The organism is Mycobacterium sp. NGS11, assembly GCF_059813315.1.
This window is the reverse complement of sequence record NZ_JCALEJ010000002.1, coordinates 57672-115342: the sequence shown is the minus strand read 5'-3', so window position 1 is coordinate 115342 and position 57671 is coordinate 57672. Positions and strand designations below refer to the sequence as shown.

The 57671-nt window shown below is 67.3% G+C and carries 42 protein-coding genes and 4 pseudogenes (2 of these 46 cut by a window edge); 16 read left to right on the top strand and 30 right to left on the bottom strand.

Going from position 1 to position 57671, the window contains the following annotated elements:
* Positions 1-138, bottom strand: the 5' end (the start) of a protein-coding gene (locus tag AC5Y4T_RS03365; RefSeq protein ID WP_499915521.1) for a decaprenyl diphosphate synthase. Its footprint begins 780 nt before the window's first position; only the first 138 of its 918 coding nucleotides appear in the window; it begins with the start codon at positions 136-138; the stop codon falls past the left edge of the window.
* Positions 131-928, bottom strand: a complete 798-nt coding sequence (gene recO / locus AC5Y4T_RS03360; protein ID WP_499915520.1) for a DNA repair protein RecO — start codon at positions 926-928, stop codon at positions 131-133. The genes AC5Y4T_RS03365 and recO overlap by 8 nt, the downstream gene beginning before the upstream one ends.
* A gap of 61 nt (positions 929-989) precedes the next feature.
* Here recO and AC5Y4T_RS03355 point away from each other — a divergent pair, with 61 nt between their 5' ends.
* The gene (locus tag AC5Y4T_RS03355; protein WP_499915518.1) at positions 990-2480 is read left to right on the top strand and encodes an amidase; all 1491 of its coding nucleotides are present in this window, start codon (positions 990-992) and stop codon (positions 2478-2480) included.
* 68 nt (positions 2481-2548) lie between these two features.
* Positions 2549-2695, top strand: a complete 147-nt coding sequence (locus tag AC5Y4T_RS03350; protein ID WP_499916795.1) for a hypothetical protein — start codon at positions 2549-2551, stop codon at positions 2693-2695.
* Here AC5Y4T_RS03350 and era read toward each other — a convergent pair.
* From era to hrcA, 10 genes and pseudogenes are all read right to left on the bottom strand, one after another.
* Positions 2692-3591, bottom strand: coding sequence for a GTPase Era (gene era / locus AC5Y4T_RS03345; RefSeq protein WP_499915516.1), 900 nt, complete (start codon positions 3589-3591; stop codon positions 2692-2694). The genes AC5Y4T_RS03350 and era overlap by 4 nt on opposite strands.
* Positions 3584-4894 (bottom strand): hemolysin family protein, encoded by a 1311-nt coding sequence (locus AC5Y4T_RS03340; RefSeq protein WP_499915514.1) that lies wholly within the window; start codon positions 4892-4894, stop codon positions 3584-3586. Before AC5Y4T_RS03340 ends, era begins: the two co-directional genes overlap by 8 nt.
* A gap of 87 nt (positions 4895-4981) precedes the next feature.
* Positions 4982-6277 carry a hypothetical protein gene (locus AC5Y4T_RS03335; protein WP_499915513.1) on the bottom strand — a complete coding sequence of 432 codons (1296 nt, stop codon included), beginning with the start codon at positions 6275-6277 and terminating at the stop codon, positions 4982-4984.
* On the bottom strand, positions 6274-6807 hold the full coding sequence (gene ybeY / locus AC5Y4T_RS03330) for an rRNA maturation RNase YbeY (RefSeq protein WP_499915511.1): 534 nt from the start codon (positions 6805-6807) through the stop codon (positions 6274-6276). The genes AC5Y4T_RS03335 and ybeY overlap by 4 nt, the downstream gene beginning before the upstream one ends.
* Positions 6808-6827: 20 nt before the next feature.
* Positions 6828-7166: pseudogene (locus tag AC5Y4T_RS03325) on the bottom strand (PhoH family protein); the annotation flags it as partial.
* Between the two features lie 261 nt (positions 7167-7427).
* Positions 7428-7976: pseudogene (locus tag AC5Y4T_RS03320) on the bottom strand (LAGLIDADG family homing endonuclease); the annotation flags it as partial.
* A gap of 261 nt (positions 7977-8237) precedes the next feature.
* A pseudogene (locus AC5Y4T_RS03315) lies at positions 8238-8957 on the bottom strand (PhoH family protein); the annotation flags it as partial.
* 55 nt (positions 8958-9012) lie between these two features.
* Positions 9013-9861: a 16S rRNA (uracil(1498)-N(3))-methyltransferase gene (locus tag AC5Y4T_RS03310; RefSeq protein ID WP_499915509.1), complete on the bottom strand. Its 849-nt coding sequence runs from the start codon at positions 9859-9861 to the stop codon at positions 9013-9015.
* 21 nt (positions 9862-9882) lie between these two features.
* Entirely contained in the window at positions 9883-11028 is a 1146-nt protein-coding gene (gene dnaJ, locus AC5Y4T_RS03305; RefSeq protein ID WP_499915507.1) for a molecular chaperone DnaJ, read from the bottom strand.
* Positions 11029-11085: 57 nt separating this feature from the next.
* A complete protein-coding gene (hrcA, locus tag AC5Y4T_RS03300) occupies positions 11086-12117 on the bottom strand; it encodes a heat-inducible transcriptional repressor HrcA (protein WP_499915505.1) in 1032 nt (343 codons plus the stop codon).
* A 207-nt stretch (positions 12118-12324) separates the two neighbouring features.
* Between hrcA and AC5Y4T_RS03295 the strand changes: the two genes are divergently transcribed.
* From AC5Y4T_RS03295 to AC5Y4T_RS03285, 3 genes are all read left to right on the top strand, one after another.
* Positions 12325-12639, top strand: coding sequence for a type II toxin-antitoxin system VapB family antitoxin (locus AC5Y4T_RS03295; RefSeq protein ID WP_499915503.1), 315 nt, complete (start codon positions 12325-12327; stop codon positions 12637-12639).
* Between the two features lie 78 nt (positions 12640-12717).
* Positions 12718-13314 (top strand): carboxymuconolactone decarboxylase family protein, encoded by a 597-nt coding sequence (locus AC5Y4T_RS03290; protein WP_499915501.1) that lies wholly within the window; start codon positions 12718-12720, stop codon positions 13312-13314.
* Positions 13311-14207: a sigma-70 family RNA polymerase sigma factor gene (locus AC5Y4T_RS03285; RefSeq protein ID WP_499915499.1), complete on the top strand. Its 897-nt coding sequence runs from the start codon at positions 13311-13313 to the stop codon at positions 14205-14207. The genes AC5Y4T_RS03290 and AC5Y4T_RS03285 overlap by 4 nt, the downstream gene beginning before the upstream one ends.
* Here AC5Y4T_RS03285 and AC5Y4T_RS03280 read toward each other — a convergent pair.
* The 9 genes from AC5Y4T_RS03280 to AC5Y4T_RS03240 all read right to left on the bottom strand — a co-directional run bounded on the left by AC5Y4T_RS03280 (position 14201) and on the right by AC5Y4T_RS03240 (position 36723).
* On the bottom strand, positions 14201-14719 hold the full coding sequence (locus tag AC5Y4T_RS03280; protein WP_499915497.1) for an MTB12 family secreted protein: 519 nt from the start codon (positions 14717-14719) through the stop codon (positions 14201-14203). The two genes, AC5Y4T_RS03285 and AC5Y4T_RS03280, sit on opposite strands and share 7 nt — an antisense overlap.
* A 304-nt stretch (positions 14720-15023) precedes the next feature.
* The gene (locus AC5Y4T_RS03275) at positions 15024-15548 is read right to left on the bottom strand and encodes an MTB12 family secreted protein (protein WP_499915495.1); all 525 of its coding nucleotides are present in this window, start codon (positions 15546-15548) and stop codon (positions 15024-15026) included.
* A 221-nt stretch (positions 15549-15769) separates the two neighbouring features.
* Positions 15770-17056: an NADPH-dependent L-lysine N(6)-monooxygenase MbtG gene (gene mbtG, locus AC5Y4T_RS03270; protein WP_499915493.1), complete on the bottom strand. Its 1287-nt coding sequence runs from the start codon at positions 17054-17056 to the stop codon at positions 15770-15772.
* Complete coding sequence (locus tag AC5Y4T_RS03265) at positions 17053-21492, bottom strand: amino acid adenylation domain-containing protein (protein WP_499915491.1); 4440 nt, start codon at positions 21490-21492, stop codon at positions 17053-17055. The genes mbtG and AC5Y4T_RS03265 overlap by 4 nt, the downstream gene beginning before the upstream one ends.
* Positions 21489-28070, bottom strand: coding sequence for an amino acid adenylation domain-containing protein (locus AC5Y4T_RS03260; protein WP_499915490.1), 6582 nt, complete (start codon positions 28068-28070; stop codon positions 21489-21491). The genes AC5Y4T_RS03265 and AC5Y4T_RS03260 overlap by 4 nt, the downstream gene beginning before the upstream one ends.
* A 1-nt stretch (position 28071) precedes the next feature.
* On the bottom strand, positions 28072-31119 hold the full coding sequence (mbtD, locus tag AC5Y4T_RS03255) for a mycobactin polyketide synthase MbtD (protein ID WP_499915488.1): 3048 nt from the start codon (positions 31117-31119) through the stop codon (positions 28072-28074).
* Complete coding sequence (locus AC5Y4T_RS03250) at positions 31119-32459, bottom strand: beta-ketoacyl [acyl carrier protein] synthase domain-containing protein (RefSeq protein WP_499915487.1); 1341 nt, start codon at positions 32457-32459, stop codon at positions 31119-31121. Before AC5Y4T_RS03250 ends, mbtD begins: the two co-directional genes overlap by 1 nt.
* Positions 32456-33217: a thioesterase II family protein gene (locus AC5Y4T_RS03245; RefSeq protein WP_499915485.1), complete on the bottom strand. Its 762-nt coding sequence runs from the start codon at positions 33215-33217 to the stop codon at positions 32456-32458. Before AC5Y4T_RS03245 ends, AC5Y4T_RS03250 begins: the two co-directional genes overlap by 4 nt.
* Positions 33214-36723, bottom strand: coding sequence for a non-ribosomal peptide synthetase (locus AC5Y4T_RS03240; RefSeq protein WP_499950419.1), 3510 nt, complete (start codon positions 36721-36723; stop codon positions 33214-33216). The genes AC5Y4T_RS03245 and AC5Y4T_RS03240 overlap by 4 nt, the downstream gene beginning before the upstream one ends.
* A 107-nt stretch (positions 36724-36830) precedes the next feature.
* Here AC5Y4T_RS03240 and AC5Y4T_RS03235 point away from each other — a divergent pair, with 107 nt between their 5' ends.
* Complete coding sequence (locus AC5Y4T_RS03235) at positions 36831-38495, top strand: (2,3-dihydroxybenzoyl)adenylate synthase (protein ID WP_499952060.1); 1665 nt, start codon at positions 36831-36833, stop codon at positions 38493-38495.
* A gap of 24 nt (positions 38496-38519) precedes the next feature.
* Here the strand turns inward: AC5Y4T_RS03235 and AC5Y4T_RS03230 are convergent, their stop codons facing one another.
* From AC5Y4T_RS03230 to AC5Y4T_RS03210, 5 genes are all read right to left on the bottom strand, one after another.
* Positions 38520-39581, bottom strand: a complete 1062-nt coding sequence (locus tag AC5Y4T_RS03230) for a 3-deoxy-7-phosphoheptulonate synthase (protein WP_499952058.1) — start codon at positions 39579-39581, stop codon at positions 38520-38522.
* 268 nt (positions 39582-39849) lie between these two features.
* Positions 39850-40482 carry a TetR/AcrR family transcriptional regulator gene (locus AC5Y4T_RS03225; protein ID WP_499915478.1) on the bottom strand — a complete coding sequence of 211 codons (633 nt, stop codon included), beginning with the start codon at positions 40480-40482 and terminating at the stop codon, positions 39850-39852.
* A 96-nt stretch (positions 40483-40578) separates the two neighbouring features.
* Positions 40579-41325: a maleylpyruvate isomerase family mycothiol-dependent enzyme gene (locus tag AC5Y4T_RS03220; RefSeq protein WP_499952055.1), complete on the bottom strand. Its 747-nt coding sequence runs from the start codon at positions 41323-41325 to the stop codon at positions 40579-40581.
* Positions 41326-41433: 108 nt separating this feature from the next.
* Positions 41434-41610, bottom strand: a complete 177-nt coding sequence (locus tag AC5Y4T_RS03215) for a malic enzyme-like NAD(P)-binding protein (RefSeq protein ID WP_499916695.1) — start codon at positions 41608-41610, stop codon at positions 41434-41436.
* Between the two features lie 135 nt (positions 41611-41745).
* On the bottom strand, positions 41746-42807 hold the full coding sequence (locus AC5Y4T_RS03210) for a type III polyketide synthase (RefSeq protein ID WP_499916693.1): 1062 nt from the start codon (positions 42805-42807) through the stop codon (positions 41746-41748).
* Positions 42808-43270: 463 nt separating this feature from the next.
* On the opposite strand from AC5Y4T_RS03210, the gene AC5Y4T_RS03205 reads away from it, so the two are divergent.
* The 6 genes from AC5Y4T_RS03205 to AC5Y4T_RS03180 all read left to right on the top strand — a co-directional run bounded on the left by AC5Y4T_RS03205 (position 43271) and on the right by AC5Y4T_RS03180 (position 49243).
* Entirely contained in the window at positions 43271-43837 is a 567-nt protein-coding gene (locus tag AC5Y4T_RS03205) for a dihydrofolate reductase family protein (RefSeq protein ID WP_499915474.1), read from the top strand.
* A 167-nt stretch (positions 43838-44004) separates the two neighbouring features.
* Positions 44005-45009 carry an alpha/beta hydrolase gene (locus AC5Y4T_RS03200; RefSeq protein WP_499915472.1) on the top strand — a complete coding sequence of 335 codons (1005 nt, stop codon included), beginning with the start codon at positions 44005-44007 and terminating at the stop codon, positions 45007-45009.
* A gap of 2 nt (positions 45010-45011) precedes the next feature.
* Positions 45012-45869 carry an SDR family NAD(P)-dependent oxidoreductase gene (locus AC5Y4T_RS03195; protein WP_499915470.1) on the top strand — a complete coding sequence of 286 codons (858 nt, stop codon included), beginning with the start codon at positions 45012-45014 and terminating at the stop codon, positions 45867-45869.
* A 25-nt stretch (positions 45870-45894) separates the two neighbouring features.
* A complete protein-coding gene (locus AC5Y4T_RS03190; RefSeq protein ID WP_499915468.1) occupies positions 45895-46815 on the top strand; it encodes a ferritin-like domain-containing protein in 921 nt (306 codons plus the stop codon).
* Entirely contained in the window at positions 46812-48314 is a 1503-nt protein-coding gene (locus AC5Y4T_RS03185) for a flavin-containing monooxygenase (RefSeq protein WP_499915466.1), read from the top strand. The genes AC5Y4T_RS03190 and AC5Y4T_RS03185 overlap by 4 nt, the downstream gene beginning before the upstream one ends.
* A gap of 14 nt (positions 48315-48328) precedes the next feature.
* Positions 48329-49243, top strand: a complete 915-nt coding sequence (locus tag AC5Y4T_RS03180; RefSeq protein WP_499915465.1) for a MerR family transcriptional regulator — start codon at positions 48329-48331, stop codon at positions 49241-49243.
* 21 nt (positions 49244-49264) lie between these two features.
* Here the strand turns inward: AC5Y4T_RS03180 and AC5Y4T_RS03175 are convergent, their stop codons facing one another.
* Complete coding sequence (locus AC5Y4T_RS03175; protein ID WP_499915464.1) at positions 49265-50623, bottom strand: salicylate synthase; 1359 nt, start codon at positions 50621-50623, stop codon at positions 49265-49267.
* A 475-nt stretch (positions 50624-51098) separates the two neighbouring features.
* Here AC5Y4T_RS03175 and AC5Y4T_RS03170 point away from each other — a divergent pair.
* Positions 51099-52341: pseudogene (locus AC5Y4T_RS03170) on the top strand (sodium-dependent bicarbonate transport family permease).
* A gap of 17 nt (positions 52342-52358) precedes the next feature.
* Here the strand turns inward: AC5Y4T_RS03170 and hemW are convergent.
* Entirely contained in the window at positions 52359-53531 is a 1173-nt protein-coding gene (gene hemW / locus AC5Y4T_RS03165) for a radical SAM family heme chaperone HemW (RefSeq protein ID WP_499915462.1), read from the bottom strand.
* Positions 53532-53751: 220 nt separating this feature from the next.
* Between hemW and AC5Y4T_RS03160 the strand changes: the two genes are divergently transcribed.
* The 3 genes from AC5Y4T_RS03160 to AC5Y4T_RS03150 all read left to right on the top strand — a co-directional run bounded on the left by AC5Y4T_RS03160 (position 53752) and on the right by AC5Y4T_RS03150 (position 56338).
* Positions 53752-53817 (top strand): Ms4527A family Cys-rich leader peptide, encoded by a 66-nt coding sequence (locus AC5Y4T_RS03160; RefSeq protein ID WP_353852123.1) that lies wholly within the window; start codon positions 53752-53754, stop codon positions 53815-53817.
* 113 nt (positions 53818-53930) lie between these two features.
* Positions 53931-55598, top strand: coding sequence for a nitrite/sulfite reductase (locus AC5Y4T_RS03155; RefSeq protein ID WP_499915461.1), 1668 nt, complete (start codon positions 53931-53933; stop codon positions 55596-55598).
* Positions 55595-56338 carry a phosphoadenylyl-sulfate reductase gene (locus AC5Y4T_RS03150; protein WP_499915460.1) on the top strand — a complete coding sequence of 248 codons (744 nt, stop codon included), beginning with the start codon at positions 55595-55597 and terminating at the stop codon, positions 56336-56338. Before AC5Y4T_RS03155 ends, AC5Y4T_RS03150 begins: the two co-directional genes overlap by 4 nt.
* A 30-nt stretch (positions 56339-56368) precedes the next feature.
* On the opposite strand, the gene AC5Y4T_RS03145 is transcribed toward AC5Y4T_RS03150, so the two are convergent.
* Together AC5Y4T_RS03145 and cysW are read right to left on the bottom strand one after the other, a co-directional pair.
* Positions 56369-57463: a sulfate/molybdate ABC transporter ATP-binding protein gene (locus tag AC5Y4T_RS03145; protein WP_499915458.1), complete on the bottom strand. Its 1095-nt coding sequence runs from the start codon at positions 57461-57463 to the stop codon at positions 56369-56371.
* A gap of 8 nt (positions 57464-57471) precedes the next feature.
* Positions 57472-57671, bottom strand: the 3' portion of a protein-coding gene (cysW, locus tag AC5Y4T_RS03140) for a sulfate ABC transporter permease subunit CysW (RefSeq protein ID WP_499915456.1). It continues 619 nt past the right edge of the window; only the last 200 of its 819 coding nucleotides appear in the window; its start codon lies off the right edge, out of view; it ends in the stop codon at positions 57472-57474.

Here is a 57671-nt window from a genome sequence, read left to right as displayed (position 1 = left end):
CGGAAAGACGACCGGCCAGGTCGACTTGTCGGGAAACACCGGATAGTCGTCCGGAGCGGGGGGCAGCTGCGGGAAATCGGCTGACGCCGTGGCGGACTCGGACTTTCGACCCGAGCCGCCGGCCCAGAGTTTAGCCACAGTCCATATCCTGCCCGATCAGCGCCGCGCGCTGGTCGGCGATGGTGCGATCGACGTGATACGTCCGTTCCACGAGCGGCAGCGTCTTGAGCTGGCGCTCCAAATGCCACTGCAGGTGCGCGGCCACCAGGCCGCTGACGTAGTTGCGGTGCGATTGCGGCGTTTTTTCGGCGAAGTCCCAATCGCCGTCGTGGAGCGCGGACATCAGGTCCAGCACCCCCGGGGGCGGCGTCGTCGAACCGGCCGGGCGGCAGTGCGTGCAGACGCTACCGCCGGCGCCGACGTGAAATGCCCGGTGTGGGCCGGGCGTGGCGCACCGGGCGCACTCGCCCAGCGCCGGTGCCCATCCGGCGATGCCCATCGCGCGCAACAGGTAGGCGTCCAGAAGGAGGCCCCTGGACCGGCGGCCGTCGGCCACCGCCCGCAACGCGCTCACCGTGAGCCCGTGCAGGGCCGGGGCGGGCGCCCGCTCCTCGCCGGCGAGGCGCTCGGCGGTTTCCAGCATGGCGCAGCCACAGGTGTAACGGCCGTAGTCGTTGACGATGTCGGTGGCGAACGCGTCGATGGAGACGACCTGGGTGACGATGTCGAGGTTGCGGCCGGGATGTAGTTGCACGTCGATGTGCGCGAACGGCTCCAGCCGGGCACCGAATTTGCTGCGGGTGCGGCGCACGCCCTTGGCGACCGCGCGGACCAGTCCATGATCACGAGTAAGCAAGGTGACGATCCGGTCGGCTTCGCCGAGCTTGTGCTGGCGCAACACAACAGCTCGGTCTCGGTATAGCCGCATCACAATAGTTTTGCACCCCGCCGCGACATTACGGGTATCCGCGCCGTTAGTCTCGTACCCCGTGATCGGCGCTTCGGGGTTGGGTTCCGGGTCCATTTCCGGATCGGGCCACCGGCGCCTGCCCACACTCACTGACCTGCTCTATCAGCTGGCCAGCCGCTCGGTGACATCCACCACCCTGGTGGGTCGCTCCCTGCACGCCATTCACGCCAGCCAGCCCACACTGAACGCCTTCCGGGTGGTGCTCACCGAGTCGGCGCTGGCCGACGCCGCGGAAGCCGACCGGCGGCGCGCGGCCGGGGACACCGCCCCCCTCCTGGGGATCCCGATCGCCGTGAAAGACGACGTCGACGTTGCCGGGGTGCCCACCGCCTTCGGGACCGAGGGGTCGGTCCCGAAGGCCACGCACGACGCCGAGGTGGTGCGCCGTCTCAAAGCGGCCGGTGCCGTCATCGTCGGCAAGACCAACACCTGCGAGCTCGGCCAATGGCCGTTCACCAGCGGGCCCGGCTTCGGGCATACCCGCAACCCGTGGTCGCGCCGGCACACCCCCGGCGGATCGTCGGGCGGCAGTGCCGCGGCGGTGGCGGCGGGCCTGGTCACCGCCGCGATCGGCTCCGACGGCGCCGGCAGCATCCGCATCCCGGCGGCGTGGACGCATCTGGTGGGCATCAAGCCGCAGCGTGGACGCATCTCGACCTGGCCGTTGCCGGAGGCGTTCAACGGCATCACGGTCAACGGCGTGCTGGCCAGGACCGTGGCCGATGCGGCGTTGGTGCTCGACGCCGCGTCCGGCAACGTCAACGGCGACCGGCACAAGCCGCCGCGGATTACCGCGTCCGACTACGTGGGCAAAGCGCCCGGCCCGCTGAACATCGCGCTGTCCACCCGCTTCCCGTTCACCGGCTTCCGGCCGAAGCTGCACCCGGAGATCCTGGCCGCGACACGAGTCGTCGGCAAGCAACTCGAACTGCTCGGCCATACCGTGGTGTCCGGCAACCCGGACTACGGCGTGCGGCTGTCCTGGGACTTTCTCGCCCGGTCCACCTCGGGCTTGCGGGACTGGGAGGAGCGGCTGGGCGACGGTGTCGTGCTGGATCCCCGCACTCTGTCCAATCTGCGCTTGGGCGCCGTACTGGGACAGGCGATCTTGCGCAGTGCGCGCCGCCACGAAGTGGAAGACCAGCGGCGGGTGGGTTCGATCTTCGACATCGTCGACGTCGTGTTGGCGCCGACCACCGCCCAACCGCCGCCACTGGCGCGCGCCTTCGACCGGCTGAGCGGCTTCGGCACCGACCGCGCCATGATCGCGGCGTGCCCGCTGACGTTCCCGTGGAACGTCCTGGGCTGGCCGTCGATCAACGTTCCGGCCGGCTTCACCTCCGACGGCTTGCCGATCGGTGTGCAGCTGATGGGTCCGGCGAACAGCGAGGGCATGCTGATTTCGCTGGCCGCCGAGCTGGAAGCCGTCTGCGGATGGGTTAGCCAACAGCCGCAGTCGTGGTGGGACCAGACCACAGACGCTCCCGGCGCCTCCGCAACCAACGGCTGACGTGCCAGGGCGCGTTTTCGCAGGTGTCGCCGCGAATTAGCCGCCGCCAGCGGGGGTATCCGTTGGCGATGGACCAGTCGACCGCTCCCCTGCTCGATGCGCTGGCCGATTGTCGGGCCAAGAATCGCTACGGGTTTACACCGCCGGGTCACCGCGACATGAGCGTGCGCACCGACACTCACATGGTCCACGCGCTGGTCGGATGTGAACCCTAAAACCCAAGTCGGCCAAGCTGTTTGGGGTCGCTCTGCCAATTCTTGGCGACCTTGACCCGCAGGTCGAGGTAAACCTTGGTACCCAGCAGCTTCTCGATCTGGGCGCGCGCGGCGGTCCCGACCTCGCGCAGCCGGGCGCCACCCTTGCCGATGACGATCCCCTTCTGGCTGTCGCGTTCGACGTAGAGCAGGGCGTGGACGTCGATCAGGTCGTCACGGTCCGCCCGCGGATTGACCTCGTCGATGACCACCGCCAACGAGTGCGGCAGCTCGTCACGAACGCCTTCGAGCGCGGCCTCGCGAATGAGCTCGGCCATCAGGACTTCTTCGGGTTCGTCGGTCAGCTCACCGTCGGGGTAGTACGCCGGCCCGGGCGGCAAAGCGGCGGCCAGCACGTCGATCAAGATGTCGACCTGCGCCCCGGTCAGCGCCGACACCGGGACAATCTCGGCGGAGTCACCGACCAACTCGCTGACCGCCACCAGCTGCGCGGCTACCCGGTCTCTGGGCGTCTTGTCGATCTTGGTGACGATCGCGACCAGAGTCGTCCTCGGCGCGGTCGAACGGATCTGTTCGACGATCCAACGGTCCCCCGGACCGATCGCTTCGTCGGCCGGAATGCACAGCCCGATCACGTCGACTTCGGAATAGGTGTCGCGCACAAGGTCGTTCAACCGCTGGCCCAGCAGCGTGCGCGGGCGGTGCAGGCCCGGCGTGTCGACCAGGATGATCTGAAAGTCGTCTCGATGCACGATGCCGCGGATGGTGTGCCGGGTGGTCTGTGGCCGCATCGAGGTGATCGCGACCTTGCTCCCGACGAGCGCGTTCGTCAGCGTCGATTTCCCGGTGTTGGGGCGGCCCACCAAACATACGAAGCCGGAACGGAATTCAGTCATGCTGCCCGGGTTCCTCGCCATTGGATGAATCGCCTGGGTCGACCGGGCTGAGCAGCACGGTGCTGATCCGCACCCGCCCGCGGTGATCGGCGCCGCCTTCGGCCCGTAGCCGCAGGCCGTGCGAAACGACCTCGGCGCCCGGCAGCGGTACCCGGCCCAATTCCAGTGCGAGCAAGCCGCCCACGGTGTCGACGTCGAGATCGTCGTCGAACTCCACGTCATACAGCTCGCCCAGGTCTTCGATCGGCAACCGCGCTGAAACCCGGAAGCGCTTGTCGCCCAGGTCTTCGACCGGCGCCGTCTCCGCCTCGTCGTACTCGTCGGCGATCTCACCGACGATTTCCTCCAGCACGTCCTCGATACTGACCAGGCCGGCGATCGCGCCGTACTCGTCGACGAGAAGAGCCATGTGGTTGCGGTCGCGCTGCATTTCGCGCAGCAGCGAGTCCAGAGGTTTGGAGTCCGGCACGAAGACCGCCGGACGCATCACCTTCGACACCGGCGGGGTCCGGCCGCCGTCGCCAGACAGAACCGTCTGCTGGACAAGGTCTTTCAAATACACGACGCCAACGATGTCATCGACGTTCTCGCCGATCACCGGGATGCGGGAATGGCCGCTGCGCACCGCCAAGTTGATGGCCTGGCTGGCGAACTTGTCGCTTTCGATCCAGATCATCTCGGTGCGCGGCACCATCACCTCGCGGGCCGGGGTGTCACCGAGTTCGAAGACCGACTGGATCATCCTGCGCTCTTCGGCCGCGACCACGCCCCGCTGCTGGGCCAGATCGACGACTTCGCGCAGTTCGATCTCCGAGGCGAACGGCCCGTTCCGCAGGCCGCGGCCCGGAGTCACCGCGTTACCCAGCACCACCAGCAACCGGCTGATCGGCATCAGCAGCCACGAGATCGCTTGCAGCGGAAGCACTGTCGTCAGCGCGATGGAGTAGGCGTTCTGCCGGCCGAGGGTGCGTGGCCCCACCCCCATGACGACGAAGCTGGTCACCACCATGATGGCGGCCGCGCCGAACAATCCCCACTTCAGCCCGAAGTTGTCGTAGAGAAACACCACCAGCAGTACGGTCGCCGTGATCTCGCAGGCGATCCGCAGCAGCACCACCAGGTTGATGTAGCGCGGCCGTTCCGACATCACCTTGGACAACGCCACCGCGCCGGGCCGCTCGTCGCGCACCAACTCCTGAACCCGGGCCAGCGACACCGTGCTGATGGCCGCGTCGATCGCCGCGAATAGCCCGCCCAGGGCGATCAGTGCGACTGCACCGAGCAGCTCAGACCAGCCCGTCAATTGTTGACATACCTCGACTTGGTCACTGACTCCCCTGTGGCTTTGACCCGCGGCATGGCGGTTTGCCGGTGCCCAGACCGGCGCGCGCTAGGTGTCAGCCTTTTGCTCCTCAGCCTTCTGCTCCTCAGCTCTTTGCTCCTCGCTGCGATTCCGGCGGTTGAGCAGCCAGGCGATCAGGCCCACCACTACCGCAAACCCGCCGAAGCGCAGCGGCAGGGTCCACCCGGATTGGTGGGGCAGGCCGGGCTCCTGGTGGTGGACGGCCAGCAACACCAAGAAGCTGCCGTCGTCGGTCGGCCCGACGCCCGGGGTCGGCTGGGTCTTGATCACCCTGATCTGGGCGGGGGCGCTGCTGGAGTTGTCGATTTGCCCCCAGGCCAGCGTGGAGTCGTCGAGCAGGAAGGTGTCCTGGCCGCCCGCGGGCTGGCCGCCGTCGTGACCCACCACCGCCACGTGGCCCACTTCGACGATCTCGCCCTTGGCGGGAACGGACACCGTGACGTTCTCGTAGAGCTTCGGCGGCGCCGGCTTGCGGTCCGGTGCCGTCGCGCCGTTGGGTTCGTTCGGCGGTATCGAACCCCCGCCGTAGAAGCTGCCCGCCGCGACGTAGCTGTCGCTGACCGCGGTGAACGGGACGACGCCGACGGTGCTGGCGTCGAGCACCATGCGCGCTCCGCGCGGCAAATACGCCTCCTGGTAGGCGCCGTTGTAGAAGTAGCGGAACGTAACCGGCTGACTGAGCGGGTTGTAGATCGTCGGACGGCGGTAGGCGTCGTCGTAGTCGAGATAGTCCCAGTGGCGCGGCCGGATGAACTTCTGATCGTCAACCTTGAGGATGTCGACGTTGTCCCGGTGCGACGTCACGACGTTCTGCACCTGCTGGTTGAAATCAGCCGGGGTGGGCGGCTTCGGCGGGTTGGCGGGGTCGACTCGCGTCGGCGGTGCGGCCTTGGCCGCCGCGATCGCCAGCGACGGCGCATCCAGCCCCCGTGGGGGCGCCACCACCGGGGCATTGCGTGGTGCGTCCGGGCCAGGCGGATTGATCTCCACCACCGGGACGGGGTTCTGACCGGAATTCGGCGGCGGGAGTACCAGCGGGCCCTCCACCGGCGACGGGAGGGGGGGCGGCTCGTAAACCGGAACGGGGACGTGCGGAACCGGTGAGGGCGCGTTGCTCGGGGGCCCTTGCACGCCGTGACGGTCCTCGTTGCACACGTTCGCCGTGTGGTAGGCGTTCACGTAGAACATGCAGTGCTCGCAGGCAACGGGGTTCGATCCCGCACCCGCGCACGGGGCCGCCCGCGCCTCGGTGTCGGTGGTGACCCACACCGGCAACGGTGCGAACGCGATGGCGGCTGCCGCTAGAATCTTGAGTGACCTCAATTGTCGAAATACCTTGATTCGTCGAGCAATTGGCGGTCCCGCTCCTGTTGGCGGTCCTGATGGTAGGCCTCGACCTGATCGGCGACCCATTCTTCGAGCAGCCGGTCCTGCAAGGCGAACATCTCTTTCTCCTCGTCCGGCTCGGCATGGTCGTAGCCGATCAGATGAAGCACGCCGTGGATGGCCAGCAGCGCCAGCTCGTGCCCCAGACTGTGGCCCGCCGAGGCGGCCTGACCGGCCGCGAATTCCGGGCACAGCACGATGTCGCCCAGCATCGAGGGACCCGGCTCGGGGGCGTCCGGTCGCCCACCGGGCTCGAGCTCGTCCATCGGGAAGCTCATCACGTCGGTCGGGCCGGGCAGGTCCATCCAGCGCATGTGCAGGTCGGCCATTGCTGCGGTGTCCAGCAGCACCATCGACAGCTCGGCAGCCGGGTTGACGTCCATCTTGGCGATGACGAACCGCGCGACGCTGATCAGTTCGGCCTCAGAGACGTCGATACCCGATTCGTTGGATACCTCAATGCTCATAGAACCCACTCACCGCACCATCATCGACGACCACGCGAGCCCGCCGCCCGCCGCGACGCCCGGTTCATCGTCAGGCCGGGCTCTTCAAACTTCGCATAGGCGTCGACGATCTCGGAGACCAGGCGGTGGCGGACCACATCCACACTGGTCAGCTCCGCGACATGGATGTCATCCACGCTGTCCAGGATTTCCATCGCCGAGCGCAGGCCCGACTTGGCGCCGCCCGGAAGGTCGACCTGCGTGATGTCACCGGTGACAACGATCTTCGAGCCGAAGCCGAGTCGGGTGAGGAACATCTTCATCTGCTCGGCGGTGGTGTTCTGCGCCTCGTCGAGCACGATGAACGCGGAGTTCAAGGTGTTATGCGTCAGCAAGAAATCTTCGGTGACATACAGCGAATCTGCGGCTGCGACCTGGATGCACACTGCCTCCTCGGTGCCCGCCGGTTCGATCCGATCGACGAAACGTATGGGCCGACCGCCACCGGTCAGGTCATATTTCGCGGCCTTACGGGCCAGCCGGAATGGCATAAGCCCGTCCGGAAGCCGGAGGTCCAGGATGTATGCGTCCGAGCGGTGATGCACCTGCCTACCTCGAGCAAGTCCGGACTTTCGCCCGTCGGCACGTCTGGTGCGCCAGTAAACGACCCCGCCGAGTGACTGAATCAGGAACACCACATCATCGCGGAGCCGAGCCGACACCGTGGTGAATTGGACCCGGCATGTTCGTCCCTGCTGGGTGACCGGGCCTCCATCCGAGTCAAGGAGCCCTTGCAACAAAGCCAGCCGCACATCGGGCGAGTTGATGAGGTAATCCCGAGGAATAAATTTCGTGGAGGACCGCTTACCGGCTAGACCCAGCTGGCGAAGAGCGCTGGTAACTGGGTTCTCTCGGCCGGCAATTTCGTGACGACACCGGTTCAGGATGTAATCCACAGCCGACTTGCGTCGTACTTCGATGCCGGGAATCAGACGTTCGAGGGATTCGGCAAGTTCGGGGTCCGTCGTCGCGAACGAGGGCGTCGTTGCGCACGTGAGGCACCCGTCACCTAGCAGCAGACCCAGAGCATACGGATCGAGGGGCACGGGTCGGGTTTCGAAATTCGCCGGCGAACTCAACAGCGGCAACTCGTAGCGGTGATAGTGAGCGGCACGAAGGTTGCCGATCATCTCCTTCGTTTGGAGCACACGGGCAGGCCTGTTACGCCGCCTGTCTGATCGTGTGTAGACCGACCAAAGATGATCACCGGATGCGAGCGTCGAGGAACCATCTTGCGTTGAAACCCGATAGATTTCCTTGAAGCCCTGCGGATAAACACCCAAAACCTCCGTGGGTCGGCCATCAGAACCGATCACGAAATCCCCTACCCGCAGTTGACCGATCGGTTGAAAACCGTTCGGAGTCAACACTTTGGTGAACACCGGTTGAGCTCGCCCGCGCATGTACGCCAGCGGCGCCACCTCGATGACTCCGGCCGACATCAGCTTGGGGATCAGTTCGGGGTCCATCATGTCGTACAGGGCGTCATACAACGGCCGCAGATACGGATCGATCTTCTCGCTGAGCGTGCCGGGCAGAAAGCCAAGGCGCTCACCGGCTTCCACGGCGGGGCGGGTCAAGATGATGCGGCTGACCTGTTTGGTCTGCAGGGCGTTGACCGCCTTGGCCATTGCCAGATACGTCTTGCCGGTGCCGGCCGGGCCGACCCCGAAGACGATGGTGTTGGCGTCGATGGCGTCGACGTAGCGCTTCTGGTTGAGCGTCTTGGGCCGGATCGTCTTCCCGCGCCGCGACAACACGTCCAGCGTCAGCACTTCGGCCGGTGACTCGTTGTCGGTGCCGGCCAGCATGGCGACGCTGTGCCGAACCACCTCCGGGGTCAGCGGCTGACCGCCCGCAACGATGGCCACCAGTTCGGAGATCACCCGCTCGGCGAGCGCGACGTCGGCGGGCTCGCCGGCGAGGGTGACCGCGTTGCCGCGCACGTGCAGGTCGGCATTCAGGCTGCGCTCCAGGGCCCGCAGGTTCTGGTCCGCCGAACCCAACAAGCCCATCACGACATCGGGCGGAACATCGATGCTGCTGCGAACCTGAGCAGAGTCCGGGACGGCTCCGGCTGCGTCAGCAGCGCTGGTCTCGCGGGGTGTCACGTGGCTCTCGATGCCTGCTTTCTCGGCTTGTCGGCGGTTGTTGGGCCGTCTCAGTCTACGCCGAAGGCCCGGTTTGGTCAGTGTTGCGCAACGTACTCGACGGCGCGCCGGTGTCGCGAATCTGCTGCGAAACGCCGTTTGCCGGCACCTCGCCGGGCTGATTCCAGCGCCGGGTCAGCACGCCGAGCGCGCCCAAGGCCACCGCCGCGGCGGTCGACGTCCGCAGCACCTGGGGACCGAGCCGCACCGCCGCCGCGCCCGCGCCGGACAACGCCGCCATCTCGTCCTCGGCGATCCCGCCTTCTGGACCGACCAGCAGCAGCAGCGATTTCGCTTGTGCCAGCTCGATATCCGCGAGTCGTTCGGTGGCCGACTCGTGCAAGGCCAGCGCCGTCGCTCCGGCGGCCACCTCGTCGCGGATCCGCAGCGTCAGCTCCCCGGTGGACAACACACCGTCGACCGGCGGGATGTGCGCCCGGCGGGATTGCCGGGCCGCCGACCGGACGACGGCACGCCATCGGCGCAAGCCCTTTTCGACCCGATTGCCCTGCCAGTTGGCCACGCATCGGGCGGCCTGCCACGCCACGAACGCGTCGGCGCCGGCCTCGGTGGCCAGCTCGATGGCCAGCTCCGAACGCTCCGACTTCGGCAGCGCCTGCACCACCGTCACCGGCGGGGACCCCGGCGCGACGCTCCAGCGCTCGAGCACCCGTGCCCGCAACCCGTCGCGCCCGGCATGTTCCACCTCGCAGTGGGCCAGGGCTCCGGCGCCGTCGCCGAGAACGAGCCGCTCGCCGGGACGGATCCGCCGCACGGTGGCGGCGTGGAATCCCTCGTCACCGCCCAGTACGGCGAGCGAGCCGGGCTCGGGCAGATCGTCGAGGTAAAACAGGGTCGCGACCATGTGCGCGCTTCCGGGCGCCGGCTAGCGCCCGGTGAAGGTTTCGCGGAGCCGGCTGAACAAGCCTCCGCCGGCGTGGGTCGAGCGGACCTCGGGCACGTCGCGGCTGCGGCGCGTCTTGAACTCGCGCAGCAATTCGGTGTCGCGGTGGTCCAGCCGGGCCGGCACTACCACCTCGACGTGCACATGCAGATCGCCCCGGGTGCCGGACCGCAGGTGCGGCATGCCGTGGCCACGCAGCGTGATGACCGAAGCCGGTTGGGTGCCGGGCGGAATGGTGATCTCGCTGACGCCGTCCAAAATGGCGTCGACGGTGACCGTGACGCCCAGCGCCGCGTCAACCATCGGCACCGACACCGTGCAGTGCAGGTCGTCGCCTTCGCGGACGAAGACGTCGTGGGCCTGTTCGTGCACCTCGACATACAGGTCACCGGCCGGCCCACCACCGGGCCCGACCTCGCCCTGCGCGGCGAGCCGCACCCGCATGCCGTCGCCGACGCCGGCCGGGATCTTGACGCTGATCTCGCGGCGGGCCCGCACCCGGCCGTCGCCCATGCACTGGTGGCACGGGTCGGGAATGACGACGCCGACCCCGCGGCAGGTCGGGCAGGGTCGCGACGTCATCACCTGCCCCAACAGCGAGCGCTGCACCGTCTGTACCTCGCCGCGGCCACCGCAGGTGTCGCAGGGCACCGGTGCCGAATCGCCGTTGGTGCCCTTGCCCTGGCACCTGTCACACAGCACCGCGGTGTCGACGGTGACCTGCTTTGTCACACCGGTGGCGCACTCTTCGAGGTCGAGCCGCATCCGCAGCAGCGAGTCCGAGCCCGGCCGCACCCGCCCGATCGGGCCGCGCGAGGTCGCGCCGCCGCTGAAGCCGCCGCCGAAGAAAGCCTCGAAGACATCGCCCAGGCCGCCGCCGAATCCGCCGAAACCGCCGCCCGCGGCCGCGTTCTCCAGCGGGTCCCCACCCAGGTCGACGATCCGCCGCTTCTCGGGGTCGCTCAGCACCTCGTAGGCGGCACTGATCTCCTGGAATTTCGCCTGCGCGGCCTGGTCGGGGTTGACATCGGGATGCAGTTCGCGGGCGAGCTTGCGGTAAGCGCGCTTGATCTCCGCGTCGCTGGCGTTTCTGCTCACGCCGAGCAGCCCGTAGTAATCGCGTGCCACGCTTGACTCTCCTATACCTGGTCTATCCCCGCGCCTACCCACCCTGCAGGTGCGCGTTCATCGAGCACCCAGGACTTCGCCGATATATAGGGCAACCGCAGCAACGCTGGCGATAGTTCCCGGATAGTCCATCCGGGTGGGCCCCAGCACACCCATTCCCCCGTAGACGGTGTCGGAGGTGCCGTAGGCGGTGGTCACCACGGAGGTGCCCAATATCTGTTCGGCGGCCGTCTCGTGGCCGATTCGCACCGTCACCTTACCGGCTTCCTGCTGGGCGGCCAGCAACCGCAGCACCACGACCTGCTCCTCGAGCGCTTCCAGGATGGAGCGCAACGAGCCACCGAAATCGGCGGCGTTACGGGTCAGGTTCGCGGTGCCGCCCAGCAGCAGGCGCTCTTCGGTGTGTTCGACCAGCGATTCCAGCAACACCGTCGCGGATCGGCCGACGGCGTCGCCCAAGCCGTCTGGGCTGCTCAGCTGGCCCGCGAGGTCGGCCACCGCGACGGAGGCGGCCGACAGCTTCTTGCCCACCAGCGCCTGGCCGAGCATTTCCCGCAGTTGAGAAAGTTCGTGATCCTCGATGACGTCACCGAGTTCGACGACCCTCTGGTCGACGCGGCCGGAGTCGGTGATGACGACCATCAGCAGCCGGGCCGGGGTCAGGGCGATCACTTCGAGGTGGCGCACGGTGGACGACGACAGCGTCGGGTACTGCACCACGGCCACCTGCCGAGTCAGTTGCGACAGCAGCCGGACCGCCCGCCGCAAAACGTCATCGAGGTCGACGCCGGACTCGAGGAAGCTTTGAATCGCGCGCCGTTCGGCCGAGGACAGCGGCTTGACGTCGTCGAGCCGGTCGACGAATTCGCGGTAGCCCTTCTCGGTGGGCACGCGGCCGGAGCTGGTGTGCGGCTGGGTGATGTAGCCCTCGGCCTCGAGTACCGCCATGTCGTTGCGGACCGTGGCGGACGAGACGCCCAGGTTGTGTCGGTCCACCAGCGCCTTCGAACCGATCGGCTCTTTGGTGGCGACGAAGTCGGCGACGATGGCGCGCAACACCTCGAACCGACGGTCATCGGCACTTCCCACCGGCCGCCACCTCCTTCTATACCGCGTCGACCGGATTCATTTTACGGGCTGAGCCGATGCCGACCGTGATCAGCAGCGGTTCGGCGATGGCCGCGCCGGCTGCTGGAAACTTTCTCGGAACGCACCGGTGCTGCCGAGCATCAGTCCGGCTAGCCTTTCCAGAATGAACCGGTCGGGCCACAGCAATGAATCGAGAAAGGTCGGCCGATGATCTTCAAGGGCGTGCGCGACGGCAAGCCGTATCCCGAGCACAACCTCTCCTATAGGGATTGGTCCCAGATACCGCCGCAGCAGATCCGGCTCGACGAATTGGTCACCACCACAACGGTGCTCGCACTGGACCGCTTGCTCTCCGAGGACTCCACCTTCTACGGCGATCTGTTTCCGCACGCGGTGCGGTGGAAGGGCATCACGTATCTCGAAGACGGCCTGCACCGTGCGGTGCGCGCCGCCCTACGGAACCGCACCGTGCTGCACGCCCGGGTATTCGATATGGATATACCGCTGGGCTCGCCCGCATAAGTGTCACGTTCGGGCCTCGCCGCGTGTCGACCTAGTAAGGACGTTGGCTTCCCGCCACAACTTGCCAGGAGGATCGCCATGCCACGGCTGCAAGGAGTCTCGGACCGCGACGCCGGCCTCGGCGCCAAGATCGCGTTCTTCTTCACCAGACGCAAGCTCGCACAGATGGCCGGGCTCGAAACCGCAGGGATGCTGGAGCCGCTGCGGATGTATGCGCACATCCCCCGACTGCTCAGCGCATACGGCAAGTTGGAGCAGGCCGAGTCGAAACTGGACATCCTCAGTCCCCGCCACCGTGCGCTGGCGGAGCTCAAGGCCGCGACGACGGTGCGCTGCGAGTACTGCATCGACCTCGGCTCACAGATCGCCCGGCAGTGGGGCATCACCGACGAAGAATTGCTGGCGATGGCGGATTACCGCAACGCCGTGTGCTTCTCCGACGTCGACCGGCTGATCCTCGACTACGCCACCGCGATGAGTCGCACCCCGGTCGAGGTGACCGATGAACTGTTCGACGCGCTGCGTGTCCACTTCGACACACCCCAGCTCGTCGGCCTGACCCACGTCATCAACCTGGGCAACATGCGCGCCCGGTTCAACATCGCCCTCGGTATCGGGTCGTCGGGCTTTTCGGCCAATCGGGTGTGCGCATTGCCCGAGCCCGATCGGCCGTGAAGGCGGATCCGTCACTGGCGGCTCGCTTCGAGGCGGCCCGACCTCAGCTGGGCGCCATCGCCTACCGCATGCTGGGCTCGGTCGACGACGCTCAGGATGCGGTGCAGGAGGCGTGGCTGCGGCTGAACCGCAGCGCCGAATCGGACGGCGTGGACCGCATCGCCAACCTGGACGCCTGGCTGACCACCGTGGTCGCGCGCATCTGCCTGAACATGTTGCGCGACCGCCGGACTCACGGCCACGAGGAACTGATCGGTCACCTGCCGGATCCGCTCGTGGAGGCGGTTGGTGAATTCGACCCCGAGCACCGCGCGATGCTGGCCGACGCGGTGGGGCTGGCACTGTTCGTGGTGCTGGATACGCTGCCGCCGGCCGAGCGGCTGGCGTTCGTGCTGCACGACGTGTTCACCGTGCCGTTCGATCGGATCGCGGGCATTGTCGATCGAACGCCGGAGGCGGCCCGCAAGCTGGCCAGCCGGGCCCGGCGCCGGATCGAGCAGGCCGACCCGGTTCCCGACGGCACCTTGGTCGCCCAACGCGAGGTTGTCGACGCCTTCTTCGCGGCGGGGCGCAGCGGCGACTTCGACCGCCTGGTGGCGGTGCTCCATCCCGACGTGGTGTTGCGTGGTGACTTCGGCTCGGCCACGGCCGTCTTCCGCGCGGAGGGGGCGTCGTCGGTGGCCCAGCTGGCCCGCAGTTACGCCGGGCCGGAACGCGAGGTGCGAAGCGCGACCGTGAACGGTGCCGCCGGAGCGGTGATATTCCTCGCCGGTCGTGCGGCTGCCGTCATGGGTTTCGTGGTGCGCGACGGCCGGATCCGCGCCATCGACGTGCTGGCGGATCCGGCGCGCATCGCCAGATTGGACCTGCGGGCCTTAAGCGCCGATCACTGACCGACGGCCTCCAGCAACTCCATCGCCGACGCCCGCGACAGCACCCAGCCGCCCTGGTTGACGAACGTGACGTTCTGCGTGACCGGCGAGGTCAGTTTGGGGCCGGAGACCGCGACGTCGGCGGTCGCCGAACCGTCCGCGGCCGGCTGGACGTTCGTGACACCGAACGACAGCGGCAGGTCGCCGTTCTTGGCCGCCTTCTGCAGCTTCTTGTCGGCGACATGCGCTGCCATTCCGCTGATGCCGCCCTGCACCAGGTTGCTCTTGTTGGTGAAGGAGACCTTGGGGTCGGCGAGGGTGGTGAGCACGCCGGTCAGCTGATCGGGGGTGGGCACGTTTGCGGCCGTCACGGGCTGCGCGGACGGATCTTGCGGAAGCGGCGCGTCCCCTGTGGTGAGTCGCACTCCGGCGGCGAGCGAACTCGGTGTCGCGACCGAGGCCACGCCTGCGGCGACGCCGCCGACGATGGCCAGCGCTGCCAGGCCGGTGGCAATGATCTTGACGGTTTTCATGCTTCCCCCTTGAACGAGCACGTCTGCACGCACGATCCGCCGTCCGAACCGCCCATGTGGTGGCGGCGTGGAGGTGTCAGCGTGCCCTTTGCGTCTGATACTTCGCGTCGGGGCGCCGATACGTTACGGCGATCCGATGTGGGAAAACCATCAGTGAATTGTGCGCCGGCCGTGCGAGAACATGCGTTGATGCCGCCGGGGCGACCAGTCAGTGCGCGGGCGAAGCGCCAAACCCCATGCGCCGCCTTCCGGGGGCGCATGGGGTTTGGTGTGAAACGTCGGTGTTACTCGACGCCGATCTGCCTTAGTTGGTCGCCGTCGCCGCCTGCAGCAGGGCAAGCGCCGCGTCGTGTTGCAAGACCCAGTTCCCGTTCTGGTTGACGAACACCAGGTGCTTGTTGACCGGCCCGGCGAACTTCGGCCCTGTGATGCCCACGTCGGCCTGGGCCATGTTCGGACCCGCCGGCGCGATGTTGGTCACGTTGAACTGCTCGGGGAAATTCCCGTTGCGGTAGGCCTTCCGCAGGTCGTGGTCGGCCACCATGCCCTCGTTCTGAGGGATGCCGTTTTCAACGAGGTTGGCCTTGTCCCGGTAGTTGACGCCGGGGTCGGTTGCTTGGGTGCAGAGGTTGGCCAATTGGTCAGCCGTCGGCAGCTGCCCCGGCGCTCCCGGTGGCGGCGGCGGGTCCTGCGGCAGTGGCGCGCCGACCGCAGCCAGTTGCACCTGATCGAGGCCGATCGGTGCGGCGATGGAAGCCACACCGGCGGCGGCGCCGCCAATGGCGGTCAAGGCCGCCACGCCCGTGGCAATGGACTTCACGGATATCACAGGTCCCCCTTCGATGCACATGGACCGTGGCGGATACCTTGCGGGCGGCCGCACGCGGTCACACGTCTCCAATGGATGAAGATGGTGTAAGTGTGCACCGTGAGTCCGGAATTTGTGTCTCAGGTGGGTCACGTTACGACGACGCTACGGTCGCAACGTGTCGAACATGCTAAACGAGCTGTGCCGCAAGAAGGTAGCCGCACAAAATTCGACCGGCGTCGTCAAAGGGTCTGGCGCTCATCGTGTCTAGTTCTCACCGAATGCCTGGACGGGCCGATGGTGGACCCCAGCACCCGGTCGGACAGCAGGCCAAGGCAACTCAGGTTGGGAAAACCGGGACCCTGGGTGAGTCCTGACAGGTTCGGCAGGAACAGCTTGGGCGTCACATCCGTGACGGCCAGGTCATAACCCATCGCCTCCTGCAGCCGCTCCGAGGTCAGCGGCCCGCCCAGGCCGAGCTCGAGCAGATCCAGCGCGTCCTGACTGAATAACGGTGCGAACCAAAGGGAGTCAGCGCCGGAGCCGTCGATCACGAGATCGAACCCGTGTACCGTCTCGAGGTTCTCGCTGCCGCGGTTGGTGGACAGCGTCAACCGGATCTGCCCCTCCTTGCCCACCGCGTGCGCGACGCGGCCACGCAGGTGGTGGATGCGATCGTCGGCCAGCAGAGCTTCCTGCACGTTGGACGAAAACACCCCACGGTCGGTGCGGGCCAGCGCGTCGCGGCGCTCGGCGAGGGTCAGGGCAGGCCAATTGGTGGGATCGGAGAACAGCGAATTCTCGAAAAACCCCTCGCCGCGAGTGAACAACGTAGCTTGCGGGGAAATCACGGTGATGCTCGACACGCGGTGGCGGAACAGTTCATAGAGCATCGCCGCGGCCGTCTCGCCACCGCCGATCACCGCCACCCGCTCCGCATTGATCCGGTCGTGATTGGCGGCGCGGTCCCAGAATTGGGCAATCGACAGCATGCGCGGATTGCCGGGGAGCAAGGACCTTTCGGCCTGGCCGGGACCGGTGATCATCAACGCATCGGCGTGCACGGTCGTCTCGTGGGTGTGCAGCGCCCAGCGGTCCCCGGTGATCGCCAATCGTTCGACGTCACCGTGCACCACGTTCATTCCGACGTGGTCGGCAACCCAACTCAGGTACTGGCTCCACCGGCGATGCGTCGGCGCCGGTCTGCCGCGGTCGATCCATTCGGCGAACGACGCGGTCGCGATCAGATATGACTGCCAGCTGTAGCGGGTCATCCGGTCGTCGAGTTCGGCGTTGCGGCGCGGCACCAGCGCCGACCGGTAGGGGAACCCGACGTCTTTTTCCGGGCTGGTGCCCAGCCGGTGCGCACCGTCGGTCCAGCCGCCGCTGGCCTGCCAGTTCGCCGCGACGCCGATCCGCTCCACGGCCACCACGTCGGGAACCTCGACGCCCATTTCGCGCAGCGCGAAGGCCTTGGCCGCCACGGCCACCGCCTTGGCGCCGGCTCCCACGATCGCCAGTGTGCTCATCTCACCGCCTCCCGCAGCGAATCGATCCAAAGTTGCTGTAGCGCGGCGATATCCGCGTCATCGAGAACGTCGGGCAGGGCGCGCCACTGCGCCGCGAGAACCCGCTCGCCGTCATAGGTCAGCACCATCGCCGCGATGGTGAGCTCGTGGCGCACCGCCAGCTCCGGCTCGGGCACCGGCGACGTCCCGGCGAGTAACTCGCGCTCGAGCCGCAGCCCCATGCCGCCGCCGGTGTGGGCGGCGCCGAGATAGTTCAGCAGCAGTTGCGGGGGCGAAAATGCGGCGAACCGCTCGGCGGTGTCGTCGCGCAGGTAGCGCAACAGCCCGTAGTCGAGGCCATCGCCGGGGATGGCCGACAGCTTCTCCCCCACCTTGTGCGGATCCGTCGAGTCCAGTCGCACCGGGTAGATGGAGCTGAGCAATCCAACCGTGTCGCCGGTGTCGATGGCGTGTGCACCCGGCGCGTCCACCAAACTATCGGCACGGCCGTGGGTTTCGAGTGCGAGCAGCGGCGGGGGCGTGGCTTGGCCGCGCAGCTCGCGCCAGCGCGTCACCGTCGCGGCCGTCGCGGCGACCAGGAGCGTGGGCAACGACAGGTCCGATTCCAGCAGCCGGCGGGTGACCTCGGCGTCGGTGACGACGTTACGGACGAGCACATTGCGAGCCCGGTCGCGGATTGGATCGACGCGCCGGGCGCCGAGGTCAGGATCGTCGCCGTCCAGTTGCGCCGCCCAGAATTCGACCGTGTCCAGCCGGTGTGCCCGCGCGGTGAGCGCGGCTGCCCAGCGCCGATAACTCGTGTGTTCGCGGACGGGTGCGGGCGCGTGGCCGGAGGCCGAGGCCGTCAGGGCGGCAGCGAGTTCGCCGAGGATGACTCGCCACGACGCCGGGTCGAGCGCGACGACGTGCGCGGCCAGCAGCAGAACGCTGCCTCCCGCCGGCGGTCGTAACCACACCGCGGACAGCAGCGTTCCGCGTTCGGGGTCCAGGCGGTCGACGGCCTGGGCGACGTGGGCCGGCACGGCGCCGGCCAGATCGTCAACCACCTCAACCTCGTTGACGAGGTCGGCGGTATCGGCGGCCGGCACGGGCACCAGGGTCATGCTGGACCGGTCGAGCCGGGTGCGCAGCACTTCGTGGCCCTCGATGATCCCGGCCAAAGCCGCATGCAACCGCTCGCGGTGCAGCGTCTCGGGCAGCCGGATGGCTTCGGTCTGGGCGAGCCTGCATGGGTTGCCGAATTCGTAGAGCCACCGGCCGTTGGGCAGCAACGGCATTGGCCCGGTGCCCGTGTCAACCTGCTGGGCAGCGGCCGCGGTCTCCGAGTCGATCGCCTCGGCCAGTTCGCGAACGTTGCTGCACTCGAGGATGAGCCTGGCGCGCAACGCAATTCCGCGTGCACGGGCCGCTTGTACCACCGACAGCGCCATGATGCTGTCCAGGCCGAGCTGCAGGAAGTCTGCGGTGACGTCGATGCGCGGTTGCCCGAGCAGCTCGGCGAGCAGTTCGGACAGCGCGGCTTCCGTGTCGGTCTCGGGCGTCGCCGCGCCAACCTCGGACTCGGCGTGATCGAGAGCCGCCAACGCGGCTTCGTCCAGCTTTCCGTTGGCGGTCAACGGGATTTCGTCGACCAGGACGATGCGATGTGGAACCATGTAGCGCGGCAGCCGGGTGCTGAGCATGCTCCGCAGCTCGGCGGTTGCCGGCCGGGCGGTGGCCGTGTCGGTGGCCACGTACGCGGTGAGCCGGGCGATGCCCCGGCGCTGCTGTACCAACACACCCGCGTGCCGCACGGCCGGGTGCGATTCGAGGGCGGCGGCGATCTCGCCGGGTTCGACGCGGTGGCCGCGGATCTTCACCTGGGCGTCGGCGCGGCCCACGTATTGCAGTGCGCCGCTGGGCAACCGGCGCACCAGGTCGCCGGTGCGATACATCCGTTCGGCCCGGCCAAACGGGTCGGCGAGAAAGCGGGCCGCGGTCTCGGCGGCGCGGCCGAGGTAGCCGCGGGCCAGCTGGGCACCGCCCAGATACAGTTCACCCGTCGCCCCGCAGGGCACCGGGCGCAGCGCGGAATCCAGCACGTAGCCGCGGGTGTGCCGGGTCGGCCGCCCGATGGAGGGTTCGTCGTGCTCGGCTATGGCCGCGACCACCGCCTCGACCGTGGTCTCGGTCGGCCCGTAGCAGTTGTAGGCCGTCATCGACGTCGTTTCGCACGTGTTGCGGATCCGGGCCCAGGCCGAACCGCCGACCGCCTCGCCGCCCAGCGCCAGCACCGTCAGTGGCGCCTCGGTCAGCAAACCAAATGCGTGCAGTTGAGCAAACATCGACGGGGTGGTGTCGATCATGTCGATTCCCTGCGCGGCGATCAGCGCGACGAGCGCCTCGGCATCGGTCTGGGTGTGTTCGTCGACGACATGCACGCGATGCCCGTCGAGCAAACCGACCAGCGGCTGCCACGCGGCATCGAAGGCGAACGACCACGCGTGGGCGACCCGCAGCGGCCGGCCCAGTTTGTCGGCCGCCGGCCGCAACACGCGGTCCAGATGATCGTCGGCGTAGGCGCCCACCGCGCCGTGAGTTCCGATGACGCCCTTGGGTTCTCCGGTGGTGCCCGAGGTGAACACGACGTACGCGGCCTGGGCGGGTGGAACGTCCACCGCGATGAAGTGGTCGTCGCGCGGTTCGCCGTGCTCCAGCAGCGACTCGGTGAGCTCTTCGTCCAACACGATCAGGGCGCCCGATTGACGCAGGATCGAGTTCACCCGTTCGGGGGGCATTCCCGGCTCCATCGGCACGCACATGCCGCCGGCCTTGAGCACGGCGAGTATCGCGATGACGTACCGCGGGCCCCGGGAAAGCCGGATGCCCACCGGCGTTTCGGGCGTGACCCCCCGGTGTGCGAGTCGCGCCGCCAGCCGGGTGCTGTGCAGGTCGAGGTCGCGATAGCTCAGCGCGCCACCCGCCCAGCTGACCGCCGGGCGGTCCGGTGTCCTGGCCACAACGTCGGCGAAGCGGGCGTGAATGCTCAACGGCGGCAGTGGCTTTGGCGTACCAGCGGCGCCCAGCGGGTGCGCCTCATCGTCAAGCAGGACACTGACGTCGCGCAGCGGACGCTCCCAGCCCTGCAACAGCCTCTCGGCGGTGGTGAGCACCCGCCGGCCCAGCGTGGCGGCGGGGACGGCACCCAGTGCTCCGTCGATCGCTTCGACCAGCACCACCAGCTCGCCGCCTTCCATGTGAGCGGCGATGGCGATGGGAAAGTGCGACAGGGTTTGCAGGGCGGACGGGCGAAATGTCGCTGCACCAGCGGTGAATTCGCCGCCCGCGGTCAGGCCGTCCATCGGGAAGTTCTCGTAGACCAGCAGGGTGTCGAACATTTCCCCGACCCCGCCGAGGGCCCGCAGTTGGGCGTGCCCCAGATAACTGTGCTCGCGCAGCAGCGCGGCGTCGCGCTGGACGGCTCGGCATTGCTCGCCGGCCGCCGCTGCCGGGTCCAGCCGCACACGCAGCGGCACGGTGTTGATGAACAGACCGACCATGGTTTCGACGCCGGTCAGTTCGGGCGGCCGACCGGACACGGTGACGCCGAAAACCACATCCTGCGTGTCGATCAGCCGCGACAACACCAGCGCCCATGCCATTTGCACCAGGGTGTTGACGGTGATGCCGCGGGCCCGGCTGTCGTCGATCAGCCGGGCGGTGGTATCGGCCGGCATTCGCAGCCCCGTGGTGCGCGGCAGCGCCGTCTGCCGGCCCTCGGTGGTCTCAACGGATCCCAGCGATGCGGCGAGCAGGGTGGGCCCCGGCATCCCCGCCAGGTGCTCGCGCCACACTCTGTGGCTGGTTTCCGGATCGCGATTCGCCAGCCAGCCGATGTAGTCGCGGTAGGGCCGCGGGGCAACCGGCAGCGCCGACGGGTCACCGCCGGCCTGATACAGGATCATCATCTCGTTGACGAACACCGGCAACGACCAGCCGTCGATCACGATGTGATGGGCGGTGAGCACCAAACGCCATTGCGCGCCTGGCAATTCGATCAACAGAAAGCGGATCGCCGGCCCTTGTTCCAGATCGAACGGGCGTCGGCGCTCGCCGGTTTCCAGCGCCGGCACGTCGGCGGGTGTCGCGGCGACCAGGCGCCACGGCAGCTCGACGCGAGACGGCACAACCTGTACCGGTCGCGGGATTCCCCGGCTGAAGAAGCTGGCCCGCAGGTTCGGGTGGCGCACCAGCATCTGCTCCGCGCAGTCACGCAGCAGCGCGACATCGAGTTCGCCGGAGATGTCCGCCGCGATGCCGATGACGTACGGGTCGTCGGCCGCTTCGCCGTCGGCGAATTCGGCGAGAGTGGTCAGCGAATACAAGCCCTCCTGCAGCGGGCTCAACGCCATCACGTCGTCGATGTCGGGCGCGACCTCGGTTTTGGCGGCCGTCATGTCGTGCCTTCGCGCGACGACGCGAAAAGTTGCGTCACGGCAGCCAGATCCGATGGCGACAGTCCGGAGGTACTCATCGGCTCGAAACGCGTGTCGGTCACCTGGGCGCCTTGTTCGATGTCGGCCCCTTCGTCGCCCACGGCGTCCAACGCCGCGGCCAACTGCTGCACCGTCGGATTCTCGAAGATCATGCGCGGACTCACGGCCAGGCCGGCCGCCCGCGCCCGCGAGGCGAGCTGCACGGACAGGATGCTGTCGCCGCCGAGCGCGAAGAAGTCGTCGAATCGCCCGATTTCCGTGGTAGACAGCAACTCCGCGAAGACCTGGGCCAGCGCCCGTTCGGTGTCCGTGCGCGCGGGTTCGGTCTGGCCGCCGGTGCTGACCGCCGGCCGCGGCAGTCCCGGCCGGTTGAGTTTGCCCGATTCGGTTTTCGGGAGGACGTCGAGCACGGTGAGCGACGACGGCAGCATGTAACCCGGCAATGTGGTGGCGATCGCGGCACGCACGTCCGCCGCGAAGGACGACTTGCCGGCATCGTCGGTGATCGGTCGTTGCGGCACAACATATCCGGCCAGCGACGTGCCGCCGTGCACCTCCCACGTCCGCGCCGCCGCGGCGGCGACGCCGTCGGCTGCGGCCAGCGCCGCCTCGACCTCGGCGAGCTCGACGCGGAAACCGCGCACCTGCACCTGGTGGTCGGAACGCCCGATGAATTCCAGTTGGCCGTCCTCGGTCCACCGGGCCAGGTCGCCACTGCGGTACAACCGCGAACCGGGCTTTGCACCATAGGGGTTGGCGATGAACCGCGTCGCGGTCAGGCCCGCCCGCTTCCAATATCCTCGAGCCAGCTGGTCACCGGCGTAGTACAGCTCGCCCACCACGCCGACCGGCACGGGACGCAATCCATCGTCGAGCAGATAGGCCTCGGCGCCCGGGACGGGCTTTCCGACAAGCGGATTCGGCAGGACCAGCCGCCCCCGCGACACCGCGCCGGAGGTCTCGGTGGAGCCGATGTTGTTCAGCAACTCGATGCCGGCGCCGTCCTCGTCGGCGCACACCGACACCAGCCGCTGCAGCAGCCCCGCGCTCACCGGTTCGCCACCGCACACCAGCCGTGACAGCGAGCGCACGGCGGCGGGCCGGCTGTCCACCAACGCCGACACCAGGCTGGGCACCGCAGTGACCTGAGCGACCGAATACCGGTTCATCAGCTCCCCGAGGGCCTCTGGATCGCGGTGCTCGGCGTCGTCGGCCAGGATCATGGTCGCGCCGACCGCCAGGCCGGCCAGCATTTCCATGCCGCCCTCGAGGAAGGTGATCGAGGCCTGCGCCAGTCGCACGTCGTCGGTTCGCGGCGGGTAGTGCCGCAGCTGCCAGTCCAGCCGGGCGGTCATCGAACGATGCGTGCCCACCGCGCCTTTCGGCTTGCCGGTGGACCCGGAGGTGAACACCAGATACATCGGGTCGTCGGGGTGCGGCAGCGGCAAGGCCCCCGACCGCGGAGCCGCGTCATCGCCGTTCACCACGGCGCGTACCTGGGGATCGTCCAGCGAGATCAGCTGTATGCCGGGCACCTGCGGCATGGTGTCCACCGCTTCGTCCGTCGCGACCACGACCGGCGGCGTGACGTCGTCGAGCATCAATTGCTTTCGCGCCAGCGGATAGCCGGGGTCGATGGGAAAGTAGCCGGCGCCCGCCTTCATGATGGCCACCAGCGCCACCACCAGCTCGATGCTGCGCCGGGTCGACAGCCCGACCAGCGACCCAGGGCCCACTCCGTGCCCGACGAGCAGCGCGGCCAGGTTATCCGAACGACGGTGCAGCGCAGGGTAATCGATGCTCTGCTCGCCGCAGCGCACCGCGATGCGGCCGGTGCCCCACGCCCGGCTGGGTTCCAGCAGTTCCGGGATGGTGCGCGGCCGGTCGTGCGGCGGCTGCTCGCCGCGGCTCCAGTCCCGCAGAATGCGCTGCTGTTCCGTGGCATCGATCAGCCGCACGTCCCGCAAAGGCCGATCGAGGTCTTCAGCAAACTCGGTGAGCGCCCGGGTCAGCCACCCGGCCAGCCGCTCGATGGTGGTCCTGGCGTAGAGCTCGGTGCGGTAGATGAGATTGCAGTGGTAGCCGATGTCGCCGGAGCCGTCGGTGCCGAAGAAGTTGACGCTCAGATCCGCGTGCGCCATATCGAAGATGGGGTCCAGCGAGGTGCACACGGTGTCCCGTTCGCCGCTGCCCGCGGCGGCGGTCTCGATGACCCGGGTGGCGGACAGGTGATCCCGCACGTGCACGACGACCTGGAACAGCGGATTACGCGATAGCGAGCGCACCGGGCTGACGCTGTCGACCACGCGGTCGAACGGCAGGTCCTGGTGGGCGTAGGCGGCCAGCGCGGTCTCCCGGGCCCGCTTGAGCAGTTCACGCAACGTCGGGTTGCCGTCCAGGTCGTTGCGCAGCACCAGGATGTTGACGAAAAACCCGATCAGCTGGTCCAACTCGGCTTCGGTGCGGCCGGCGACCGGGGTGCCCAGCGGGATGTCGGTTCCGCCACCGGCTTTGTGCAACACCACGGCGACGGCCGTTTGCAGCAGCATGAATTCGGTGACGCCCAGCTCGCGGCACAGCTCACCGAGCTTGGCGCGGGTGGCCGAGTCGATGTGGAAATCGACCGATTCCCCGTCGCCGCTGGGCACCGGCTGGCGCGGGAAGTCCGGGCGCAGCCCGGTGTCCTCCGGCAGCCCGGCCAGTTGCCGCGTCCAATACTCCCGCTGGTCGGCGGCTATCGCGGATTCCTGCCCGCCGGCGTCCCCCAGGAACGTCCGCTGCCACGCCGCGTAGTCGGCGTACTGCACCCGAAGCGGGGCCCAGGACGGCGCTTCTCCCCCGCGCCGGGCCCGGTAGCCCGTCATCACGTCGGAGAACAGCACGCCGGCCGACCAATGGTCGGAAGCGATGTGGTGCACGACCACCGACAGCACGTGCTCGCCCGCGTTCTCGGTGCGCAGCACCGCGACCCGGATCGGCAATTCGGCGTCCAGCTCGAAGCAATGGCACCGCTCGACGTCGAGCTGTCGTTGCAGCCAGGCGTCGTCGGGTCCCACCTCGCGGCGAACCGGAATTTCGACGCCGGCCGGACCCACGACCTGATACGGCACACCGTCCAGCTCGACATAGCTGGTGCGCAGAATTTCGTGCCTGGCGACGACGTCGCCGATGGCGGCGATCAGCGCATCGATGTCCCACGGCCCGGTCAGTTTCGCCGCAAAGGGGATGTTGTTGACCCGGCTGGGCCCGTCGACGCGGTAGGCGAACCAGCTGCGGAGCTGTGACGCCGAGAGCGGCATGGGCTCGTCGTGCGCGGTGGTGATCAGCCTGGGCCGCGACGGCGTCAGTTCACCCGAAGTCAGCTGGTCGATCCGCTCGGCCAGCGCTGCGACCGTAGCGAGTTCGAACACGTCGCGGATGCCGATTTCCACGCCGCACTCCCCGCGGATGGCGGTGACCAGTTTGGTGGCGACCAGCGAGTGGCCGCCCAGATCGAAGAACGAGTCGTCGGCGCCCACCCGCTCGTGGCCGAGCAGCCCGGAAAACAGTTGCGCCACAAGCTGTTCGGTGGGGGTGGTGGGATCGCGGTATTCGGTGGCCGCCGCGATGTGCGGTTGCGGCAGCGCGGCGCGGTCGATCTTCTGGTGTGCGGTGATCGGGATTTCGTCGAGCACCACGTAGGCGGCCGGGGTCATGTAGTCCGGCAACGCCGCGGCAACCCGGGCCCGGATGCGCTCGACGTCAACCGTTTCCGTGCCGGCGCCCTGGGCCGGCGTCACGTATCCCACCAGGCTCTTGCCCAACTGCGGCAGGTCCATCGCCAGCACGATCGCCTGCCCGACGCTGGGGTCGACCGAGATGGCTGAAGCGATCTCACCCAACTCGATGCGGAAACCGCGGATCTTCACCTGTTCGTCGGCGCGGCCCACGAACTCGATGTCGCCGTTGGCGTTGCGGCGGGCCAGGTCACCCGAGCGGTACATCCGGCCGCCCGGCGTGAATGGGTCGGCGACGAAACGCTCGGCCGTCAGCGCAGGCCTGCGATGATAGCCATGGGCGACATGCGTTCCGGCGATATAGATTTCACCGATCACCCCGACCGGAACCGGCTGCAACGCGTTGTCGAGCAGATGCACCTGCGTGTTGATTTTGGGCCGGCCGATCGGCACCACCCGGGTGCCCTGGGCGCCCTCCACCGGATAGCTGGTGCAGTTCACCACCGTCTCGGTCGGCCCGTAGAAGTTGTACAGCGACGCGTCGAAGGTGGCGTGAAACTTGTCGGCGATCTCGCCGGGCAGGGGCTCTCCACCGATCGGGACGCGCCGCAGGGTCCGCCACTGGCCCACGCCGGGTAACGAGAGGAACAGACCCAACAGCGACGGCACGAAGTGCATCGACGTAATGCCCTCACGCGCCAGCAGTTCGGTCAGGTAGCCGATATCGCGCAGTCCATCGGGACGCGGAATCACCAAGCGGGCGCCCATGATCAGCGTGCCGAAAATTTCACCCATCGACACATCGAAGCTGGGCGAGGCGACCTGCAGCAGGCGATCGGTGTCGTCAACCCGGTATTCGTCGCCGAACCAGACGAAATACTCGGCGATCGGTGCGTGCGACACCGGAACGCCTTTGGGCAGCCCGGTGGAACCCGACGTGTAGATCAGGTAGGCGGTGTTTTGCGGGCTCAGCGGTCGGATGAGCTCGGCGGGCGCGGTGGCCGGATAGTGCCCCGCGTCGGTAACCGGTCCGCGCACAACCAGTTTGGCGTCCGCATCCTCGAGGATGAACGTCAGCCGGTCCTCCGGGTAGGTGGGATCCACCGGCAGATAGACCCCGCCCGCTTTGAGCACCCCGAGTGCGGTGATGACCAATTCGGGTGACTTGTCCAGTAGCACCGCGACGCGATCCTCGGTGCCGATGCCCTGCTCGATGAGCCAGTGCGCCACACGATTCGACTCTTCGTCGATCTCCAGGTAGCTGTAGGCGCGACCCTCGTAGACGACCGCGACGGCATCGGGCGTCTGCCCCGCCCTGCGCCCGACCAGTTCGGGCAGGGTGCTGGCCGGGGTGACGAATTCCTCGCCCGTCGACACCGCGCGCAGCCACTCGGCATCTTCGGCGCTCATCAACGCGCATGCCGACAGCTTCGCGTCGGGCTCGGACAGCAGGCCGTCGAGCAGGGCGGCGTAGTGACGCAGCAATTGCTCGACCAGTTGCTGATCCATGACCTCAACCAGGTACTCGGCCTCGAGCATGCCGCCGCTCGAGCCGTCGAACGTCCGGTTCAGCTCGACCATCAAGCTCAGCGGCAATTGGTTGAAATGCCCGCGCAATTCGCCGCGTTCGCAACGCACGCCGGGCGGGCAGAAGCCGGCGCCGTCGGGCTCGCGCTGCCCGAAGCTCACCCGGGTCATCCGGTCGGCGCCATGGCGACGATCCGGATTCGACTCGCGCACCAGCCAGTCCAGGTCGGCCCGCGAATGCGCGAAGGCGCCTACCGCGCCGTCACGCGTTTGGGCCAGCAGCTCGCGGAACGTCTGGTGCGGTTGCGGCCGCAGCCGAATCACCACCGTGTTGCCGTAATACCCGATCACATCCTCGGTGCCCGCGCCGCGGTTGAGGACCGGCGCCGCCACCAGGAAGTCGGTCGATTGGGTGTACCGGTGCACGAGCGTGGCGAACGCGGCCATCAACACCAGGTACGGAGTGGCGCCCGTCTCGCGGGCCAGCGCGGCCGCCCGATCGACGGTGTCCGCCGACAACCGCGTGAACGCGCGCTGCGCGCGCCAAGTGGTGGGAACCACCGAACCATTGGCCCCGGGAAGCTCGAGCGGCTCCGGCAGGTCGGCCATCAGTGGTCGCCAATAGTCCAGGTCTGCCTGACGGATGGCGGTCGCGGCCGCCGAATGATCCACCAGCGCTCGGGTATCGGCGAAGACGTCCGGTTCGGCGTATGCGCGAGTCAGATCGGCGAAGAACGGCGTCCACGAGCCATCGTCCCAGGCGATGTGGTGCGCGGTGATCAGCAGCATCAGCTTGTCGTCGGCCAGGCGCGCCGCCGTGACTCGCAACGGTGAATCCTTGCTCAGATCGAAAGGCCGGCGAAAGTCCCGCTGCGCCAGCACATCCAGCCGTAACCGGCGCGCCTGATCGGTCAGCCCGGTCAGGTCGTGCTCGGCCCATTCGGGTTGCAGGTTCGCGCGGATCACCGGATGTGGGTCACCCTCCCCGTCGGTGACATACGTCGTATGCAGCACGGGGTGCCGCGCGGCGACGGCGTCGAGCGCATGGTGCAATCGCGCGGTGTCGACCGTGCCGGACAGGCGGTAGGAGACGCAGATGTTGAGCAGCGCGCTGTCGGGATCAACGGACTGGACGAACCACATCCGGTGCTGCCCGACCGACATACGCGGCTCGCCGTCGCCCGCCACCGGCGCCACGGCCGTCGTCCTGGCCAGGCCACGCTCGGTGAGCTTGCGGCGCAGTAATTCCAGGCGCTCATCGTCGAGATGGGTGCTGACGCCGGTGGTGTCTGTCACGCTAGGAGTCCAACCTTTCTAGCATCGCGAGCGTTGAGTGGTGCGCACCGTTGGCGGCGCCGGGGCGCTCGAATGACGGCGGCATTACGGTCCCGCCGGTCGAGTCTGCACGCAACGCCTCGATCAGCTCGGTCACGGTGATGCCGCCGAGCATGCGGGACACCGGAACCGATTTGCCTAGCGTGCGGCGCAGCCGCTTACGCAGGTCGAGTGCGAGCAACGAGTCCACACCCAGGTCAATGAGCGACGTGCCAGGGTCAATCGATGGCGAATCACCCAGGTGCAACGTCGCGGCCAGTTCGGCCCCGACTATCTCGGCGAGTGGCTTCTCAACCGGGCTTTCGCGGCCGTCGTCGTCGTCGCCGGTGCGGGCGGCGACGAACGGCATTGGCATTCCCTGACTTTCGAAGAAGACCCGGAGCCGCTCGAAGTCGGCATCGAAAATCAGTGGATCGCCCTCGTAGCGATACAGACTGGCCTCGATCGCCCGCTCCGGTTCCATTGCCACCAGACCGGAGCGCTCGGTGCGGGTGATCTCGTTACCCACCACTACCCCGGCGCCCTGCCACAGGCCCCATCGGATCGCCGTGCAGTCGCGGCCCGCGGCACGCAACTGCGCGGCCAATACGTCGAGCATCCGGTTGGAAGCCGCGTACGCCGCGTGGCTGTAGCCGCCCCAAACTCCGAATACCGATGAGCAGGCCAGGATCCGGCAGTCCGGCCGCAGCGGCCACACATCGACCAGCGCGGCCAGTCCATTGACCTTGGCCCCGCAGACCGCCGCGACGTCCGCACCGGTGAGATCCGCACGCGAGCGCGCTCGTGCGATGCCCGCGGTGTGGATCAGTAATGACGCACCCGACCCCGCATTGGCGGCAACCGCGGCAAGCGCGGCGCGATCGGTGATATCGCACTGCGGGGCGCGGACCTCGGCGTCATGCCGGTCGGCGAGCTCACGCAGTACGGCCGGGTCAACGCCGTTGCGGCTCAACAGGGTAACGGTGCGGGCGCCGCGGTCCAGGCAATACCGCGCGTACTGTAGCCCGATGGCTCCGCTGCCGCCCGTGATCACCACGTCCTCCAGCGCGGCGGCCTCGAGTGGTCGCCGAGTCACCGGTTCGCGGCACGCGCGAAACGTCCGGGCGTAGCGTCGCGGAGATTCGCCGCCCCGCAGCGCGACCTCGGCCGCCTCGCCGAGCAGCACCTCGACGGCGGCCTGTGCCGTCGCGGGATCGAGATCGCGGTGCGCGAGATCCAGGTGCCCGAAGGCCTGATCCGCGAACTCGAAGCCGACGCTGCGATGCATGCCCGCCAGCGCCGCCTGAGCCGGAGAGACGCCTGCGTCATCCCGGTCGATCTGTTCGGCGCCGGCGGTGAGCAACCAGACGGCCCGGCATCGAGGGCCGATGAGCGCGGGATAATCGGGGAGACCCGCATCGGGCCGGCCCGCGATCCGATCGATTGCGGCGGACGTGTCGAGTTCGTCGATTTCCGCAGCGGCCACCACGAGGATTTCCGCTTGATTCGGTGACACCGCTCGGCAGTCGCCGTGTGCAGCAACGGCATCGACGAGTCGCTGCGTCAGCGCGCCCGCACCGGAGAAGCCGATGTCGACGGCGGGAGCCACCGGTGTGATCGGCGCCGTCATCGGCCGCCAGTCCTCGACGGCCGCGGTGAGCGGCTGCGCCGGCGCCGCTTCGGTCAGTCGTTCCGGTGCCGCCCACAGGTGCACCGCGCGCATCGGGGCGTTCGGGAATCCCCGCAGCGCGGGCCGGCCGCTGATCGGGACGGCGTCGGCCCATTTGCAGCCGGGGTCCGCGGTCGCGATGGCGGCGATGCTCGCCGACAGCGAATCGGTGATGGATCGGTCGCGATGCCCCGAGCCGACGATGACGGTCGACTCGTCGTCGACGATGCCGCCCAGGGGGTAGAGCAGCGACGGGTGCGCCGAAAGCTCGACGAACGCGTCGACCCCGCAGGCGCGGGCATATCCCACGGCGAGGTCGAACCGCACAGTGCCACAGAGGTTTTCATACCAATAGTCGGAGAAATCGGTCGTGTCGCCCAACTCGGTTCCCAGCGTGGAGCCGATGAATCTCACCGGCGCGTCCCGGAACGCCGACTTCGGCGTCAGCTCGGCCAGACTCGTCCGCAGCGGTCGAAGCGCACTGGTGTGTCCGGGATAGTCGACGGAGAGTTGCTGGCTGAAGATGCCACGCTGCTGGGCCAGCCGCACTGCGGCGACCACCGCCTCGTGATCGCCGGCGACCACGGTCGACGACGGCCCGTTGACCGCCGAGACTTCCAGCCAGCCGGGCGTCTCGGCCAGCAGCGACTGCGCGATGTCGAGGCCGGTCCCGAGCACCGCCATCGCGTAGCGGCCGGTCAGTTGGTCCACAACGGTCGCGCGCGCAACCACCAGTGCGACGGCGTCCGGTAGCGAAAGCGCTTCGGCCACATAGGCGGCCGCCACCTCGCCGAGGCTGTGGCCGATGGTGACGTCGGGCAGCACCCCGTAGGATCGCCACGCTTCTGACAGACTCACCGCGTGGGTGAACTGCCCCGCCTGAATCTCGGTTCGCGACCAGTTGCGCTCGTCGTCGCTCACCAGATATGGCAGCGGAGAAGGAAATCCGGCGGATGTGAACGCGTGTGCGCACCGGTCGGCGGCCTCGCGGTAGGCCGGCAGCCGCCGGTAGGCCTCTGCTCCCATCGCCTGCCATTGATTGCCCTGGCCCGGGAACACGAACGCGATGCGCGGCGGCGTCGTCTGGGCGGAGCGCGACACCAACTCGTGTTCTTCGCCGTGAGCGATCGCGGACAGTCCGGCGGCCAGCTCGGCGCTGTCCGCCGCTCGTACCACCGCGCGGTGACGTCGCACGCGGCGCAACCGCAGCAGGGTCGCGGCGACCTCGGCGGTCAGGTCTGCCGAGTCGTCGGCACGACCAAGGTAGTCCGCGATCGCCAAGGCGTCCCGCCGGAGCAACTCTGGGTCGTGGGCGCTGAGCAGCACCGGGACGCGCCCGTCCGGCAGTCGATGGGTCCGCATCATGCGACCTCGGGGACGGTGACGATCAGATGTGCGTTGGTGCCCGCGATGCCGAACGCGGACGCCGCGGCGGTGCGCTGCCCGTCGATGGCCGGCCACGGTGTCAGCGTCTGGGCCAACCGCAACCCTTGTGTGTCCCAGTCGATTTCGGGGCTCGCTTCGCCGGCGTGCAGGGTGGCTGGTACGGCGCCGTGTTCGGCCGATACCAGCACCTTGGCCAGCCCCAGCGCACCCGCCGCGGCCAGCGAGTGGCCCACGTTGGATTTCACCGAACCCAGCAACGCCCCGCGGCCGGGTTCGGTCTCGCCGTACGTCTCGGCCAGCGACCGCAACTCGGTCCGGTCACCGAGGCGCGTGCCAGTGCCGTGCCCCTCGATCATTCCCACCTCGGCGGGTTTGACCCCGGCCTGGCCGATCGCGCGCCGGAACAGCCGCACCTGGGCATCACCGCTGGGCGCGCTCAGACCGGCGCTGCGCCCGTCCTGATTCATGGCGGTGGCCCGCACCTCGGCGACGATCCGCCGACTGGCGCGCAGCGCGGCCGACTTACGTTGCAGCACAAACATCGCCGCTCCCTCGGCCCACACGGTTCCGCTGGCCTGCGCGCTGTAAGGGCGGCAGTATCCGTCGTCGGAGAGTGCGTGCTGTTTGGAGAATTCGACGAAGAAGCCCGGCGAACCCAGCACGTTGACCCCACCCGCGATGGCCAGGTCGCAGTCGCCGTTCTGCAGGGAGCGGGTGGCGACGTGGAACGCCACCAGCGCGGACGCGCACGAGGAGTCCAGGGTCAGCGCCGGCCCGGTCAATCCCAGTGTGTAGGCGATGCGGCCCGAGATCACACTGAGCGCGGTGCCGGCCAGCAGATGACCGCTGTGTTCGGAGAACCTGGCCATGTCGGGTCCGTAGCCGGTGGCCGAGGCGCCGACGAAGCAGCCGACATCGTGCCCGGCCAGGTCGTCGGGATTGATGCCGCTGTTTTCGCACGCACGCCAGGCCACCCGTAACGCCACGCGCTGCTGCGGGTCCATCACGACGGCCTCGCGGGGCGAGATGCCGAAGAACTCTGGATCGAATGTGGTTGCCCCGGTGAGGAAGCCGCCGCGGTCATGGATTTCTTTGAAGCCGCTGCGGCGCGAGCCGGCGAGCAGTTCGCGCACCGCCCATCCGCGGTCGGTGGGAAACGGACCCAGCGCCTCGCGGCCGTGGGCCAGCAGATCCCAGTAGTCCTCTGCGGTTTCGATGCCGCCGGGCGCCTCCACACCCATTCCCACGATCACGACGGGATCGGCGCCGTCGTCGTGTGGACCCTCGCCAAAGGCATTGTCAGACATCGGCATCACCCGGCATTCACCTGCGCGGCGACCGCCTCGACGTGGTCATAGACGTAGAAGTGCCCGCCGTCATACAGCGACACCGCGAACGATCCGGCGGTGTGCCTTTCCCACTGCTTGAGCACGACGGCGGCGATGCGGTGGTCGTCGTGACCGCCCAGCACGTGAATGTCGGCGCCGATGCGGACATCGGGGCTGGGTTCATACCCGTTGAAGGCGCGGTAGTCGGCGCGTACGGCGGTGGTCAGCAATTCGGAAAACTCTTCGTCGGCAAGCAGTTCGGGGTCGGTACCACCCAGATCGGCGATATCGGCCAACAGTCCGTCGTCACTGGTCGGCAGTTCGGGCATGTCGGCGACGACGCAGGGCGGCGGACCGGCCGATACCCAGAGCTTCTGCACGGCCGCGCCGTACGCTTCGGCGACGCGGGCGAACTCGAAGGCGACGACGGCGCCCATGCTGTGCCCGAACAACTTCAGCGGCGCGACGCTTGGCCACGGCGCCGCCCGAAACAGGCTGACGGCCAGGTCGTGCACGCTGTCGTGCGCCGGTTCGGTGAGGCGGTCGGCCCGCTGCGGGTACTGCACGACGTAGGTGTCGCCACCGGCGGCCAGCGCCGCCGCCAGTACCCGGTAGCTCGCGGCGGCCGCGCCGGCGTGCGGAAATATCACGGTGGCACCGGTCGACGATCCGTTGCCGCGGCCAGGGGTCAGCTTGATCCAGGACGGGAACGTGGAAGACACGGTGATCAAGTTATTCACAGTCATTGCGCCGTATACGATTTCGCAGGCGGACGAGACGCCGCCAGAACCGATTCGGCGTCCATGCCGACGACTTCCAGGTACAGCTCGGCGACCTGATCCAGCCTGCCGGGGTCGTTCTCTGCGGCGCTGAGCACCGCGGCCAGCGCCGACACGGTTCGGTTGGCGAAGATGTCGGCGACGATGATGTCCGGTGCGTCCAGCCACGCCCGAATCCTCGCCACCGCCTGGGTGGCGAGCACCGAATCGCCGCCGAGCGCGAAGAAGTCGTCGTCGACTCCGACGTCTTCGCGGCCGAGCAGATCACCGACGATCATCGCCAGTGCCGATTCCAAGGGTGTCGACGCGCGGCGGTGGCCGGGCCGCTGCGCTTGCGAGGCGGCGGTCTCCAATTCGCGTGCGGCGGTCCGCCGGTCGAGCTTTCCGGCATCGGTGAAACCGATCCGCTCTACCACCGTGATGTGGCGTGGGACCATGTGCGCGGGAACCAGCTCACCAAGGCGCCGCCGCATCCGCTCGGCGGTCAAAGATGCGTCGTCGGTGCACACCTGCGCGGCGAGCACGTCGGATTGCCCGGATACGGGGATCAAGGCGGCCACCGCCGTCCGCACCCCGGGCACGCGCCGCAACGCGGTCTCGATCTCGCCCAGCTCGACGCGATACCCGCTGATCTTCACGCGGTGGTCGGCGCGGCCGACGAATTCGAGGACGCCGTCCGGCCAGTAACGCACCAAATCGCCGGTGCGGTACCAGGTTCGGCCGTCATGCTGGACGAAGCGTTCCGCAGTGAGATCGGGACGTCCGCGGTAGCCGCGCGCGACGCCGCGGCCGGACACCCAGAGCTCCCCCGGGACCCAGTCGGGGCAGTCGGCGCCGGTGTCGCTGACGACGCGGCAGGCGTTGTTGGGGAGCGGGATGCCGAAGGGCAGGGCCGCCCAATCGTCCGGCAGCACCCCCGTTACCTCGAAAATGGTGTTGTGCACCGGGGTTTCGGTCGCACCGCCGAGGCCCGCGAAGCGCAGGTTCGGCGCTTCGGCCCGTAGGCGACGTACCACCTCGGGGCGCACCCAGTCGCCTCCGGTGGGAATCACCCGCACCGAGGAGAGGCGCCCGCTTCCGACTTCGATCAGCATCTCCAGCCAGCCGGGCATGAAATGCAGCACGGTGACTTTATGGGTGTTAATCAGCCGTGCCCAGGCGTCGGGATCGCGCCGCTGGGCTTCCTCGACCACCACGATGGCCCCGCCGGTACGCAAGGTGACGAACACGTCCATCACCGAGATGTCGCCTTCCAGGGTCGACAGTGCCAGGCATCGGTCCGCGGGACCGATCTCGAAGTGGCGACCGATGAATTCCACCGTGTTCATCGCCGCGTCGTGGGTGACCTCAACGCCTTTGGGTTCGCCGGTGGAGCCCGAGGTGAACAACACATAGGCGAGCTCGTCGGGATCGATTCTCGCTGAGGCCATCTCGGCGCCGACGGAGGGGTTGCGAAGCACCTCGGCGAGTACCAGCTCGGGCACCGGCAGGGACAGCCGTTGTCCCCCGCACACCAGCGCCAGGCTCACCCGACCGGTCTCGAGGATCCGCTCGGCACGGTCACGCGGCTGGTCGACACCGACCGGCAGGTAAACGGCGCCGACGGACAGGATGCCCAGCAACGCCGGAATCTGCTCGGCGGTTTTCGGGCCCATCACCGCGATGGTGTCGCCAGCCGCGACGCCGGCAATGCGCAGCGCCGCGGCCACCGCCCACGCCTGGTCGCGCAGTTGCGCGTAGCTGAGATCACCGCTGCTCGCGAACACGGCCGGGGCGTCGGGCCGCTGCTCGGCTTGCCGAAAGAACCCGTCGTGCAACGCTTCTCCGCTGGGTTCGGCGGTGCGGGCGTTGGCCGACTCCCGCACCGCACGCTGCGCCCCCGGCAGCGGCGAGGGGCCCAGCGCGTCCCACGCGTCGTCGGCGGCGGCCAGCCGGTGCAGCTCGTCGATGTGGTAGGCGAACATGGAGTCGATGACGCCCGAGGGGAAGATGCCTTCGCGCACATCCCAATTCACCAAGACCCCGCCGTCGAACTCGGTGACCTGCGCGTCAAGCAGCACCTGCGGACCCTGGGAGATGATCCAACCCGGCGTGCCGAATTGGCCGGTCACGTCGCGGCTGAATAGTTCGCCGAGCCCGAGCGCGCTGGTGAACACCACCGGCGCGAGCACCTGGGTGCCGCGATGGCGGCTGAGGTCGCGCAACACCGACAGGCCGGGATAGGCGGAGTGGGCGGCGGCCGCACGCATCGCGTCCTGCACGGCCCGTGCCCGCGCCGTGGCGGTGTCTGCGCCGACGAGATCGATGTCGAGCAGCAACGACGAGGTGAAGTCACCCACCAACGCGTCGACGTCCGGGTGCAGAGCCTGGCGCCCGAACAGCGGGACGTTCAGCAGGAAGCGCGAGGTGGTCGACCAGCGGGCCACGGTGTTGGCGAATCCCGCGGCCAGCGCCATCGCCGGGGTGATGCCGCGTGCCTGGGCGCGGGCGAACAGCGCATCGCGGGTTTGCGGGTCGAGCCAATGCCAGCGCCGGGTGCTCCGGTTCGCACCGCGGCCGCCGGTCGACGGCAATGCGGGCGGGTCTGGCAGCTCCGCGAGGCGCTGGGCCCACCAGGCCCGGTCGGCCTCGCGCGACGGCTGCGGTTGTGCGTCCTCGGCCTCGATGGCTTGGCGGTACTGCCGGTAGGTGTAGCTCAGCCCCGGGAGGTGGCGGCCACGGTAGAGGGCAGCCAGATCGGCCATCAGGGTGCGATAGCTCATCGCGTCGGCGGCCTGCATGTCGAGGTCGACGTGCAGCCGGGAGCGCTCGCCCGGAAGCAGCGTCACCGCCAGTTCGAACACCGCGCCGTCGAGCTGCTGGTGTGATTTGGCGTCGCGGGTCGCGGCGAGCCGATGCTCGACCTCGTCGGTGCTCCACGAGCGCAGGTCCTCGACGCTGACCGGGAAGTCGCCGCTCTCGGCGGCCGCGGGGATGCGCTGGTTTCCGTCGGGCAGGAACCGCACCCGCAGCATCGGGTGACGACGTGCCAGCGCGGTGGCCGCCCTGCGCAGGCGCTCGGCGTCGATCGGCCCGCCGTCGAACTCCACGTAGAGATGACCGGCAACCCCACCCAGTTGCTGGTGGTCATGGCGACCGACCCACATCGCGTGTTGCATGGGGGCCAGGGCGAATGGCTCGTCCTCCCCGGATGGGTCGCCGGGCGCCTCGGCGGTAAAGATCTGCTGGTCGGCGCCTTGCCCGCCGTCTTCGACCAGGCGGGCCCAGGCTTCGATCGTCGGGGTTTCGGCAAGTGTGGCGAAGTCGATGGCGATGCCTTGGCGGCGCCAGCGGCCGGCCAGCGTCATGATCCGGATGGAGTCCAGGCCCTGGCCGATCAGGTTGCTACCCGGCTGGACTGCATCGACGTCAACGCCGAGCAGTTCGGCCACCTCCGCCCGGATGTCCTCCGAGCGTGCCGAGGCGTGCACCACAGACCCTCCCTGATTAGCACAGGCTGCCCTAATTTTTTGGTTACCCTATCCTTACTCCCGGCGTCCCCGCTACTAGCCCCGTTCGAAGCCCCCTGCTGAAGGACCCAATGAGCGTCAACACACCGCAGCCGCCGGCCGGAGGCCTCGATGGGTTCGTGCCGTTTCCCGCCGATCGGGCCGCCGCCTATCGAGCGGCCGGCTACTGGACGGGACGGCCCTTGGACGCCATCCTGAGCGACGCGGCCAAGCAATGGCCCGACCGAATCGCCGTCCGCGACGCGATGGGCGGTGCCGGCATTACCTATGCGGACCTTGACGACCAGGCTGACCGCGCGGCCGGTGGACTCCTGCGCGCGGGTATTGCGCCGGGCGACCGGGTGTTGCTGCAGCTGCCGAACGGCTGCCAGTTCGCGGTGGCGCTGTTCGGGCTGCTGCGGGCGGGAGCGATCCCGGTGATGTGCCTGCCCGGGCACCGGGCCGCCGAACTCGGGCACTTCGCCGCGGTCAGCGAGGCCACCGGGCTCCTGATCGCCGACGCCGCAGGGGGTTTCGACTATCGGGCGATGGCGCGCGCGCTGTCCGAGGAGCACGCCGCGCTGAAGCACGTCATCGTCGACGGCGACCCGGGACCGTTCATCCCATGGGCGCAGCTGCGCGATCAGGCGGCGATGTCCACGCCGCCCCCGCCGCCCGACCCGGGATCGCCTGCGCTGCTACTGGTTTCGGGCGGTACCACGGGAACACCCAAGCTCATTCCCCGCACCCACGACGACTACGTCTTCAACGCGAAGGCCAGCGCCGAACTCTGCGGGCTCACCTCGGACGACGTCTACTTGGCGGTGCTGTCGGCCGGCCACAATTTTCCGCTGGCCTGCCCGGGCCTGCTCGGCGCGATGACCGTCGGCGCCACCACCGTTTTCGGCACCGACCCCAGCCCCGAAGCGGCCTTCGCCGCCATCGACCGCCACGGCGTCACGGTGACCGCCCTGGTGCCGGCGTTGGCCAAGCTGTGGGCGCAGGCCTGCGAATGGGAACCCGTGACACCAAAGACATTGCGGCTCTTACAGGTTGGTGGCGCCAAGTTGGAACCCGAGGATGCCCGGTTGGTGCGCAGCGCCCTGACTCCGGGCCTGCAGCAGGTGTTCGGGATGGCCGAGGGGCTGCTGAACTACACCCGGCTCGACGATCCCCCCGAACTCACCGAACACACCCAGGGACGGCCCTTGTCTTTGGCCGACGAACTGCGCGTCGTCGATGCGCAGGGCGAGCCGGTGCCGCCGGGCGAGGAAGGCGAGCTACTGGTTCGCGGGCCGTACACGTTCAACGGCTATTTCCGGGCCGAGCGCGACAACGAACGCAGCTTCGATGTGCAAGGGTTCTTCCGCAGCGGTGACGTGGTGCGGCTACGCGGCGACGGCTATCTGGTGGTCACCGGTCGCGTCAAAGACGTGATCTGTCGTGCCGGAGAAACGATTTCCGCGGCGGACCTCGAGGAGCAGCTGCACACCCACCCGTCGATCTTCTCGGCGGCCGCGGTCGCGCTGCCAGACTCCTACCTGGGCGAGAAGATCTGTGCGGCCGTGGTTTTCAGTGGCCCCCAGCTATCGCTGCCGGAATTGAACGGCTATCTCGACGAGCGTGGGGTGGCCGCGCACGCCCGCCCCGACGTTCTGGTTGCGATGACGGCGCTGCCCACCACCCCGATCGGCAAGATCGACAAAAAGGCCATTGCGCGCCGGGTTTCGGCGCAACAGGCACCCGCGCGACACTAGGGTTGCGCTCTCCCGCGGCCCGCGTCAGCCCATCGCCGCGTACAGCTCGGTCAGCAGGCCGGCCGTGGTTTGGAAGTCCATGCACTGATCGGTCACGGACTGGCCATAGGTCAGTTCGCCGCCAAGCGATTGCGCGCCGGCCACCAGGAAGCTCTCCAGCATGAGGCCGGCGATACCGCGCTCGCCCGCCGCGATGCGTGCGGTAACCTCCGCGGTGACCTCGGCCTGCCGCACATGGTCTTTGGCGGAGTTGGCATGTGAGCAGTCGATCATCACCCGCGTGGAAAGCCCTGCCTTGCTGAGCCGTTCGACGACGGTAGTCACCGAGGCGGTGTCGTAGTTGGGCCCGCGGGTTCCACCCCGAAGGATCACGTGGCAGTCGGGATTGCCCTTGGTCTCGACGACGGCCGCACGACCGACGTTGTCGGTACCGAAGAAATGATGTGCTGCCGCAGCGGCTTTGACACCGTCGATGGCGACCTGGACGTTGCCGTCGGTGCCGTTCTTGAATCCCACCGGCATGGACAGCCCGGATGCCAACTGGCGGTGCACCTGCGACTCGGTGGTCCGGGCGCCGATCGCGCCCCAGGCGACCGCGTCGGCGATGTATTGCGGGCTGGTGGGCTCCAGGAATTCACATCCGACCGGCAGGCCGACGTCGATGACGTCGAGCAATAGCCCGCGCGCAATGCGGAGCCCACGTTCGACGTCGAAGCTGCCGTCCATGTTGGGATCGTTGATGAGTCCCTTCCAGCCCACGGTCGTGCGCGGCTTCTCGAAGTAGACCCGCATCACGATCTTCAGCCGATCCGCGAACTCGGCGGCGACCGGCGCAAGTCGGCGTGCGTAATCGAGCGCGGCGGCGGGATCGTGCACCGAGCAGGGCCCAACGACCAGTAATAGCCGGTCGTCACCACCGGCCAGGATCGCCGAGATCTCCTCGCGATCGCGTTGAACGGTCTGGGCACGCCGAGCCGTCAACGGCAGCTCGGTGCGGATCACGGCAGGGGCCGAGAGTTCCCGGAACGAGACGATCCGATGATCGGACGTATCGATGGTCGCCGTGTCGCAATTGAGGATGGACATGGAGGGTGTGTGCCTTTCTCTGCTGGCTCCCAGGGCACGCCCGCTGGTTCCCGATGCCCTGAAAAACGAAAAGCAGCGACCGTGTGGTCACTGCTGGGCTCCGGGTATCAGTCGTGCGGTTGCGTCAACCAGACGCTGTATCGCCGGCTCCACCCGGAGCCACGATAAAGCGCCAATACTCGCGCACGCCGATATTCACGTCGGCGAAGATACCACGTGGAGCCAGGCAGCTGACAACCCGGCACCTTCCTGGCTGCTCGCGATCCGCTCATCTTGTCGCGGGCCCGCCAGAAGTGTTGGCGCGCAACGCATCGATCAGACGGTCCATCACCGCACCGGCGTCCGCGCGGGCCTGGCCCTGATCCTTCGCGCGGGCGATGTAAAGCGTTGCCTCCCGCAGCGCCCCCATGATCGTCAGGGCGGTCGCCTCGACGGGCTGTTCAGGAATGCCGCCCGACTCGATGGCGTCGGTGAGCAGTCCGGTCACGAACCCGATGTTGTAGCGGTGGCCGATGTCGCTCCACCGTTCCCATCCCAGGACCGCCAGCGCCTCGAGCAGAACGATGCGCTGGATCTCGGGTTCGGCACACGCGTCCAACCACAGACCCGAACACAGTCGCATGATCTCGACCGGATCGGAGTGTCCCGAGGCCGCGACGGCCTCCCCCATCCGGGCGGCCATCTCACCCTCCACCCGCTCGAATACCGCTGCGAACAACTCTGTCTTGTCAGTGAAGTGGTGGTACAGGGCCCCACGCGTTACCCCCGCGTTGCGGACGATCGTTTCCAGGGAGGCGTCGGCGAATCCCACTGACGCAAACAACGGCCGGGCGGCACCGATCAACGCATCGCGTGTCTCGGCCGCACGTTCGGCCTGCGTGCGGCGACCGTCGTTCGCCATCAACCCATACCTTTCTGCGTATGCATTTCATGCATACCGCATAAAAAGTCCGGGATTCAGCGACCGGCCGATGTCGCGTCGCCGTCTGCGCCCAGCTCAGAACACCCTGAGCCGGCGAACAATGTCCAGCGACGACGAGTCACCCTCGGCCTGAACTCCCAGACTCTCCCAACTGCCGCGTTGGGTGATCCACCGGACGAAGGCCTGCGAATCCGACGTGACACGCGCAGCGACATCGCAGTGGCCGCCGATGTGCAGGGTGCGCCCGCACAGCCCGTCGAGGCTTACTTCTACTCCGGTGTGTAAGTCGTTGAGTAAGTGCACGTTCTGTTGCGGCAGCGCCGCTTCGATCCAGTCAAGGGTGGGGGCAAGCCGCAGCTCGTCGACGGGCGGCGGATCGCCTTCCAATGGCCCATCCGGCGAAAACAGGTCAAACCGGGTGTGAATGAAGGACTCGAAGACGAAGGTGGTCGGAACGATCGATGCCGGATAGGTCCCGACGTCGCCTATCGGTATATCGATGTCCTGAGTCTCGATTGCTGCGAGCATCTCCAGCCCTCGCGCGCTGACCGATTCATAATCGGCCACAACCTCTTTGGGAGTCATCGAACGCCGCGAGGCGACATACAGATCCGCCGCGCGCTCGGCAGGTATTTCGCCCGGGCTGGGCAGCGTCGACGGATCGACGGCCAGCCAGAAGCTGCATGCCATGTGCGACACGAGGTCCTGCACCGACCAGCCGGGGCATCCACTGTCTTTCTCCCACATCGCATCCGGCATCTGCGAACAAAGATCCAACACGACTCTGCGTTCTTCCGTTATGGCGTCGATTGTGGTGCTCATGCCTATCCTTCAGATACATACAGTATGTACTAACATACACACTGCATGTATGAAGTCAAGGGCGCTCCGCATCGTCTCGCCGGTGACGCGGGATCGATGGGACGGCGGTCACGGCGAGGTCCCATGGCGGGTAAGGCATTGGTCGTTATTGCACTGAGCTACAACGTCTTTGGCGCAATTTGGGTGCGGCGGCGCGAAGGGTGACCCAGTGGCGATCAGGGCGCGCCCGTCGGTCCACCGATCGAATTCCGCTGGGTGTGCCGACGCGACCTGAGGCGGCGAAATGATCTAGCTAGCAGCGTTCTTGTCGGTGATCCGGCGTTGCAACGCCTGTCCGGCCGGAAGCTGTGCCACGAGAGCGCGCAGCGCTGGCAGCGCAGCGGCGACCTGGTCCTCGCAACGAGCAAGGAACGCCGCTCCTCAGTGCCAGCGCAGCAACACGAGTTCAGAACACAAGCCAGGACCCATCGCGATCATCATGCCCGCGCTCTTACTGGGCGGCGGTATGGCGAGGGTGTCGCGCAGCACGTGCAGCACCGACGCCGACGACAGGTTGCCTACTTCGCCGAGCGAGCGCCAGCTCAGTGCGAGGGCATCCGGTGATAAGTCGAGGGCCTTGTTGATCGTTTCGAGGATTTTGGGGCCGCCGGGATGGACGACCCAGGCGCCGATGTCGGTGGTAGTCAAGCCATGCGTGGCCAGGAACGTGATGACGTCCTGGCCAATGTATTGCTGCAGTGCGGTCGCGACGTCTTTTGACAAGACCAGTTCAAACCCTGCGGTGCCCACGTTGTAGCCCATGTCGTGCAGCGAGTCGGGGTACAGACAACTGCGTGAATCGCGGATATCGGGGCCGGCGGCGCCGACATCTTCAGCGCGACGCTCGCCGACGGCGACCACCGCCGCAGCCCCGTCAGCAAATAGCGCACTGCCCACCGAACCGGCCAGCGTCGGCTTGTACCCGGGGTAGGTAAGTGAGCACAGCTCGACCGAAATCAGGGCTGCCACACCGTCGGGTGTACCGCGCAGGTAGTCGTGCAGCCGTGCTACCCCGGCCGCGCCGGCCACGCAGCCCAGGCCGAACAGCGGTACCCGCCGCACATCTTCGCGCAGGCCCAGCCGCCCGGCAATGCGAGCATCCAGCGACGGCACCGCCAGTCCGGTGACCGTCGTCGTAATAAGCGCGTCGAGGTCTTGGGGTTGCAGGCCCGCCTTGTTGAGCGCGCCGATCAGCGCCTCGCACCCGAGGTCTACGGCGTTCTTGATAAAGATCCGGTTCGCCTGGCCGAAGTCGGCCAGTGCCAGATACTGCTCTTTGGGCAGAACGAGGTGCCGACTGTTGACTTGGGCGCTGGCGTGTAGCTGTCGAATGATGTCTTCGTAATCGTCGAACCCTGGGATGCTGAGGAAAAGGTCGGTGAGCTCTCGCTGGGAATAGCGATGCGGTGGCAACGCACCAGACACGCCCGCGATGACACTAATTTCCCCCACCCTTTGATCCCCCACCCCTTGATCACGAAAATCTCGGCCGAACGGTTTAACCGGATCGCTTAAAAAAACTTTAGTCGGCTAGCGCTGCCGTAACACCGGTCAGTTGCCAGGGGCGGCAAAGGCTTGGGCTGTTCCGTCGCGGGCGGGACAGGCTGGCTCCCCTTCGCGACCGTGCGCAACCGCAGCAAAGCACCCAGGGGTCGGGCTCGCGGATGGCTGGATGCCATGGCCCACAAGCTGATCAAGTGCCTCCAGCCCGCTGGCATGCGCCGCACCTGATCACCCTCGTTCGTGGCGGCGCCACGTTCGAAGACGGCGAGCTCGTCGAGCGCCCCGAATGAACCGGGCGCTGACAAGACGGAACAGGATGCCGCCTGACGCTGGCCATCCACGATTCATCGATGTCTGGTGTGTCGTCGCGATGAGATTTGCCCGCCGGTGCAGTCTGAACTGGATGGGCAAACTCATCTATGGCTTCAACGTGTCGGTGGACGGGTACATCGCCGATGCACAAGGCAACATCGACTGGGCCGATCCGAGCGAGGAACTGCACCAGTACTGGAATGACTTGGAGCGCGAGACCGCCCTGTCGTTCTACGGGCGGCGGCTCTACCAACTGATGTCCGCGTACTGGCCCAGTGCCGACGAGGCCGCGAATGCTAGCCCGTTGATCGTTGACTACTCCCGCATCTGGCGCGACATGCCCAAGGTCGTGTTTTCGCACACCCTGGAGTCCGTCGACTGGAACTCCCGCCTGGAACGCGGCGACCCGGTCGAGGTGGTGACGAAGCTGAAAGCCGAAACCGACGGCAGGCTGGAGGTCGCCGGCGCGACGCTGGCCGCACCGATCGTGCAGGCCGGACTGGTGGACGAATACCGGATCGTGGTCGCACCCGCCGCCGTGGGCGGCGGCACCCCGTTCTTTCCAACGCTGCCGTCATGGATCTCGCTGCGGCTCTTGGAGAACCGCACCTTTCCGGGCGGCACGGTGCTGCTGCGCTACGAGGCGAAACAGGATTGATCGGACCGCTACTGCTTAGGCGACCGCTCGAACAACTGCGCCGCTGCGAACTCGGCAGTCAGCTGATGCCAGCGTCGCCACTGCCGGAGCAGGTTGTGATCGCCGTCAGCGCGCATCTTCAAAAGCTGCCATTGACCAATGTCACCATTTGATGTTGACTGCGTTGTATGACGGACGGCGTTCCGGCTCGCGGGTCGTTGAGGTCCCGCGGCGCGGCAGCGGTAAGTACGTACACCCTTCGGCCGATCACCAGCGTGATTCCGCCCGAACGCGCCTGGGGGCTGTGGTTATCGCGCCAGATCGTTGCCAGAATCATGGGGACCTTCGGGCCGTCGCTCGCGGGCACCCGTGTCGAGCCGGTAGACGTCAGGCTTCCCGACGGCCGCCGCGTCAAGGGTGAATGGGTCTATGGGCCGCGAACACCCACAAGCGAAACCGAGCGCTCATCGATCAGCGAGGGTGCGATCTACTACGTCCACGGCAGCGGATACGCCGTGTGTTCGCCAAAGACGCACCGACGGTTGACATCCTGGCTATCCGCCCTGACCGGCCTTCCGGTGTTCTGCATCGACTACCGACTTGCACCGCGTCATCGCTTCCCCACCGCTGCCGACGACGTCCGCGCGGGCTGGGACTGGCTGGTCAATACCTGTGGCGTCTCCCCGAAACAGATTGTGATAGCAGGAGATTCGGCGGGCGGTCACCTGTCGGTGGACTTGCTGCTGCAGTCCGAGGTCGAGCACCCCGCCGCCATGGTGCTGTTGTCCCCCCTGTACGACCTCACGTTCGAACTGGCGCTGGCCCGTGAACGGATACGCCCCGATCCCGCCACCCGGGCGGCGAACGCGGTCCGCCTGGTCGGCCTCTATCACAGCGGCACCGACTTGACCCACCAGCGGTTGACGCTCGACGTCGCCCGCGGCGCCGCGCTTCCGCCCACCCTGGTCCAGGCCGGTGGCGCCGAAATGCTGCAGGAGGACGCGCGCCAGCTCGCCGCCGACATCCGCACCGCCGGCGGCAGATGCGAACTGCAGATCTGGCCCCATCAGGTGCACGTCTTTCAGGCGTTGCCGCGCATGACGCCCGAGGCCGCCAAGGCCATGGCCTACGTGGCGCGATTCATCGCTCACGCCCTGCAGGATGCGCGCGCCGTCACCGAGGAGGTCCACTGACCATGTTCGGCCCCCTGGACAGACTGTTCGATCGGTCGAAAACCAGCCGCGGCGCGTCCGCGGTGGTGACCGGCGCCGGAAGCGGCATCGGTGCCGCCTTCGCCATCGAACTCGGCAAGCGCGGCGGCGCAGTGGTGTGCAGTGACATAGACGAAGCGGCCGCGCAGCGGACGGCGGACACGATCAACGAGCACGGTGCGAAGGCGGTCGCAATCCGTTGCGACGTATCGCGATTCGACGACGTACAAGCGTTGGCCGAACAGTCGCAGTCCTGGTTCGCCGCGCCACCCACTCTGGTGATCAACAACGCCGGCGTCGGTGCGGGCGGCGCCGCCATCGGCGAAGCGCCGCTGGACGACTGGCTGTGGACCCTGGGTATCAACTTGTGGGGCCCCATTCACGGCTGCCACGTGTTCACCCCGATCCTGCGCGAGGCCGAACCGTCGCACGCGCCGCGGGGCATTATCAATGTGGCCTCCGCCGCGGCGTTCGGTGCGGCGCCCGGCATGGCCGCCTATAACGTCAGCAAGGCCGGTGTGCTCTCACTCTCGGAAACCCTCGCCGCGGAGTTGGCCGGCACGCCGGTGCGGGTCACCGTGCTGTGCCCGACCTTCGTCAAGACCAACATCATCGAGTCCGGCCGCATCAGCGAGCAGTCGAGCGAACTGGCCGGAAAATTGATGCGCTGGACCGGATTATCGGCGGAGAAGGTCGCACGCACCTGCTTGGACGCCCACGACCGCGGCGAGCTGTACTGCATGCCACAGTTCGACGCCAAAATCGGCTGGAACATCAAACGCCTGGCCCCACAGACCTATACGCGTGCGGCCGGCCGGGTGTCCCGAATCAACCTGCCCTGATCACCCGACGCAAAGGAGCGTTTTGATGGCCATCGACATGGAAGCCATGCTCGCCAAGATCAAGGATCGACAGTGGGCGCTCGCCGACATCGATTGGGACGCACCCGGTGCCGACACGATCACCGATGAGCAGCGGCCCCAACTCAAGGCGTTCATGGCCGACCTGTGCTGGATCGAAAACATCGGCGCCAGAGGATTCGCGGCGCTGGCCAAGAAGGCACCCACCCCCACCATCGGCGAGATCTACCGCTACTTCCACGCCGAGGAGCAGCGGCACGCCAACGCCGAACTAGCGCTGATGAAGCGCTGGGGCATGCTCGAGGACGGCGAGGTTCCCGAGCCGAACGTCAACATCCGACTGGCGATCGACTGGCTGGACCGCTGGGCCGACGACATGCCACTGTCACTGCTCGGCACCGTCATCCCGATGCTGGAAGTCGCGCTGGACGGCGCACTGCTGAAATTCCTCCTCGACGAGGTACACGACCCGGTGTGCCATCGGGTCTTCGAGAAAATCAACAACGACGAATCACGCCATCTAGTGGTCGATTTCGAAGTTCTCGACATGATCGGTCACGCGAAGATCCGACGAATGCTGATCGACTTCATCGGCCACAACGCAACCCCGGGCCTCATCATCGGCGCGGTGATGGGGGCACCGCTGATCAACAGAATCCGCAACGAGATCGTCGCCATGGGCATGGAGCCCGAGCGACTCTATAGGGCCGTCAAGCGATTCAAGGAACTGGGCGACCGCGCCGAGCACGCCAGGCGGGTACCGACCTACCGGTTCCTGAGGCGCTACGCCGGAGTGGTGACGAATCCCCGCCACCCCTACCACCTGCTGGCCAATTCGATGGTCTGGCTGTCCGAGCGGTACCCGCGGCCGCTGCTGCCGTCGGTACCCACCTGGGTCCGCGAAGTCACTCACGAGCCGGCGGCATGACCATGGCAAAGGCACACACCTACGCGACGCTCATCGTGGGAGCCGGCTTCAGCGGTCTGGGCGCGGCGATCAAGCTCGCCCAGGCCGGCGTCGACGACGTCGTCATCCTGGAGCGCAGCGACCGAGTCGGCGGAACCTGGCGCGACACAAGCTATCCCGGTGCCAGCTGCGACATTCCGTCGCTGCTGTACTCGTTCTCGTTCGTCAAGAATCCGACCTGGTCGCGGACCTACTCGCCCGCCGACGAGATCCGCAACCACCTCGAAGAGATGGCCGACCGATTCGACATCCGTCGCCACGTTCAGTTCGGGCAGGAAGTCACCGGGCTGTCCTTCGACGAGGACGCCGGCGTGTGGACCGCAACCACGGCCGCCCGCAAGCGCTTTCGGGCCCGCACGGTGATCCTTGCGTCCGGCCCGCTGCCGGATTCCAGCTTCCCCGACATCCGCGGCATCGAGACCTACCGGGGCCACAAGATTCACAGCGCCCACTGGGACTCCGATTACGACTTCGCCGGCAAGCGGGTGGGGGTCATCGGCACCGGTGCCAGTGCGATCCAGATCATCCCCGAACTGGTCAAGCAGGCCGAGTTCGTCAAGGTGTTCCAGCGCACGCCGGGTTGGGTGCTTCCCCGCTTCGACTTCCCGACGCCGCCCGCGGTACAGGAGGCCTTCGCCAAAGCGCCTGCGTTGCAACAGCTTGCGCGCCAGGCGCTGTATTGGGGGCACGAGGCAAGCGCGACGGCGTTGGTGTGGAACACGCCGTTGACCTCGGTGGTCGCCCGGCTGGGCAAGATGCACCTGCGCCGACAGGTCAAAGACCCATGGCTGCGCCGCCAGCTGACGCCGGACTTCACCCCCGGCTGCAAGCGGATGCTGGTGTCCAGTGACTACTACCCCGCCCTTCAACGCGACAACTGCAAGCTGATCGACTGGCCGATCGCGACGCTCAGCCCGGTCGGTCTACGCACCAGCGATGGCATCGAACACCACTTGGATTGCCTGGTGTTCGCCACCGGCTACGACGTGCATCTGACGGGTCCGCCGTTCCCGGTCACCGGTTTGGGTGGACGTTCGCTGAGCGCCGAATGGGCCGATGGCGCACAGGCTTACAAGAGCGCCAGCGCGCACGGTTACCCGAACCTGTTCTTCATGACAGGCCCGAACTCCGGGCCCGGTCACAATTCGCTGCTGGTCTACATCGAAGGGCAACTCGACTACGCCGTCCGTGGCATCACGACCATTCTGGAGGGCGACCTGCGTTACCTCGACGTTCGCCAGGACGTACAGCGCCGCTATAACGAACGCATTCAGCGGCGGCTAACCAAGACGACCTGGATGTCGGGTTGCAGCAGTTGGTATTTGACCAAGGACGGACGCAACGTCTCGATGTACCCCGGGTTTGCCACGCAGTATCTTCGTCAGATGCGGGATTTCCGGTACCAGGACTATCAGGCGGTGGCACATCACGCGAAGGCACAGGCCACCGCGTCGGCCTGAGATGCCGTACTGACATGGCCACCGAACGCGCCGCGCGGCCCGAACCCGGCACCATCGCCAGCGTGCTGCACAACGTGCGGCGCGCACCCAAACGGGTTCGGCGCCAATCGCGGGAATACCGCCAACTCATCGAGGGGGCGGTGTCACAGCTCTTCGATGCGGCGGCCCGGCACCCGCACGGCACGGCAAACTCCGGCGAATACCGGATCGACGACCTGGCCCGGCTGGCCGGTACCACCACCCGCAACATCCGCGTCTACCGCGACCGCGGGCTGCTGCCGCCACCCCTGCGAGTGGGCCGCATCGCGCTGTTCAACGACACCCACCTGACCCGGCTGCGGCTCATCACCTCGATGCTCGACCGCGGGTACAACATCGCACACGTGCGAGAAATGCTCAGCGCGTGGGAAGAAGGCAAGAACCTCGGCGACGTGCTGGGCCTCGAGACCGCGATCGTCGGCGCCTGGACCACCGAAAAGCCGGAAACGATGACGCTGGCCGACGCCCGGCGACTGGTCGACGACCCCGACGCGTTCGAACGCCTGGTGGCGCTGCAGGTGATCCGGATCGACGGGACGCAAGCCACCGTCACCCGCCCGAAGCTCATCGAAGCCTTCAACGAAATACGCGGCTATGGCGTCGAGATCGACAAGCTCATCGACCTCCACGAGCAGATCGTCCCGGAGATCGACAAGATCAGCGACATGCTGGTGCGTGCCGGGGCCGAACACGTGCTGGATCGCATCAAGCCCGGTGAACCGCTGCCGGCCGACGCCGAAATCGCCGAGCTGATCACCATGCTGGTGCGCTTCCGAACGCAAGCCGTGGCGACCGTCACCGCCACGCTCGCCTCGTCGATCGAATCCAGTATCGAATCGCTCGTCGGCCGCATCTTGGCCGACTACCTGGAATCGAGCTCCTCGGCCTGAGCACGTGGCTGTCAAGCCACGCTAAAGCTCTTGGCGCGCAATCAGATACGGCGCGAGTGTGGAGAGCTTTTCGCAGGTCTCTTCGAACTCGCGGTCGGGTGTGGACTCCCCGATGATGCCCGCACCTGCCCGCAGCCAGGTCCTGCGGTCGTGTTCGTAGGCTGCCCGCAGCGTCAGCGCCGCATCAAGCCCACCGTCGGCTGAAAACATGACGACCGCACCCGAATACAGGCCGCGAGGCCCCTCGTCGAGGCGCATGATCGCTTCTACCCCATTCGCTTTCGGAATGCCCGATGCGGTGACGGCCGGGAACAGTGCTTCGAGCGCATCCATCCGGTCATTTCCCGTACCCAGCTGACCGCTGACCGTGGAGCCGAGGTGCTGCACGCTCCCCCGTTCCCGCACCGTCATGAAATCGGTGACGACGGCGGTGCCCGGCTCGGCGATCTCGGCCATTTCCTGCAGCGAGCTTCGCACTGAAATAGCGTGCTCGACAATCTCTTTGGAATTGGACTCCAGGTCGTCGCGCGCCTGGCGGTCACGGACCTCGCCATGGCCGAGCGCACGGGTGCCCGCCAACGGTTCGGTTACCACGAGCCCGTCGCGATGGACCGCGGCGACCAGTTCGGGGCTATAACCGACGGCGCGAATGCCACCCAGCCGCAGCAGGAACGACCGCACCGGGGTGTTGTGCCGTCGGGCCAGCCGATAGGTGGACGGGAAATCAAGCGGGAAAGGCACTTCGAGGGACCGGGAAAGGATCACCTTGTGGTAGCGGCCCGCGGCGATCTCGCCGACGGCCGACGCCACCCGATCACGATAGGCGGACGGGTCAGCCCCCACGTCGACCGCCGAGGCGACGCGCACGTCGGGCACTCCGGCGGCCAGCACGCCCAGCACTTCGTCCCGGTGGCTCGCCGACGCACCGAACAGCCGGACCTCCTCCCGGGTCACCACGATGCGGCCACGCGGCCAAAACACCCGGGCCAGTGCGGTTCCCGGTGCCAGGCGCTGCTGCAGCCCGTAGCGGTACACGCCGAATTCGAAGGCGATCCAGCCGAAGAGCTGGTCGGTTTCCAGCAACAGCCGGTCGATGGCCTCGCCGAGAACCGGCCCGGGCCTGCCCGACCATTGTTGGCTTCGGGTCACGCCGTCGCGGCTCACTCGCAGCTCGTCGCTGTCCAGCTCGATCATGGCGCGTATGCCCGTGGCCAGCACCCATTCACCGCCGCGCTCGTAGAGCAGATACTCTTCGCCGGCGCGCTCGGACAGTTTCGCGACGAGCTCGGCCGCAAGATCGGCCGGATCGATATGCAAGGGGAGCGGAATCGACGGCGACTCAGAGCCGGCGGAACTTGTCTCGACGCTGACCTCGGTCACGGTTAGTAAATGTAGCCTAACCTATGTAGCCACGCGCAACCGATCCCCCGAACAGTGCCCCGATTGCCTGAGTTCTGCCCGCCCAGATGCGAGCGGCTGTGCGGATCGCGACTCCGAGTGTTTCCCAGTCGTTTACATCGCCGCCGCACAATAAGCGGCTTCGACAGCCAGACTTTTCTTAGCTCAATTCCAAACGCAGAGCGAATTAACTCCACAGTAAATGCACAGTATTCTCACACCAAACTGGTGGCGTCCGAGGGCCGAAAACAAGAGAACTCTTGCCGGGTTGATTTCGTCTTGACCTGCGTTTTGGCGACCGTGGGCAGGCGATGAAGGCGTCGTTGCCCGGCGCGTGTTCGAGTGGCGACCAGTCAGCGGCGGGGATAAATTCTTGACGGTCGTCGCGATGTTTCGTGGTTGCTCCGCTTGCGGACGGTGCTTCCCCAGATCAGCGCTCTAACCAACGGAGGCATCGATGCTGCAGGAGTTCTGGCACAACTTCACCCATAACCTGTTCAAACCGCTACTGCTGTTCTTTTACTTCGGGTTCCTGATTCCCATTCTCAAAGTGCGGTTCGAGTTCCCCTACGTCATCTATCAGGGGTTGACCATGTATCTGTTGCTGGCCATCGGCTGGCACGGCGGGGAAGAACTCGCACAGGTCAGCGCATCGAGCGTCGGGGCCATCGTGGGGTTCATGGTCCTGGGCTTCGCACTGAACTGCCTGATCGGCGGCCTGGCCTACCTGGGCCTCAGCCGACTCAAATCCCTCCGAAAAGTCGATCGCGCAACCATCGCCGGCTATTACGGGTCGGATTCAGCGGGCACCTTCGCCACCTGCGTGGCCGTCCTGGCCGCGGTGAACGTCGCTTTCAACGCCTACATGCCGGTGATGCTGGCGGTGATGGAGATCCCGGGCTGCTTGGTCGCGCTGTATTTCGTGGCGCGACTTCGCCATCGGGGCATGGATTCCGCGGGCTACATGCCCGACGAGGCCGGCTACACACCGCCCGTCAAGGTCGGGGTCGGGCCCGGCACCGCCGCGCGTCCGCCGCAGGGCCAGAGCCTCGAGAGCCAGGAGGAAGCCGCCATCGAGCAGGAGCTGGAGCTCTCGCTGGAAAAGCTGGAACACGCCGATTGGGAGCCCGATCCGAGGCCTGCGCGCACCACGGGCAAGCGGGTGCCGATTTTTTCCCGGGAGCTGTTCCAGGAGGTTTTCCTCAATCCCGGCCTCGTCCTGTTGATGGGCGGCATCATCATCGGCCTGGTCAGTGGACTGCAGGGGCAGAAGGTCGTCGCCGACGACGACAAATTCTTCGTGCTGGCCTTCCAGGGGCGTGCTGTGTCTATTCCTGCTCGAGATGGGAATGACGGCGTCGCGCAAGTTGAAGGACCTTCGCAGCGCGGGTCCCGGTTTCATCGTCTTCGGCCTGGTGGCGCCGAATGTCTTTGCGACACTGGGCATCATCGTCGCCTGCAGCTACGCATCGCTGACCCACACCGACTTCAAGACCGGGACATACGTGTTATTCGCCGTTCTGTGCGGCGCGGCGTCCTACATCGCGGTCCCCGCGGTGCAGCGCCTGGCGATCCCCGAGGCGAGCCCGACGCTACCGCTAGCCGCATCCCTGGGCCTGACGTTCTCCTACAACGTCACCGTGGGGATCCCGCTTTACATCGAGATAGCCCGCGCCTTCGAGCACTGGTTCGGCGTCTGACCGCACGGACAACGCCGCTAGGCCAACAGCGTTCGCACCACCGCGTCGGCCAGCAGCCGTCCCCGCGGAGTCAGGACCAGCCTCTCACCGTCGGACACCAACAACCCGTCGGCAACCACACCCTGGGCGCGGCCGCGCTCGGCAGCGCTCAGCAGGTCAATTGGAAGGCCTTGACGCAGCCGGGTTTTCAGTAACACGTCCTCGGTGTGCAAGGTGTCGGCGTCGAGCTGCTCGAACCCGGCCACCGGCAGCGCCGCGGCGCCCAACCTCTCCGCATAAGCGTTGGGGTGCTTGACGTTCCACCAACGCGTCGTACCGACGTACCCGTGTGCGCCCGGCCCAGCGCCCCACCACTGGCCGCCGTCCCAATAGCCGAGATTGTGCCGGCACTCACCGCCGGGCCGCGACCAGTTGGACACCTCGTACCAGGACAGTCCCGCCTGCGACAGCCGCGCATCCACCAATTCGTAGCGATGCGCCAACACGTCGTCATCCGGTGCGGCCAGTTCGCCGCGCCGGACTCGCCGAGCCAGAGCGGTGCCGTCCTCGACCACCAGCGCATAGGCGGACACGTGATCCACGCCGGTCTCGACGGCGGTATCGACCGAGCGCAACAGGTCGTCGTCGGACTCCCCCGGAGTCCCGTAGATCAAATCGAGGCTGACATGCCCGAATCCCGCGGCCAGCGCCTCGCGGGCCGCGGCTGCTGACCGGTTCGGCGTGTGGATGCGGTCAAGGACACCCAGCACGTGCGGCGCCACCGACTGCATCCCCAGCGATACCCGGGTGTAGCCGGCCGCTCGGATGGCGTCGAAGAAATCGGGCCATGCCGACTCGGGATTGGCCTCGGTGGTGACCTCAACATCCGGAGCCAACGTGAAGTGCTGACGCACCATGCCCAGCAGCGTCGCCATCCGCGGTCCCCCGAGCAGCGAAGGCGTCCCGCCACCGACGAACACCGTATTCACCGGCGGCGCCTGCAATCTCGCGGCGGCCAGTTCCAGTTCCGCCCCCAGCGCGCTGAGCCAGGCGTCCGGATTCACGCCACCCAGCTCGGCCGGGGTGTAAGTATTGAAATCGCAGTAGCCGCAACGTGTTACGCAGAACGGGACATGCACGTAAATCCCAAACGGCCGCCCGGCGACCACCCCGATGTCGGGCAGGTCGACCGGCTTCTCGCGAATGGCCATGCCAAATGATCCCACGACGAACGTGTCGGCCCCGGGCCGTCGGTTCGGCTGCGGCACCCGCCGCCCTCAGCGAAGGATCGGATTGAAGGGTATGCGAGTGCGATTTACCAGAATTGCACGGTATTTTTAATCACCGTGAGCCGAGATTTGACCTGCTCGCACGGCCCTTCGGCATCCATGGCACAATGGTGGCGTGACTGTCGCCCAGCCCAGCCCGCACATGGTGCTCGTGGCGCGACGGCACATTGATCTCAAGCGCGTCTGCAGCTGTATCTGTCTGCCTTGACGTGGTAGACCCAGCCCCCTGTGTCTCCAGCTGGCCGAGGTTCCGCGCCGCCCAAAAGTGCCGGTGAACTGTGCTGGCCGCGCTGGCGATCTTGTTGAAGGAGAGAACTTCCGATGACCACCGCCCGACCCGCGAAGGCCCGTAACGAGGGCCAATGGGCACTGGGGAATCGTGAGCCGCTGAACCCGAACGAAGAGATGAAGCAGGCCGGCGCCCCGCTGGACGTGCGGGAGCGCATCGAGACGATCTATGCCCGCGACGGCTTCGACAGCATCGACAAGAGCGACCTGCGCGGGCGCTTCCGCTGGTGGGGCCTCTACACCCAGCGCGAACAGGGCTACGACGGCACGTTCACCGGCGACGACAACGCCGAATTGCTGGAGGCGAAGTACTTCATGATGCGGGTGCGCTGCGACGGCGGCGCGCTCTCGGCGGCCGCGCTGCGCACTGTGGGCCAAATCTCCACCGAATTCGCCCGCGACACCGCCGACATCACCGACCGCGAGAATGTGCAGTACCACTGGATCGAGGTCCAGAACGTCCCCGAAATCTGGCGGCGGCTGACCGAGGTCGGGCTGCAGACCGCCGAGGCGTGCGGTGACTGCCCCCGGGTGATCCTGGGCTCACCGCTGGCCGGGGAGTCGCTCGACGAAGTGCTCGACCCCAGCTGGGCGATCGAGGAGATCGCGCGCCGCTACATCGGCCAGCCCGACTTCGCCGACCTGCCGCGCAAGTACAAGACCGCGATCTCGGGCCTGCAGGATGTGGTGCACGAGGTCAACGACATCGCGTTCATCGGCGTCAACCACCCCGAGCACGGCCCCGGGCTGGACCTGTGGGTCGGTGGCGGGCTGTCGACCAACCCGATGCTGGCCCAGCGGGTCGGCGCCTGGGTGCCGCTCGAAGACGTGCCCGACGTGTGGAACGCGGTCACCTCGATCTTCCGCGACTACGGCTACCGACGACTGCGGTCCAAGGCGCGGCTGAAGTTCCTCATCAAGGACTGGGGCATCGAGAAATTCCGCGAAGTCCTCGAAACCGAGTACCTCAAGCGTCCGCTGATCGACGGCCCGGCTCCCGAGCCGCTGAAGCGCCCGATCGACCACGTCGGCGTGCAGCGGCTCAAGAACGGGCTCAACGCGGTGGGCGTCGCCTCGATCGCGGGACGGGTGTCGGGCACCATCCTCACCGCCGTGGCCGACCTCGCCGAGGGGGCCGGGTCGGACCGGATCCGGCTCACCCCGTACCAGAAGCTGGTCATCCTCGACGTGCCCGACGACAAGCTCGACGAGCTGATCGCGGGCCTCGAGGCGCTCGGCATGCACACTCAGCCGTCACATTGGCGCCGGAATGTGATGGCGTGCACAGGGATTGAGTTCTGCAAGTTGTCCTTCGCCGAAACCCGGGTCAAGGCGCAGTCTTTGGTGCCCGACTTGGAGCGCCGCCTCGCGGACGTCAACGAGCAACTCGACGTGCCGATCACCGTCAACCTCAACGGTTGCCCCAATTCGTGTGCGCGCATTCAGGTCGCCGACATCGGGCTCAAGGGCCAAATGGTCGACGACGGAAACGGCGGCTCCGTCGAGGCTTTCCAGGTGCACCTGGGCGGAAGCCTGGGCCTGGACAGCGGGTTCGGCCGAAAGCTGCGCCAGCACAAGGTCACCAGCGACGAGCTCGGCGACTACATCGAGCGGGTAACACGCAACTTCCTGAAATATCGCGGTGAGGGTGAACGTTTCGCACAGTGGGCTATGAGGGCAGACGAGGACGATTTGCGATGAGCGAACGAACGACCAGGCTTCCGGAAGCCGAGCTGCGCGCGCTTGCCGCTCGCGGCGCGGCCGAGCTGGAAGGCGCCACCGCCGCCGACGTGTTGCGGTGGACTGACCAGACATTCGGCGGCGTCAATGGGCCCCGCGGCTGGGCCACCTGCAACTATGTGGTGGCCTCCAGCATGCAGGAGGCCGTGTTGATCGATCTGGCGGCCAAGGCGCGTCCGGGTGTGCCGGTAGTGTTCCTGGACACCGGATATCACTTCGTGGAGACCATCGGCACCCGGGACGCGATCGAGTCCGTGTATGACATCCGGGTGCTCAACGTCACTCCCGAGCAGAGCGTCGCCGAGCAGGACAAACTGCGGGGCAAGGATCTGTTCGCGCGCGACCCGGGAGAATGCTGCCGGCTGCGCAAGGTCGAGCCGCTCGGCAAGACGCTGCGCGGGTACTCGGCGTGGGTGACGGGGCTGCGCCGGTCGGAGACGGCGACGCGCGCCAACGCACCGGTGGTCGGCTTCGACGAGGGCTTCAAGCTGGTGAAGGTCAACCCGATGGCGACGTGGACCGACGAAGATGTGCAGAACTACATCGACGAGCACGGCGTTCTGGTCAATCCGCTTATCTACGAAGGCTATTCATCGATCGGCTGCGAGCCCTGCACGGCCAAGCCGCTGGCGGGCGCCGACCCGCGCAGCGGTCGCTGGCAGGGACGCGCCAAGACGGAATGCGGATTGCACGCCTCTTAGCTCCCGCGTGCACCCCGGCGACCTCGGCGGTTACGCCGACGTCAGCGTGTTGTCATCTTCGTCGGCCCCGTGCGCGCGGCTAGCGTCGGCGGAATCAAGGGCGATCGGCGGAACGCGGGTGGCGCGCACGTAGACGGTGTCGCCGTCGCGCAGGGCCAGCGCCTCGGCGTCGCCGCGGGTGATCTGGGCGGTGAAGAAGCCGCCGGTGGCGGCACTGGTCAGCTCGACCCGTACCTCGAAACCCAGCGTGACCACGCGGTCGACGACGGCGCGCACCACCCCGACGGAATCGGCGGTGCCGTCCCCGCCGGCGATCGCCATCTGGGGGTTGCGACCCACCCGGATGTCGTGCGGGCGTACCAGGGTGCCGTTCAGGGTGGAGACCGCACCGAGGAACGACATCACGAACGCGTTCGCCGGGGTGTCATAGACGTCGGTCGGTGAACCGATCTGCTCGATGCGGCCCTGGTTGAGCACCGCGATGCGGTCGGCGACGTCCAATGCCTCGGCCTGGTCGTGGGTCACCAGCACCGTGGTCACGTGCACCTCGTCGTGCAGGCGCCGCAACCACGCTCGCAGGTCCTCGCGCACCTTGGCGTCCAGCGCTCCGAACGGCTCGTCGAGCAGCAGCACCTGCGGATCGACGGCCAGCGCCCGCGCCAGTGCCATCCGCTGGCGCTGACCGCCGGACAGCTGGTTGGGGTAACGGGCCGCAAGCCCGCTCAGTCCAACCACTTCCAGCAGATTGTCGACTTTGGCTTTGATCTCGGCCTTGGGTCGCTTGCGGACCTTGAGCCCGTAGGCCACGTTGTCGCGGACCGTCAAGTGCTTGAACGCCGCGTAGTGCTGGAACACGAATCCGATGCCGCGGCGCTGGGGGGGCACCCGGGTCACGTCGCGGCCGTAGATGGTGACGGTTCCGGTGTCGGGCTGGTCGAGGCCGGCGATGGTACGCAGCAGGGTCGACTTTCCCGAACCGCTGGGACCCAGCAAGGCCGTCAGCGAGCCGGTGGGCACGACGAAGTCGACGTGGTCCAGGGCGACGTAATCGCCATAGCGTTTGTTGGCATCACGCACGATGATGGCGAGGTCGTCGCGGTTGGAGCCGGCGTCGGTCACGGTCATTCCCCTCGTCATGCCTGTCTGGCCGCTCGTGTGCGGCGCGCGTCGAGCACCACCTGGAAAACCAACACCAGCACGGCGACTCCCATCAGCAGCGTGGACAGCGCATAGGCGCCGTACTCCGCGCCGCGGTTGTAGCGGTCGGAGACGAGCAGCGTCAGTGTCTGCGACTTCCCGGGCAGGTTCGAGGACACCATGAGCACTGCGCCGT

Coding starts and splice junctions, on each gene's coding strand:
- AC5Y4T_RS03245 (WP_499915485.1), bottom strand. CDS start 33,217: ATGACTGTGAATAACTTGATCACCGTGTCTTCCACGTTCCCGTCCTGG.
- AC5Y4T_RS03185 (WP_499915466.1), top strand. CDS start 46,812: ATGACCATGGCAAAGGCACACACCTACGCGACGCTCATCGTGGGAGCC.
- AC5Y4T_RS03205 (WP_499915474.1), top strand. CDS start 43,271: ATGGGCAAACTCATCTATGGCTTCAACGTGTCGGTGGACGGGTACATC.
- AC5Y4T_RS03225 (WP_499915478.1), bottom strand. CDS start 40,482: ATGGCGAACGACGGTCGCCGCACGCAGGCCGAACGTGCGGCCGAGACA.
- AC5Y4T_RS03145 (WP_499915458.1), bottom strand. CDS start 57,463: ATGACCGTGACCGACGCCGGCTCCAACCGCGACGACCTCGCCATCATC.
- AC5Y4T_RS03295 (WP_499915503.1), top strand. CDS start 12,325: ATGATCTTCAAGGGCGTGCGCGACGGCAAGCCGTATCCCGAGCACAAC.
- AC5Y4T_RS03280 (WP_499915497.1), bottom strand. CDS start 14,719: ATGAAAACCGTCAAGATCATTGCCACCGGCCTGGCAGCGCTGGCCATC.
- AC5Y4T_RS03265 (WP_499915491.1), bottom strand. CDS start 21,492: ATGACGGCCGCCAAAACCGAGGTCGCGCCCGACATCGACGACGTGATG.
- AC5Y4T_RS03310 (WP_499915509.1), bottom strand. CDS start 9,861: ATGGTCGCGACCCTGTTTTACCTCGACGATCTGCCCGAGCCCGGCTCG.
- mbtG (WP_499915493.1), bottom strand. CDS start 17,056: ATGAGCACACTGGCGATCGTGGGAGCCGGCGCCAAGGCGGTGGCCGTG.
- AC5Y4T_RS03155 (WP_499915461.1), top strand. CDS start 53,931: ATGACCACCGCCCGACCCGCGAAGGCCCGTAACGAGGGCCAATGGGCA.
- AC5Y4T_RS03180 (WP_499915465.1), top strand. CDS start 48,329: ATGGCCACCGAACGCGCCGCGCGGCCCGAACCCGGCACCATCGCCAGC.
- AC5Y4T_RS03290 (WP_499915501.1), top strand. CDS start 12,718: ATGCCACGGCTGCAAGGAGTCTCGGACCGCGACGCCGGCCTCGGCGCC.
- mbtD (WP_499915488.1), bottom strand. CDS start 31,119: ATGCGGACCCATCGACTGCCGGACGGGCGCGTCCCGGTGCTGCTCAGC.
- AC5Y4T_RS03195 (WP_499915470.1), top strand. CDS start 45,012: ATGTTCGGCCCCCTGGACAGACTGTTCGATCGGTCGAAAACCAGCCGC.
- era (WP_499915516.1), bottom strand. CDS start 3,591: ATGACTGAATTCCGTTCCGGCTTCGTATGTTTGGTGGGCCGCCCCAAC.
- AC5Y4T_RS03200 (WP_499915472.1), top strand. CDS start 44,005: ATGACGGACGGCGTTCCGGCTCGCGGGTCGTTGAGGTCCCGCGGCGCG.
- hemW (WP_499915462.1), bottom strand. CDS start 53,531: ATGGCCATTCGCGAGAAGCCGGTCGACCTGCCCGACATCGGGGTGGTC.
- AC5Y4T_RS03235 (WP_499952060.1), top strand. CDS start 36,831: ATGAGCGTCAACACACCGCAGCCGCCGGCCGGAGGCCTCGATGGGTTC.
- AC5Y4T_RS03350 (WP_499916795.1), top strand. CDS start 2,549: ATGGACCAGTCGACCGCTCCCCTGCTCGATGCGCTGGCCGATTGTCGG.
- ybeY (WP_499915511.1), bottom strand. CDS start 6,807: ATGAGCATTGAGGTATCCAACGAATCGGGTATCGACGTCTCTGAGGCC.
- recO (WP_499915520.1), bottom strand. CDS start 928: ATGCGGCTATACCGAGACCGAGCTGTTGTGTTGCGCCAGCACAAGCTC.
- AC5Y4T_RS03230 (WP_499952058.1), bottom strand. CDS start 39,581: ATGTCCATCCTCAATTGCGACACGGCGACCATCGATACGTCCGATCAT.
- AC5Y4T_RS03190 (WP_499915468.1), top strand. CDS start 45,895: ATGGCCATCGACATGGAAGCCATGCTCGCCAAGATCAAGGATCGACAG.
- AC5Y4T_RS03220 (WP_499952055.1), bottom strand. CDS start 41,325: ATGAGCACCACAATCGACGCCATAACGGAAGAACGCAGAGTCGTGTTG.
- AC5Y4T_RS03150 (WP_499915460.1), top strand. CDS start 55,595: ATGAGCGAACGAACGACCAGGCTTCCGGAAGCCGAGCTGCGCGCGCTT.